Genomic DNA, 57,671 nt, shown 5'->3' with positions numbered 1-57,671 from the left:
AGCGAGTCCACCATCTGGTTGATGTTCTCTTTCAGATCGGCCATCTCACCGCGAACGTTTACTGTGATCTTCTGCTTCAGATCACCTCTACCAACAGCGGTAGATACGTTTGCAATGTCACGTACCTGAGAAGTCAGGTTCGAGGCCATGGTATTTACATTGTCGGTCAGTTCTTTCCAAACACCACCAACATTAGGTACTTTGGCTTGTCCGCCCAGTTTACCCTCTGTACCCACTTCACGTGCCACACGGGTTACCTCGTCAGCGAAGATGTTCAGCGAGTCCACCATCTGGTTTACGTTGTCCTTAAGCTGGGCAATTTCACCGCGTACATCCACCGATACTTTCTGGGTAAGGTCACCTTTCGCAACCGCTGTAGATACGTTGGCAATATCTCGTACCTGAAGGGTCAGGTTGGCTGCCATGGTATTTACATTATCGGTCAGGTCTTTCCATACACCCGCTACGTTCGGTACCGATGCCTGGCCACCCAGTTTACCTTCCGTACCCACTTCAAGTGCCACACGGGTTACCTCACCGGCAAAAAGGTTCAGGTTATCGATGGTACGGTTAATTGTTTCCGCCATCACTTTAAAGTCACCTGACACCGGGATCTGGAATGTTTCGTCCAGGTTACCGCGTGAGATATTTTTAAGTACCTTGCCTACTTCGAGTACCGGTACGGCAATCGAATCCACAAGGCCGTTGATGTTGTTGATCATGTCCTTCCAGAAACCGGAAGCGTTCTCTGCAGAAGCACGGGCTTTCAGGTTACCCTCTACTCCGGCTACTTTCGAGATACGTGACACCTCGCCACCAACACCACCGATCATTTCCACCATCGAGTTGTAGGCTTCTGCTATCTCGGCAAAAATGTCGTTGTTCTGTTTGGTAAGTCGCACCGAGATATCGCCCTTTTTAAAGGCATCGAGTGCGTATAGTACCTTATTTAGTTGTTCATTAATATAATCCGGGTTCTGCAGCAGGCTTTCATCTGTTATCCGGGCATCTTTGCCATTGGCTGTTCTAGCCGGCGCAGCTGCTGTATCAGGGTCTGAAGGTTTCTCTGCCTTTGCAGCATTCAGTGTTGCTGTTGCGTCGGGTGTGTCTGCAACTGCCGTCGAAGAAGCTTTTCTACTACGATCGGCTTTGGGTGCCGGTGTAGTTGCTGTGCTGCCTTCTACGTCACTGATGAGCTTGTCTTTACTCAACTTCAAGTTTTTACCTAAGGCCATATAAGTTTTGTTGAATTGCTTTTTGAATTGTACTGAAAAGGCAGGAAATACCTTTAATACATCCCTCACTTATTAAAGTAGAAAAATGTACGACATGCAAATTAATCAAATAAGTCGGATTGTTCAAATGCTGTTGTAACACTTGTTTACCTGGATATAAATTCGTCGGCAAGCGCCATGTAATCTTTTGCACCATTAGATGTTGCGTCATAGTCTATGATGCTTCTACCAAACGAAGGTGCTTCCGCAAGTTTAACATTCAGACGTATGTTCTGTTTAAAAATATACTCTTTTATATTCTGCTGCAGGTAATCCAGTACTTCCTGGCTCAGCTTTCTGCGCATATCAAACATCACAACTACGATCCCTTTTATTTTAAGTTTCGAATTGAACGCTTTTTTTACCTTTTCAACCGTATTTAAAATTTGATCAAGCCCCTGCAGGGTCAGCACTTCCATCTGTAAGGGTATTAGAACTTCGGTTGAAGCTGTTAGTGCATTTAGTGTTAATACTGATAAAGAAGGGGGGCAATCTATAAGAATATAGTCGAAGCCTTTCAGATCTTTGAGCATTGATTGCAGGAACTTCTCGCGCTCCGGCTGCGACACCAGCGAAATTTCAACATCAACCAATTCGTTGGACCCCGGTGCAATCCACAAGCCATCCTTTTCAATCAATACATCCTGCAAAGTGGCGTTCCCTAAAAAGGCATCGGCCAGGGTGGCTTTGGGCTCTGTAACCGCTAACGAGTAAGAAAGATTACCCTGCGGGTCCAGGTCAAGCAAAAGAACACGCTTACCCAGCTTGCTTAAAGCGCTTCCTAAATTTATAGTTGTAGTGGTTTTACCTGTGCCGCCCTTCTGGTTTATGACGGCTACCGTGGTTGTTGCCATTGGTTATTTTTGTTGTAGTCAGGCAGCTATAGTTAGCTGCAGCACTAATCTAAGTATAAATTAAGTTTAAGCCCAAAAATTGTTTTTTATAGAATCTGCGCAAAACTATCCGCTGCTATCGAACCCGTGGTAATATAGATGTCCTCCCAACGCTCCAGGTCTATAGTTATGGCTAAAATTTGCCCGGGCTCCAGGTACCCTAAATTCCTGTTTACCAGATTCCTTGCCAGTTGGGTAAGTGCCGGGTTATGCGAAACTATAAGAACTTTAACTATAGTATCGGGCAACTGACTTATTGTTTTAAGCAGCTGCGCTTCCTTCGGATTATAAATTTCGGGATCGTAGGTTATTTTTTCGGAATCAAAATATAGCCGGTTTGCTATGATCTGCGCTGTAGCGCTGGCCCGCCGCGCCGGACTGGCTACCAACGCATCTACCTTCTGATACTTTTCACGTACCCATTTGCCGGTTTCGTTTGCCTTCCGTATACCTTCAGGGGTCAGCTCCCGCTCAAAGTCGGGCTGTAACGGATAAGGGTCGTAAGTTTCTGCATGTCGGCAGATAAGTACATATCGCTGCATAAATTTTGCAAATGTGGGCGTATAGCTGCTTAAAGGAAATAACTGCTTGTTTATATAAAGGTAATTTAAGCACTATTAAACCTATGTTATATGCCAGAGGTTGTAAAAGTCAGAAAAAAAACATGAACTTTGGGCAAAATTGAGCTCCGACCGGTTGTAACTATAAAGGATGATAAAAAACTTAGTCATAGTAGAGTCGCCTGCCAAGGCCAAAACGATAGAAGGGTATTTAGGGAAGGATTTCGTTGTAAAGTCGAGTTTCGGCCATGTGCGCGATTTACCTAAGGACAACAATGCTATCGATATTGAAAATGGATTTAAGCCCACTTATGTTATCAGTAGCGATAAAAAAGAGGTAGTTGCTCAACTCCGTAAACTGGCGAAAGAAGCAGAAACTGTATGGCTCGCATCGGATGATGACCGCGAAGGAGAAGCTATTTCGTGGCACCTGACCGAAGCCCTGAACCTGAATGATACTAAAATACGCCGCATCGTTTTCAGGGAGATCACCAAGAACGCGATTGTGAACGCGATCAATTCGCCTCGCAGCATAGACATGGACCTGGTAAATGCACAGCAGGCCCGCCGTATTCTGGATCGCCTGGTTGGTTTCGAATTATCTCCGGTACTCTGGAAAAAGATCAAAACAGGTTTATCTGCCGGCCGTGTACAGTCTGTTGCAGTGCGCCTGGTAGTAGAGCGTGAGCGCGAGATTGAAAAATTTAAATCAGAAGCCACTTTCAGGATTACTGCCTCTTTTGATGTGCAGGGCAAAACACTGGAAGCAGAACTGCCAACCAAATATAAGACAGAAGAAGAAGCGCAGGCATTTTTAGAGAAATGCATAGGCGCCGCTTATACTATCGAGAACCTGGAGAAAAAGCCGCTTAAACGTAGCCCTGCTCCACCGTTCACAACATCTACGCTACAGCAGGAAGCCAGTCGCAAACTATATTTTTCGGTGGCCCAAACCATGACAGTTGCGCAGCGCCTGTACGAAGCCGGTAAGATCTCTTACATGCGTACTGACTCCGTAAATTTATCAGAAGAGGCCATACAGGGTGCATCTAATGCTATTCAGAATTCTTTCGGGGAGAAATATGTAAAGACGCGCCGTTTCAAAACAAAATCGGCATCTGCACAGGAAGCGCACGAAGCCATCCGCCCGACCGATTTTTCGCAGCTGACAGCAAGCAGTGACCGAAACGAACAGCGCCTCTACGAGCTTATTTGGAAACGCGCCATTGCTTCGCAAATGGCCGACGCAGAGATTGAGAAGACGACTGCAACTATAGGCATCTCTACCCAGCCTGAGAAACTGATCGCTACCGGTGAGGTCATTAAATTTGAAGGCTTCCTGAAAGTTTACATCGAGTCAAAAGACGATGATGAGGCTACGGATGATGATGTGAAAGGCATGTTACCTCCTATCTCGGTAGGACAAACTATAAGCCTGCGCCAGATGCTGGCTACCCAACGTTATTCCCGTCCTTCTGCCCGTTATACGGAAGCCAGCCTGGTTAAGAAACTGGAAGAAATGGGTATCGGACGTCCTTCTACTTATGCTCCAACTATCTCAACCATACAGAAGCGTGGTTATGTAGAAAAGGACAGCCGCGAAGGGAAAGAACGTCCTTACCGTGTACTAACCTTAAAGCAGGACCAGCTAAGCTCACAAACCAAAACCGAAATAACCGGCGCTGAGAAAGCTAAACTTTTCCCGACGGATATGGCGATGGTGGTAAACGATTTCCTGGTAGAGCACTTCCCTACAGTTATTGATTATTCGTTTACTGCCAAAGTAGAAGCTGAATTTGACGAAATAGCGCAGGGTAATGAAGAGTGGAAGTCGATGCTTGATAAGTTCTATGGTAAATTCCATGCCCGTATTGAGTCGAGTGAAACCATAAACCGCGCCGATGTTTCAGGGGCCCGTGAACTTGGTGTTGACCCTGTTTCAGGCGAGAAATTAATTGCTAAACTTGGTCGTTTTGGTCCGTATGTGCAGCTTGGCGAGGAAAATCCGGAAACCGGAAAAAAACCAGCTTATGCCAGCCTGCGCAAAGGTCAGTTCTTGGAAAGCATAACTATAGAAGATGCTCTTGAGCTCTTTAAACTGCCACGCATCGTTGGTATGTATGAAGACAAGGAAATGAAAGCTGCTATTGGCCGCTTTGGTCCGTACATCAGCCATAACAGCAAATTCTACTCGCTACCAAAGCACCTTGACCCAATGTTGGTAACGCCGGAAGAAGCCATTGAACTGATCGAGCAAAAGCGTAAAGCCGAAGCTGAAAAACTGATCAAATCATTTGATGAAAACCCGGATGTACAGGTGTTAAACGGTCGTTACGGCCCTTATATAGTTGTTGGCAAAAAGAACGTAAAGATTCCGAAAGGCAAAGAGCCAGCTGAGCTAACCCTTCAGGAATGCTTGGACCTTGCTGAAGCTACGCCAGATAAAAAAGGTAAAGGTGGTTTTAAGAAGAAAGCTGATACAGCAACTACTGAGAAAAAACCAGCTGCTAAAAAAGCTCCGTCTAAAAAGGCCACTGCAAAGCCAAAAGCTGCAGCTAAGCCTAAAGCAAAGAAGTAAACTATAGTTTATAGTTGTAATTTGAAAAGCACAGCGAGTTGATACTTGTTGTGCTTTTCTGTTTTTGTAGTGGTATGGGTATTTTGAGGAAGAATGCTGTTGTTTTATTCTATTGTTCCTCTTTGTCATTTCAACGTCAGGAAAAATCTATTTTAGCTTATAGTTTAAGCCTTATCTTCCATAGCCTTCTTTAATCCTGGGAGCTCAATTAACCTATCGTTTCAATATGGCTTTGGTGCCCTCATGGCCGGGAGGCCCCGTCTTCGGGCATCGCGCGGTGTACATTTCTTTTGCTCGTTCCTCGCCTTGCCTGACGGCACCAGAAATCTACAAGACGCTCAACCCAAAGACTGTGATCAGTTCGATAGTAAAAGTTATAGTTTAAGTAGCTGCTATGGTTGCATCGCTTTATCGTGGCTATAGTTTCATAGGGACAGGTAAACCTGTCCTGCTCATGGACTGTATCTATAGGGAACTCAGATTTCTCCTTCGTCGAAATGACAGATGGGAAGCAGTAGCAGCAATTGTCCCCTTGAGGGGACTACAGGTGTGTTAAAACAGTAGCTATAGAACAATAACTAACAACTACAGCACCAGCCGTAAATCCCCTCTTGGGAGGGGCTGGGGTGGGTTAATACCGCGACTTTAAAACTTCACCTTAAACTATAGCAATAGCTCCAACTCATTCACCCAAAATACAGAAATGAAACACTACTATAATCTGCTCAACCACTCCTCCACCCGCTGCAACTCTATGCTATAGTTTTCAGACGCATTGCCAACGGAGCCAACTATAGCACTATAGTCAAACCCTAAACCTTTGCATAGCAGAAAATAATGTGTCTTTACCAGATTTGCCGGATGAAACTCCAACACCTTACAATGTTCTGCAAACAACAGGTTTGTTAATCCGGCGCCGTGCGGGGCGATTACGGCTTCGGTATTATAAAAGAGTTGCACCTGTTGCTGATAACTCAGTTCTTCGGCCTTGATAACCTCAAAGCCATAGCTGGCAAGCAGAGGCAACAGCTGTTCTTCGTTAAGTAATTGACGGGTTTTAGCCTTCGCTCTGCTAATGTAAATTCTTCTTTTCTGGCCAGACTTTTCTACCTTATATCCTTCCCATATTTTACTGCGGAGCCAGTTACTTACAGGCAGAGGCAAGTAGCCACTTTGCGCATTCGATACAAAAGATGGAAGTAAAAACTCCTCTATTTCCCACTTCTCGTGCTTGCCGATATATACCAACTGCACGTTTGGGTGCGCCTGAAGTAAGAACTGCAATGTTTCGTGCTGGTACTTAGGCAGATCACGACGCATGATGACCTTAATAGGCTCAGCTATAGTTTGCAGCACATTGTATAAACGAGGCAGGCAATCGAAGTACCAGTGGTAGTTGTTATTTTCAGCCCAGGGGAAATGGAGCACCGATGTATAAAGGCCTTTTTTATAACTTGGGAAAAGCAGTGCAGGGGTTTTAAAGGCAGGCGATTTAGCCAGCCGGCTCACATCAAAAACCGACTCCACTACTACTTTACCCTCCTGCACTACTGCTCCCGAATTACCTAAAATTACGGCATGGTCCAGCTTTACCAGGTACTGCTCCTTCTGCCTGTAGCCTAAACTATAATCTAAACTATAGTTAAAACTGGCAGCCGACTGTTCCAGGAAACTCCTCTCCTCCTCGTTAAAAAATAAAACCTGTGTTGGGGCAAACACCTGTTTAGAAGGATGATGTAACACCGAAGTATAACGGAAATAATAACCGGCCGAATGAAGCAGCTTAAACAGAAACTTTTTTATCATGAGGGCAAAACTATCCCCCGAAAGTACGAATTATAGTTTATAGTTAAGAAACTGCTTTATCCGTTAATTTGCCGGCAACTAGTAATTAAACCGTCCAACAATTAATCCAATCAAAGATTAAATATTTAACTTGCACCTTGTGTCGGGTGACCAAAACGCGCCCGGTGTATTAAGCAAAAATAAAGCATGGCATTAGACCTCAATAATAAGTCTATATTGGTAACGGGCGGCACAGGCTCGTTTGGGAAAAAATTCGTGGAGATGGTTTACGCCCATTTTCCGGATGTAAAACGACTGGTGATTTACTCGCGCGACGAGCTGAAGCAATTCGAGATGTCGCAGTCTTTCCCACACAGCAAGTACAAATCTATCCGCTATTTTATTGGCGATGTGCGGGATGGCGAACGCTTTAAGCGTGCCTGCGAAGGCATCGATATCATTATTCATGCTGCTGCCATGAAACAGGTGCCTGCTGCCGAATACAATCCGATGGAGTGTATCAAAACCAACGTACTGGGTGCTGAAAACATCATAAACGCGGCCCTTGATTGCGGTGTGAAAGATGTAGTTGCCCTGTCAACTGACAAAGCAGCTGCTCCAATCAACCTGTATGGCGCAACCAAACTATGCTCTGATAAACTTTTTGTTGCTGCTAATAACATGAAAGGCAAGCGTGACATTAAATTCTCTGTGGTGCGTTATGGCAACGTAATTGGCTCCCGTGGCTCGGTGGTGCCGTTCTTTTTGAAGAAGCGTGAGGAAGGCGTACTACCAATTACGCATCAGGACATGACCCGCTTTAATATTTCGCTGGAAGAAGGCGTGGAAATGGTATTTCATGCCCTGGAAACGCATTGGGGTGGTGAGATCTTCGTTCCTAAAATTCCTTCCTACGTGATCACTGAACTGGCCAAAGCTATTGGACCGAATTGCAAACAGGAAATCGTGGGTATTCGTCCGGGTGAAAAGCTGCATGAGGAAATGATAACGGAAACAGACTCGCTGAACACGGTAGAGCTTGATAATTATTACGTGATCCTGCCATCTACCCCCACCTGGACTACCGAAGATTTCCTGAAAGCCTTTAATGGTAAGATGGTACCGCTGGGCTTTAAATATAATTCTGGCACCAACGACGAATGGCTGGATGCAGAACAGCTCCGTGATCAGATTCGCCAGCACGTAGATGCTAGCTTTACTATTTAAAGAAATGATGAATTATGAATGCTGAAGTAAGAATTATTCTCATTCATAATTTATAATTCTAAATACATAATTCTGAAAGATGAACTCAGAACCGAGCACTCAAAATAAGCCTATCCCGTACGGCAGGCAGCACATCACCCAGGACGACATTGATGCGGTAATAGAAACCCTGCAATCGGATTTCCTGACCCAGGGACCAAAAGTAGCGGAGTTTGAGCAGGCTTTTGCCAGTTACGTGGGCGCCAGATATGCCGTAGCAGTGAGCAACGGTACCGCTGCGCTCCACTTATGTGCTATGGCCCTGGGTGTGAATGAGGAATCCCGGGTAATCACAACCCCGATAACTTTTGTGGCTTCGGCTAACTGCGTGCGCTACTGCGGTGGTACTGTTGAGTTTGCAGATATCAATCCGGCCACTGCATTGCTGGATATAAATAAAGTACGCGCCTTACTGGAAAGCAAACCGAAAGGCTACTACACGGGCATTATTCCTGTAGATTTTGCAGGCAATACCGTGAATCTGGAGGAATTCAGAAAACTGGCAGACAAGTATGGCTTGTGGCTAATTGAGGATGCCTGCCATGCCCCTGGCGGTTATTTTACAGATAGCAAAGGTCAGAAGCAGCTTTGCGGCAATGGCAACTATGCTGACCTTGCCATTTTTTCTTTTCACCCGGTAAAACATATTGCAACTGGCGAAGGCGGCATGATAACGACCAACGACGAAGCACTTTACCAGAAATTACTGCTTTACCGCACCCACGGTATTACCCGCGACCCGCAGTTATTAGAAGAAGACCACGGCGGCTGGTACATGGAAATGCAGGAACTGGGTTACAACTATAGAATTCCGGATATGCTTTGCGCCTTAGGTGTATCGCAGCTAAAGCGCGCAGATGCAGGTTTGGCCAGACGCCGGGGAATTGCCAAAATATATGATGCTGCTTTTGCGAATGCAGAAGGAATTGAAGTATTGCAGACTTCCCCGGAAGCACTGCAAGGAGACAGTGAAACCGGACACGCTTACCACTTGTACGTGATAAAAGTAGCTGACCGCAAAGGACTTTATGATTTCCTGCGCACGCATAACATTTTCGCACAGGTGCACTACATTCCGGCTCATACCATGCCATACTATAGAAACTTAGGGTATAAAAAAGGGGACTTCCCGGTGGCAGAAGCCTACTATAATGAATGCCTGAGCCTGCCCATGTACCCAAGCTTAACAGCTGAGGAACAGGAATTTGTAATTGGGAAAGTGAAGGAGTTTATTGGATGAAGCGGCTGGCAATTATTCCGGCCAGAGGTGGCAGCAAACGTATCCCACGGAAAAATATAAAGAGCTTTCTGGGGCAACCAATCATTGCCTACTCCATTGAAACGGCGCTGCATTCCGGTTTATTTTCGGAGGTTATGGTATCTACGGATGATGAAGAAATTGCAGAAGTCGCCAAAAGTTATGGCGCAACAGTACCTTTCTTCAGAAGTAATATAGCTGCAAATGATTTTGCTACCACCGCAGAAGTAATCACTGAAGTATTAGAAAGCTATCATAAGCTGGGGCAACAATTTAGTTATGGTTGCTGCATCTATCCTACTGCTCCGCTGCTAAAAAAACAGTATTTAAAAGAAGCATATAGCTTATTGGAAGCCAGTAACTTTGACACAGTACTTCCTGTCTTAAAATATAGTTACCCTATCTGGAGAAGTTTAAAAATTGAATCCGGAAAAGCATCCATGAACTGGCCTGAACACCTTAACAGCCGTTCGCAGGATTTGCCCCCTTCTTACCACGATGCCGGTCAGTTTTATTGGTTTAAGGTAGCCAGCTACATGAGCTCAAGAAAACTGTTTACTGAAAACTCAGGAGCTATTGAATTAAATGAGCTGGAAGTTCAGGATATAGACAATGAGACTGATTGGACACTGGCAGAATTAAAGTATAAATTAATACACAACCTTGTTTAATAACCGCCGCATCATTTTCAGAGCTGATGGTAACAGCCGCATTGGTTTGGGCCATGTGGTACGTTCGCTGGCGCTAGCGGCAATGTTACGAGACGACTTTGAATGTGTGTTTGCGATCCAGGAACCAGACGGGGCTTTAAAAGAACAGATACTTCAGACCTGCCACGGTCTTATAACCTTGCCTGTTTGTGCACCATCTGAAGAACGCTTTACCTATGAACTGGCAGCTTACATTTCGGAAGAGGAAATTGTGGTGTTGGATGGGTATAACTTTAGCTTAGTATATCAGCAAACTATAAAGTCACGCGAAGCGGTACTGGTATGCATTGATGATATTCACTCCTACCCTTTTGTTGCAGATGTAGTCCTGAACCAGGCTGGCGGCATAGAGGCCTCAAACTATAGTACTGCGCCCTACACCAGGTTGCTGTTAGGTCCTAAATATGCTTTGCTGCGAGAACCGTTTTTAATGGCATCAAAGACTGTAAGAGAATTACCAGAAGGGCAGTTAAACATCTTACTAAACCTGGGTGGGGCCGATCCAGACAATCATACATTGCACCTTGCCAAAGAACTGGCTGATAAACTAACGACCGCAACTATAAACATTGTAGTTGGCAGCGCCTATAAGCATTTACCGGAACTACAGGACTGGCTTTCGAAGCATAAAAACTATAAGCTGCACCAAAACCTGAGCGCAGCAGACATGCAAAAGCTAATGGAAGGCTGTGCAATAGCCATTACCTCAGCTAGCGGTGTAGCTTACGAATATGCAGCCGTGGGTGGAATACTCTTCATAAAACAAACAGCTGCTAATCAGGCTGGCTTATATAAATTCCTGACCGAAACCGGAATTGCTCAGGTCTATACTGCTAAAGCACTGAAGCAGAACTATTTGACACAATTTGATGCGCAAGTAGCTCTACAGCGGCAGTATTTTGATGGCAAAAGCGACGAACGTTTACGACAGGTTTTCCGGCAGCTCGCCCAGATTACAAACCTTACGCTACGCAACGCAACTATAGCTGACCTGCAATTGGTTTTCGACTGGAACAACGATCCTGAAGTACGCCAGCGTTCCTTTAACCCGGAGCCAATCCTTATCGAAAACCATACCCGCTGGTACAATACAAAACTGGAAGATGCCAATTGTAAGTTTTATATTGCAGCAGTAAACGGCACGCCTGCCGCTCAGATCCGTTTTGATTTGACCAGTGACACAGCAACTATAAGCTACCTGATTAACAAGGAGTTTAGGGGTAAAGGCCTTGGGCATACCATTTTACAGAAAGGCATCAGTAAACTAAAACGCGAAGCGCAGACTATCAAAACTATAGTTGGGCTGGTGCAGCAGGATAATGTGGCCTCCGTGAGGGCATTTGAGAAAGCTGGTTTTGCATATGGCACGCCAGACAAGAAGCACCCTGATGCACATCGGTTTGTGTTGCAATTGCCTTAAGACATACAGTTTAAAAAGATCATGATCAACGATATAACTATAGCCAGCCGCTTGGTAGGGCCAAACCATAAGCCATTTATCATTGCCGAAATGTCGGGCAACCACAACCAATCGCTGGAACGGGCGCTGGCTATTGTAGATGCTGCCGCCCAGGCAGGAGCCGATGCCATAAAGCTTCAAACTTACACTGCCGACACCATGACCTTGCCCGGCGCGTTTACAATAGAAGATGAAAACTCGTTATGGAAAGGCCGCGAACTATACGATCTGTACAAGGAAGCCTATACGCCATGGGAATGGCACCAGCCCATTTTTGACCGTGCAAGAGAACATGGCATGCTCGCTTTTTCTTCGCCCTTTGATGAAACTGCCGTTGATTTTCTGGAAGAGCTAGAGGCTCCTGTCTACAAGATCGCATCGTTTGAGAATACAGATCATCCGTTGCTTCGCAAAGTGGCCGCGACGGGGAAACCAGTTATTATGAGCACCGGCGCAGCCACCGTGCAGGAAGTAGCTGAAGCCGTACAGGTTTTACGCGAAGCCGGTTGCCAGGAGCTTATCTTGCTGAAATGTACCAGCACCTACCCGTCTACTCCCGAAAACACGAACCTACTAACTATACCACACATGCGAGAACTATACGGGGTGCAAGTGGGCCTCTCGGACCATACCATGGGTGTAGGCGCAGCCGTGGCTGCTGTTGCTTTAGGGGCAACTGTAATCGAGAAACACTTTACATTGCGTCGTGCCGATGGTGGCGTGGATTCGGCTTTTTCGCTGGAGCCCGAAGAACTCAATATGCTGGTCGTGGAATCTGAAAGAGCCTGGCTAGCCATGGGACATGTGCAATATGGCGTGCAGAAAGCCGAAGAAAAAAGCCGACTATTCAAGCGCTCAGTTTATGCTGCGCAAGATATTAAAGCCGGGGACGTACTGACTAAAGAAAACATCCGTGTCATCCGTCCGGGTTTAGGCCTGGCGCCCAAATACTACGATGATTTGCTGGGGAAAACTGCTACCACCGATATCAAAGCCGGAACACCCTTTACCTGGGGCATGGTATAGCCCATGAACAAATGGTACGCCCTCTATAACAACATTTTACATCTGCACTTATCTGAAGGCTTTTATAGTTTGCCAGAAAGTGCCAAGAATGCCGTATCTCCTACCCAACCCTTAAAGCGATTTTTGAAGGTAGTTGGGTATAGTTTGGTAAGGCTCATCGGCAATTTGTTTAAGCAGGTAGAGCAACCAGAAAAGCTGCATGGTAAAGTTTGGTTATATGTGGTCAGCCAGAATAATTACGACAGCCTGAAGTTCATAGAATCTGGTTTGCCGGATGCCATTTTTGTTGCGGGCCAAAGTAAAAATATTGGCAAGTACAACGCTGTAGTTAACCGGCTGTCGCTTCGTAAAAAGGTGCTTTACTACTACAAATTCCTGCCGCTCTACTTTGAATTTCTAAAGCATAAAAAAGAAAGAACGCTACGGTTTTATGATGTACTGTTTGATGCTGTCGGGTTCTATGAAGTGTACATACAGAAGCTCCGCGAGTTTAAACCGGCAGCTATAGTTTTTGCAAACGACCATAACCCCGATGCGCGTGCCATGTTGCTTGCCGCAAAAGCTGCAGGCATCAAAACAGCTTATATTCAGCATGCCAGCATCAGTCCTCTATTCCCACCGCTACAATTTGATCTGAATCTGCTGGAAGGCCGGGATGCATTGGATAAGTACAGATTATGTGGCCCTATTGATGGCAAAGTTGAACTAATTGGAATGCCCAAAGCTGATGCCTATGTACCGTTCAGAAACACAAGTAAACAGGTCCGAACGATAGGGATTGGCTGTAACCTGATGGACGTACTTTCTGAAATAGAAAAACTGCTGCGCCGGCTAACAACTGATTTCCCGACTATAAACTTTATCCTTCGTCCCCATCCGCGCGACAAACGCAACTATACAGTCCTTTCAACTATAAGCCCAAACATAAGTTTTTCAGATGGCCGCACCGAGCCAACTTTCGATTACCTCCGCCGGATTGATGTACAGATTAGTGGAAACTCCGGTATTCACCTGGAAGCTGTTTTGCTTAACGTTTGGTCGATATTTTACAATCTGAACCCGCAGGAGAACCTGCACGATTACTATGGTTTTATAACACAAGGTTTGGTTGATGCTTGTGCTGACTATGAGGGACTAAGAGTGTTTTTACAGGAGCATCTTCAGCTTAAACCAGATGTGTATCAACGTGCTAAATATTACAATGCCACGGTTGGTACTGAATATGATGGCCGAAGCGGGGAACTGGCCTTACGGTACTTAAAAGAATTTATTTCTTAAAATATTTAATTAACTATATTTAGAGTACAATCTGTTTTCCTCACTCGAACTGATAGCCTTGAAAACACTACTACAGAAATTAGTACTCTTTATTGTTTTCTCTTTTGCTTTTGGCAGCTTGTATGCTCAAGGATCCAAAAATGCATTGTCTTTTGATGGCATCAATGACTATGTATTTTTCGATTATAATAATCGGGGTATAACTAATGAAGTAACAGTTGAAGCTTGGGTAAAGACTAGCGCATCAAAACTTCAACTGGTAACAGCTAAATATGACAGGGATGGTGAGCACGGTTATCAATTGGTAATGCGTGATGGTAAAGCAGCTTTTTCGGGAAGGGATGGTACCGGTGAGTATAGAATATCCGGTTATTCACCCAGAATAATTAATGATAATAACTGGCATCATTTAGCCGGAGTTTGTAAAAACGGCACCTGGTCAATCTACATAGATGGTGTTCTGGAAAGTCAGTCAGTCACAGGTTATAACGGCGTAGATCTAAGAAGCAATGCTCCATTTACTGTTGGTAATTATTACTTGGTTAATAATGATTTCTTTCAGGGTCAGATTGATGAACTAAAGATTTGGAAAAGAGGGTTGTCGGAAGCTGAAATAAGAAGTGGAATGTGCCAGACTGCCAATAAATCAAACACCGACCTTGTTGTATATCTCAAGTTTGACGAAGGATCAGGTTCAAGTCTGACCGATCATAGTTCATATGGAATAAATGGAACCTTCAGAAACATGAATGCATCTGCAGCCTGGGTTGTTTCAGGGGCGCCTATCGGAGACAAGAGTGTTTACTTATACCCTAATTCGTGGCTAAACCAGCAGCTTAATTTAAACAGCTCTAGTGTTAATAATCTTGCCGTCACTTCTACATCATCAAGCTTAAAAGGGATGCATATTTACACTGTATCCTCACAACCAAATACACTTTCAGGCATAAAAACACCATCTCAGATTTCAGATTATTTCGGCACCTTTAGAGTTGGCACCAGCACATCAACATATACTGCTACAGGCACACAAGCGAATGCAGCTTGTTTCAGAACTTTATACCAGCGGGCAGGGAATACCGCAACTAACTGGGTATCCGCATCTGAAACTACAAACCCTAACTTTCCTTCATTTACCTCCAGTAACCTAATTACCGAGTTCGCCCTGAATACTTCTACTACTGGAACTGCGAATTTATAGGAAACAATACTTTCTGCACCGGCTCTAACTCAACGTTAAGTGTTATTACAGATGGTACAGTACTGTGGAGCACTGGAGAAACCAGCAAAAGTATTAAAGTATCTACTCCAGGAAATTACGCTGTAGTTATAGAAGAAAATGGGTGCACTTCTACAGGTATGATTACAGTAAGTGAGATAAATCTGCCTGTTGTTGATTTAGGGCCCGACCAAATTATTTGCCAGGGTAGTGGTATACAACTAAGAGCACCTGTTGGAGCTTACACTTACAAATGGAGTACCGGGGCAACAACCCCTTCAATCAACGTTGCTTCAGAAGGGAATTACTGGGTGCAGGTGACAAACACATCCAGCTGTACTTCTACCGATAATATCAGTATCCAGGTTGTTCCCAAACCTATAGTCAACTTAGCCAGTTTGTATCAGATTTGTCCGGGCGAAGCAATAACGCTGAATGCAACTACACCTGGTGCAACATATTATTGGTCAACCGGGGCCAAAACACCAACTATAGACATAAATTCGCAAGGTACTTATTGGGTCGATATAACGGTAAATAACTGTACTTTCCGGTATAATACCACCGTCAATTACAAAGCATTACCAAGTTTTTCAATCAGCGGCCCTACCCAATTCTGTGAAACCGGTACTATTACACTAAGTGTCCCTGATGTTGGTTCTATACAATGGAGTAATGGGGCAACTGCATCAAGCATTACAGTGAACGAAGGCGGAAAGTATACTGTGCAAACTATAGTGGATGGCTGTACATTAAGAGATGAAATAGTTATAACCCGCGTAGCATTGCCAACTTTTAGCTTGGGAGCCGATTTATCAATCTGCAAAGGTGAAAAAGTTATCCTTACAGCTCCTGCCAACATGAAAACCTATAAATGGAGCACTGGAGCAACTACACCAACTATAGAAGTAACTTCAGCCGGAACTTACTGGGCAGAAATAACGAACAGTACCGGATGCAGCTATCGTGATGAAATTATAATTACTCAAAAACAGGAGCCAACTATATCTTTACCTGAAATTATAAATGCCTGTTACGGGGAGATTGTTACTCTCAATGCCACAACACAAGGTGCAACATATACATGGAGTAACGGACAGACTTCAGCCCTCATAAACGTGACCGCCCCTATTGACCTGAGTGTGAAAATCACTGTAGATGGCTGCGAGTATGAACGTCAGATAAAGGTTCTGAGCGATGAATGTCCTATCATACCAAACATCATCACCCCAAATAACGATGGGAAGAATGACACTTTTGTTATAAGCGGCTTAAACATAGATAACATCGACATTGAAATTTTCAACCGTTGGGGTAAAAGCATTTATAAGCGAATGGGTTACGATAATAACTGGGCCACGGAATCTACCGGAATCTACTACTACCATATAAAGAGCCGGCTTACCCAAAAAGACTATAAAGGCTGGGTAGAAGTAGTACAGTAACTATAATTGCTGTACAAATCTTACCTTATACAATTTATCAAAACCATTACCTTTGCTCCCTGACTTTAGCCAATGAGTAGACAATTACAGCGAGAGGGTATTTGGAACACCATTATCTCGTATGCCGGTATCGCGATCGGGTTCGTAAACACACTTTACCTTTTCCCGAACATCCTCGACGAAGAACAGGTTGGATTAACGCGCCTGATGTTAACTATAGCGGAGATGTTTGCGCAGTTCTCCGCGCTTGGTTTCGTTAACATGAGCGTGCGGTACTTCCCGTATTTCAGGAACAAAGAAAAACAGCACCACGGTTTTTTGTTTGTGCTGCTTTCAGTGCCCATGTTTGGCTTTGGCCTAATAACGGCACTTTTCATCATCTTTAAGCCCGCCATCTACGACTATTACCAGGAAAACTCCTCACTCCTGTTCGATTATTATTATTACATCATTCCGCTGGCATTCTTCACGTTGCTGTTTAACCTGTTTACGGCTTACCTGCGGTCACTTTTCAAAACCATAGTTTCCTCTTTTGTCAAAGATTTCCTGTCGAGATTTCTGATTTTGGTGTTGCTGCTGGGGTATAGTTTCGGTTCGATGAACTTTGAGATGTTTGTGCTGCTGTATGTGGCTGCAAACTCGGCTATTGCGCTGGTCCTTATTTTGTATACGATGTGGCTGAAGCAGTTTTATTTGAAGCCGTCTTTCGCAACAGCTGCCAGTATAATTCCTTTCCGGGAGATGCTGTACTTCGGACTGTTTACGTTTATGGGCAACATTTCGGTTACTATTATCAAGTCCATAGATCAGGTAATGATCAGTGCTGTAAGCTTAAGCGATAACGCTATCTATACAACTTCCTTCTTTATGACCAGTGCGATTGTTACGCCTGCGCTGGCCATTTTTAAGATCGCATTTCCGCAGGTGGCTGAGTTCTGGAAAGAAAAGAATATGCCGGGTCTTGCTAAGTTTTATAAACAGATAACCCTCATCAACCTGATCATTGGTTTGTTGCTCTTCATTGGCATTTGGGCTAACCTGGATAACCTGTACTCTTTTATGCCGGCTACTTATAGTGCAGGCAAGTACGTGGTGCTCGCCCTGGCTATAGCCCGGCTGGTAGATTTAGCAACCGGAATAAACGGAATAATACTGGCTACTTCAGACAAATACCGCTGGGACCTGTTATTCAATATTGTACTGGCTGGTCTTACCGTCTGGACCAACTCCATTTTTATTCCACTTTACGGCATGAACGGCGCGGCCTTTGCAACTATGTTATCGCTGGTGTTCATTAATTTACTGCGGATGTTCTTTGTGCTATGGGCGTATAAAATGCAGCCGTTTGCCTGGAGCTCTGTGGGCATAACTGTAATAGCACTGATAGCGCTGGGCGTGTCCTACCTGATCCCGTACATGGGCAATGTGTATTTGGATATTATAGTTCGCTCTGCGGTTATAACTATAGTTTATGCCGCACTGGCATTAGGCTTTAAAGTTTACCCGGAAATGAACGTGTGGATGAGGAAAATTGTGAAGACGTATACAGGTTTATAATTTGTGTGATTCTGGCTAGCGAAATTCATGAACAGAAACTGACTATAAATAGGAACCTGAATAAGCCTATAATAAATCTATAGTTGGCTCACCAAACTAAAGAACTCTAAACTATAGCTTAGTAGCTGGCAGTAGTAAATGCGAAGGTCTCTTTATTTGAATCAAGCACTTTTCCGCTTTCACACTTTAAAACACGTTTTGGATAACGGTTGATGATCTCGTAGTTGTGTGTAGCCATTAGCACCGCAGTACCGCTGTTATTGATCTCCATAAAAAGCTGCATGATGCCATCAGCCACAATCGGGTCAAGGTTACCTGTTGGCTCATCGGCAATTAATATTACAGGCTCGTTCAGCAAAGCACGCGCTACAACTATACGCTGCTGCTCACCACCCGATAACTGGTGCGGCATTTTGTTTGCAGCAGCATCCAAGCCAACACGCATCAATACTTCCGAAATACGCTGCTTGATTTTACTCTTGTCTTTCCAACCAGTAGCACGCAACACAAAGCTCAGGTTCTCAGCTACGGTGCGGTCAAACAACAACTGGAAATCCTGGAAAATGATACCAATACGGCGACGCAGAAAAGGGACTTTCTTACGCGGAAGCTTGGTTAAATTAAAATCAGAAATAGAAGCAGATCCTGTAAGTAAAGGCAGGTCAGCATAAAGAGTTTTTAGTAAAGAGCTTTTCCCGCTGCCTGTGCGCCCAACAAGGTACACAAATTCGCCTTTTTCAATATCAAAACTTACGCCACTAAGGATGGTATTACTATCCTGATAAACAGCTACATCGCGCAAGGATACTACGGGGGAAGAAGAAAAACTCATGGGTACTTAAATCTCTAATTTCTGCAGTTTACCAAATTCTAATGACTCTATCAAAGCAGCCAGTGCATCTTCCTTCCCTTCCAGTCCGTAACGGTCCAGGTTTTTAAGTGGGCGGTCGGCCCGGAAGTAAGCAATCAGCACGAAATTAGCATCGCGCAACTGTATGTAATCCGGAATCTTAGCTTTGCCTTTAACTTTGATGATGTACATTTTATTGGAATTACGAATTATGAATTATGAATTACGAATTAAAAATATGGAGTAAAACGCACCACTTATTCTTAACTCGTAATTCGTAACTCGTAATTAAAATTACTTATTTCCTTTTGCGTGATCAGACAGGAACTTCGCAAGACCGATATCTGTCAGCGGGTGGTTCAGCAGGCTTGTGATCACGTTTAGCGGGCAGGTAACAACATCGGCACCAATTTCAGCGCACTGCACCAGGTGCATTACGTGACGAACCGAAGCAGCTAATACCTGCGTCTGGTAGCCATAGTTGCCATAGATCTGCACGATCTGTTCGATCAGCTGCATACCATCTGTAGAAACGTCATCTAAACGACCGACAAACGGAGAAACATATGTTGCGCCAGCTTTAGCAGCAAGTATCGCCTGACCAGCAGAGAATACAAGCGTACAGTTTGTTTTAATGCCTTTTTCGCTGAAATAACGGATAGCTTTCACACCATCACGGATCATAGGAACTTTAACCACTATGTTCGGGTGCAGTTCAGCCAGGAATTCACCTTCTTTTATGATGGTCTCGTAATCCGTTGCAATTACTTCGGCACTGATATCGCCATCAACAATTTCACAAATTTTCTTGTAGTGGGCCATTACGTTATCATGACCGAAGATACCTTCTTTTGCCATTAACGATGGGTTGGTTGTTACACCGTCCAGCACACCAAGATCGTGTGCTTCCTGAATTTCCTGCAGGTTTGCAGTATCGATAAAGAATTTCATAATAGATGGGATGATTATAGTTACAAAGCTAAACTATAAATCCTGAAACCGGAAAGAAAGCAGTTTTTTTTGAGTGGCAGCGGGTGTGCCTTGGGGTATGGGCAAAAAAAAGTGGCAAACCAACATCGCGCCGCTTCGACCGCCTACCCTTGCTACCTTCCGGTCCTGGGGGATTTGGCAGGAGCTGGCCGTGCCGATTTGCCGTTACAAAAGTACGTATTTTCTTATTCAATGCAAATTATAGAAGTATAAAATGTAGTTTATTTTGCTTGATGAAGGATAACTTACAAGTTGTCAGCTGCTTTATTCCACATTCAAAGTATCTTAACTGTCCTACAGCTTCTCTTTTGTCATTTCGAGCCACGGCGAGAAATCTATCTCGGCTTATAGTTGAAGTTACCCGCAACCTGAACCCAGCCTTCCTTTCAAATCAGATCCTATCCTGGGAGCTTTACCTGCCTACTATTTTATAGTTAGCTTTGGCGCCCTCACGGCCGGGAGGCCCCGTCTTCGGGCATCGCGCGGTGTACATTTCTTTTGCTCGTACCTCTCAATGCCTTGCGGCACCAGAAATCTACAAGGCGCTCACCCCAAAGACTGAGATCAGTTCGATAGCTTTTTTTATAGTTTATATTATAGTTATAGTTTCATCGCTTGATCGTGGCTATAGTTCCGAGGGGACAGGTAAACATGTCCTGTTCGTGGTTTGTAGCTATAGACAAGCTCCTTCCCCTGTTTTTAGGGGAAGGTTGGGAAGGGGTAATACTGTAACTATAGAATTATAGCTTGGAAATTGGTAAATGCGGTAATTGTCCCCTTGAGGGGACTACAGGGGTGTTAACGCCGCAACTATAGAATAATGCCATCAACTATAGCTTTAGTAGCAATTCCCCTCTCGGGAGGGGCAGGGGTGGGTTAAAACACCAGCTATAAAACTATCCGTTGAACTATAGAAAAGGCCTTACCGACCTTCTAACAAGATCCTTTCAGGATGACAGGAGGAGAAGTAGCCGTAAAAGCTCCCCGCCTTAGAAAAGGAAGGGCCGGGTGATTGAAACATGGCATTAATAGAATATCAACCAAGCTAAGTACTGAATTCCTATTCCAACCAGCACTTATCTTCAAAAGAATTGGCAATTACTATAAAAGCACCTTACCTTTGCGCATGCCAGAAAAAATTCTCATCCTCGACTTTGGCTCCCAATATACCCAACTCATAGCCAGAAGGGTTCGCGAGCTTAATGTATACTGTGAGATTTACCCGTACAATAACGTACCTCCCCTCTCAGATGATGTTAAAGGTGTAATCCTGTCAGGCAGTCCCTGCTCTGTACGCGATGCCGAACACCCGACTATAGACCTTGCACAGTACATGGGCAAGTTGCCTTTACTGGGCGTTTGCTATGGTGCGCAACTTATAGCGCAGGAAAGCAAGGGTGAAGTAACACCATCCACCATACGCGAATACGGCCGTGCAAGACTCTCAGAGCTGCACACAGCCAACCGTCTCATGAAAGAGCTCACACCGGGCTCTGTGGTTTGGATGTCGCATGGTGATACGATAAAGGAGGTTCCGGATCATTTTGAGATCATTGCCAGTACGGAAACAGTGCGCGTAGCCGCTTATAAGTTGCGCGACCAGGAAACCTACGGCATTCAGTTCCACCCCGAAGTGACCCACTCCGATGAAGGCAAAACGCTGTTACGCAACTTTGTGGTTCACATCTGCGAGTGCCAGCAAGACTGGACATCAGAGCAGTTTGTGGATGCAACTGTAGCAGAATTAAAGCAACAGCTGGGCGATGATAAAGTAGTGCTTGGTTTATCCGGTGGTGTAGATTCGAGTGTGGCTGCCATGCTGATCCATCATGCTATCGGCAAAAACCTGTACTGCATTTTTGTAGACAACGGCCTGCTGCGCAAAGATGAGTTTGAGAACGTGCTGGACTCTTATAAGCACATGGGCCTGAACGTGAAAGGCGTTGATGCAAAAGATAAGTTCTATTCAGCACTCGCTGGTCTAACGGATCCGGAAGCAAAACGCAAAGCCATTGGCCGCGTGTTTATCGAGGTTTTTGACGAAGAATCGCATAGAATAGAAGATGTTAAGTGGCTTGCTCAAGGTACTATCTACCCGGATGTGATTGAGTCGCTGAGCGTGAAAGGCCCTTCGGCAACTATAAAATCGCACCACAACGTGGGTGGCCTCCCCGACTTTATGAAACTGAAGGTAGTAGAGCCGCTTAAAACATTGTTTAAAGACGAGGTTCGCCTGGTAGGTAAAACTCTGAAAATTGATGATGCCATTCTTGGCCGTCATCCGTTCCCAGGACCTGGCTTGGCAATTCGTATTATGGGCGATATTACCCCGGAAAAAGTAAACGTACTGCAGCAAGTAGATCATATTTTCATCAGCAACCTGAAAAAGTCTGGGTTATATGACGAAGTATGGCAGGCCGGCGCTATCCTTACTCCGCTGCAATCGGTGGGTGTAATGGGCGATGAGCGTACCTACGAAAATGTGGTTGCGTTGCGTGCTGTAACAAGTATAGATGGCATGACCGCCGACTGGAGTCGCTTACCGTATGAATTCCTGGCTGATGTATCAAACGAGATCATTAACAAAGTAAAAGGCGTAAACCGCGTTGTTTACGACATCAGCTCTAAACCACCAGCAACTATAGAGTGGGAGTAATTTAATTGTTGATTGTTAAATGGTTGATTGTTTTTGATCAACTATTTAACAATCAACAAAAAGCAATCGACAATTAGATTATATGAAGAACAGGTTCTGTAAGAGTATACTTATTGTGTTATCGCTGACACTGGCTACTCCGGCTTTTGCGCAGCAGAACGAAAACGTAACGTATAGCAACGGGAAAATACTGTTACAGCAGCAGCGCTACGAACAGGCAATGGCCGAATTTATGCCATTAACTATAGCCAGTTCGGCTTACGCTCCGGAAGCTTCATATTTTTATGCATTAGCAGCCTTCAGGGCAAAAAAGTATAAAGAGTCGCAGGAAATGCTGCAACAACTAAAGGCGCAGCACCCGGATTGGGCACAAATGGCTGATGCGACTTACCTGCTATCTAACGTACTCTTTGAACGCGGTAACTACGACGAAGCGCTGACACAACTACAGCAACTGGCTTCTACCCCACTTGCAAACGAAGCTGCCGGACTGGAACGCTTTTATCTGCAAAAACTGACCGATAAAAAAGAGTTTGAACGACTGGTACAACGCTACCCGAACGATAAAGTGCTGGCGCAGGCTTATGCCGATAAACTGATCAGTGTGTGGTATAACCCGGCTAATAAGGCAACTATAGAGCGACTGGTAAGCAAGCACAACTTAGACCGAAACAAGTACCTGAATGCTTCACGTCGTCAGCAAAGCTTTGATGTTGCCTTGCTCCTGCCCTTCCAGCTAAACCAGGATCTGGGCCAGAATGTGCGTAAAAACCAGTTCGTAAACGACCTGTATGCCGGTATGCAGCTTGCTCAGGATGTGATGGAGGAGCAAAATATCAAGCTAAACCTTTTTACGTATGATGCCGGAACCGATACATCCTCTGTAAACCGTATTTTAAGTTTACCTGAAGTAAAACAAATGGATCTGCTGATAGGGCCGGTTTATAAAAGTTCTGCCCGCATCGCAAATCGATTTGCACAGGAAACCGGTATTCCGGTTATAAATCCATTGTCGCAGGATGTGGAAATTGCAGGGCAGAACAGCAACGTTTTTCTTTTTGAGTCATCGGTAGCCACACAAGCACGTCAGGCTGCAGCATATGCTTATAACACCTTCTCCCCTAAAACAGCGATCATCCTCTTCGAGAAATCTAAAGATGATACCACTTTTGCTTATTTCTATAAGGAGCATTTTAAGAAACTGGGCGGAAAAGTAAAGACCTACAAAAAGATCAACTCTGACCAGCCAACGGCAACAGCAACTATATTTAAGAACCTGGTTTTAACAGATGTAGGCCACATGGCTGTATTCTCTGATAAGATGACCGCTGCTGTAAATACAACAAGCAAACTACAGTCATCGGCGGCACAATTGCCATTGATAACCTACCAAAGCTGGCTGAATATAAACCAGATCACGTTACGCCAACTCGATAACCTGGAGGTGTACTTTATCAGTCCTAAGTTTATAGATGCAACTTCACCGGCTGTTAAAAATTTCAGAGAGCGCTACATCAGTCGTTATAACATTCCCCCTTCGGTTTATGCGTATGCAGGATTTGAGATGCTCTATTTTTATGGCACCATGCTGCAACAATACGGCCCTAACTTAACGCAGGCCTTATTGGAAACCGGCATAAAACCAGGAGTGCTTTACCCGGCCGTTGGCTACACAAACAGGTCAGAAAAAAACCAATTGCACCCCGACAATCAGTTTGTACCGATCATTAAATTAGAAAACCTTCAACCTATAGTTGTAAACACTGTTTACTAACTATACCTTATAAAACTATACCCGATGAAGACAGCACCAATCAGTGAAGAACTGTTTCAGAGAGCTCAAAACTTTATACCTGGCGGCGTAAACTCACCTGTAAGAGCATTCAGAGCCGTAGGTGGTAACCCGCGCTTTATAAAATCAGCCAAAGGCGCTTACTTATTTGATGAAGACGGCAACCGTTACATGGAATTCATCAACTCCTGGGGACCTATGATTCTGGGCCATGCCGCGGAATTAGTACAGGAAGCTGTAATGCAGGCCATCCCTAATTCCTTGTCATTTGGTGCTCCTACGCGCAAAGAGATCGAGATAGCAGAGCTGATCATCAGCATGGTGCCAAGTATCGAAAAGGTACGAATGGTTAACTCCGGTACAGAGGCTACCATGTCAGCTATTCGTGTGGCACGTGGCTATACCGGTCGTGATAAGATGATCAAATTTGAAGGCTGTTACCACGGTCATGGCGATTCTTTCCTGATCGCTGCCGGTAGCGGTGCCATTACACTTGGCGTTCCGGATAGCCCGGGCGTAACCAAAGGCGTTGCCAACGATACACTGACTGCCCCATTTAATAACCTGCAGGCCGTACAAACTCTGGTAGATGCCAACAAGGGCCAGGTAGCTGCTATCATTTTAGAGCCGGTAGCCGGAAACATGGGCCTTGTTCTTCCTACGCAGGAATTCCTGCAGGGCCTGCGCGACCTTTGTACCAAAGAAGGCATTGTGCTGATATTTGACGAAGTGATGACAGGTTTCCGTCTGGCTCCGGGCGGTGCTCAGCAACTTTTCGGTGTTACGCCGGATATGACTACGCTTGGTAAAATTATTGGGGGCGGTATGCCTGTAGGCGCTTACGGTGGTAAAAAAGAGATCATGGATTGCGTAGCACCAGCCGGACCAGTTTACCAGGCAGGAACACTATCTGGTAACCCAATTGCGATGTCGGCGGGTATGGCGATGCTGAATTACCTGAAAGATAACCCACAGGTATATACCCAGCTTGATGAGACGACCGAACGAATGATCAATGGCATGCGAAACAACATGCAGCAGCTTGGCCTGAACTATACTATAAATAGGGTTGGCTCAATGTTCACGATCTTCTTCACTAATCAGCCGGTTACAGACTTCGACAGCGCAAAAACTTCTGATACGGCGTTATTTGGCCGTTACTTCAACGAGATGCTGCAGCGAGGTATTTACCTGGCTCCTTCTCAGTACGAATCGCTGTTCGTTTCTACAGCTATCACACTAGAATTAGTTGATGAATATGTACAGGCTAACTATGATGCACTGAAAGCAATTCAGGGCTAAGCTATAGTTGTAACTATAAAATAAAGCGGCAGTACCTGAAAATGGGGCTGCCGCTTTATAGTTTATGTTGGTGTATATAGCCTTAATTCATTACTTTTACAATCAACTTTTTAGCGTGCCATTCCCATGATCTTAACAGATAACCAGATTTTAAAAGAGATAGAAAAAGGTACTATCCTGATAGAGCCATTTAATCGCGCCAGCCTGGGCACTAACTCTTATGATGTGCATTTAGGCCGTTACCTGGCTACCTACCGCGATGAGATCCTGGATGCACGCAAACATAACGAAATAGATGTTTTTGAGATACCGGAAGAAGGCATCGTACTTCGCCCTGAAACCCTTTATTTAGGTGTAACGTTGGAGTATACCGAAACACACGCACATGTACCTTTCCTGGAAGGTAAATCCAGCGTTGGTCGTTTGGGAATCGATATACATGCTACGGCAGGTAAAGGTGATGTGGGCTTTTGCAACACCTGGACACTGGAAATTTCGGTAACGCAACCAGTGCGTGTTTATCACGGTATGCCAATTGGGCAGCTGATCTATTTTGAAGTGAGCGGCGGTATCGAAAACTACTATAACAAGAAGGAAAACGCTAAGTATAATAATCGCACCATCGCTCCCGTTGAATCTATGATGTGGAAGAACAACTGGTAATAATTAGTAAAATAATTTAAATAAAAAAGGCCAATCTTCACAGGATTGGCCTTTTTGGCATAATTGCTGCATTATACTAATCAGAAATAAATCAACTGAAAAATGAATTTTTTTTGACGCAGCTTGGTTTATAAAAAGACAACAGGGAAAAGTAAAACAGGAAAAGAAACGCACTATGAAAAGATTATTGATTACAACTTTGGCCAGCTTAAGCATCGTTTTATCAGCAGCTGCAAACGGAAACGAGAGATCAATCACTGTAGAAAGCAGAGCTACTAACCTGTCTGACCAAATGATTCGCGAATTACGCCTTAATAACTATCAGGCTAATAAGGTAAGAGAAATAAACATGGATGTTGTTGCTAAAATGATGGCTGTAGAAGCTGAATTTAAAGGCAACCAGGAACTGATAGAGCAGAAATGCAAATCTATCTGCTCAGAGCGTGATGTGAAATTAGAAAACGTGTTAAGCACTGTACAGTACAACGATTACTTCGGTGATCGCCCGAACTACACCAAATTTGATAAAGAGTTTGTAGCAGGTGCCGGACAAACAACTGACAACGCAAAGTCACTGGCTAATAACACTACTACCAACACCGACTCAAATACGATTAACTAGACTGTATCCAATTCATAAAAGAAAAGGGCCGCTAACTATAGCGGCCCTTTTCTTTTATGTACATACTATTGATTGCTCTTCTGGCGTTCAGCTTCTACATGGTTCATCAGATCTTCGCAGAGTGCTTTCATCTTCTGGGCCATTACGGAATCGCTGGTGGCAGTAGCTATGCTCTGCGCCATCGCCCCGATTGTATCGATATAAAAATATTTCATTTCATCTACAGGCATGTCCTTTGTCCATAGGTCTATTTTCATAGTGCCGGCTTCGTCTCTGTCCCAAAGCGAAATGTTGATGGCTTTTGCAAAATGGATCTTTTCTCCTGCATCTGTGGCACGCCAGCTAATAGCTTCCGGTACCTTCTGATCATCAAGAGCAATGCTAAAGTATATTTCCGACTTCTTCATTTTCTTAATTTTTAAACTTTATAGTATCTAAATCTCGTAATATGCCTGATTACATATATTACCTACAAAGTTACGCGATGCGCCACGGAATAAAAACTCTCTTTACGCTTTTTACCCTTATCACCCTTTCCGGCTGTGCCGGCATCTTATCTAAGTCAGACAAAACATATGCTGTTGGCTTCTATAACCTGGAGAAACTATACGATAGCAAGGCAAATGCCCGGAATATGGACTATACGCCTACCGGCAGCATGAAATGGGATGACGAACGTTACCAGCATAAACTTAAAAATTTAGCACAGGCTATAGTTACCATTGGCGGCAAAGACGGCCCGGCCGTGTTGGGCATAACAGAAGCTGAAAGCCGGAAAGTGCTGGACGAGTTGGTGCAAACTCCTCCGCTTAAGAAAAAGAAATACCAGATCATTCACTTTGAGTCGGAAGACCCGCTGGGCCTGGACGTAGCATTGCTTTACAATCCGAAACGTTTTAAGCCTACGCTGCAGAAAGTGGTAAAAGTAGATTACCCGCAACGCAATTTTAAAGGCAAAGATATACTGCTGGTAAAAGGCATGATGGCTGGCGAGCCTGTATCTATCTTTGTGAACCACTGGCCACCTAACTATGGCAATACACGCCAGGGAAACCGCAACCGGCAGGCTGCTGCCACCAAACTTCGCCAACAAATAGATGCTGAGCTCAAAACTAATCCGGATGCCAACATTATAGTGATGGGTGATTTTGATGAAGAACCGAAGTCAAAGATCTTACAGCAAACCTTGAAGGCAAATGGACGACCAAACCCGCTTTATAAAGAAGAGCTGTTTAACACCTTTTATATTAACTATGTGCAGGGACTTGGCAGCTACTATAAACGCGGCGACTTTAAAATGCTGGACCAGGTGCTCGTATCGAAAGGGATGCTGGATAGCAAAGGCCTGGAATATGTAATGGGCTCCGCTGAGATACACGACCCGGAATTTCTGAAGTATACCTTTGGCAAATACAAGAACACACCGCGAACTACTTATTCGGGAACCACCTACATGGGTGGTTTCTCGGATCACTTTCCGGTGTATATAAAGGTCAAGGTAGAGAAGTAGGATAAACTAAGGCATAGAAAGAACTATAAGGCGCAACACCAGCGTCTTTTTTTATGGCTTATAGTTGGCTATAAATACAGAAGGCGGGCTTTATAGGCCCGCCTTCTGCGCGTTAGGAGAAATATATATCCTTATACGTAATTGTTCAGCATTACAGGCATTACCAGCATCAAAACATTTTCGTTGTCTTCGTTGGCAAGTGGCATAAGCAAACCAGCTCTGTTTGGAGTGGATAGCTCGAATGTGATCTCATCAGAATCCATGTTGTTCAGCATCTCTACCAGGAACTTGGCATTGAAACCGATTTCCATGTCTTCACCATCGTACTGACAAGCTAAACGCTCATTTGCCTCGTTCGAGAAATCCAGGTCTTCAGCAGATACCTGCAGTTCAGAGCCAGACAGTTTCAGACGGATCTGGTGCGTGGTTTTGTTTGAGTAAATAGAGATACGCTTTACTGAGCTTAACAAAGCCTGGCGCTCAATTACCAGTTTGTTCGGGTTCTGTACTGGTATAACGTTTTCATAATCCGGGTAACGCTCATCAATCAGACGGCAGATCATGCGGATGTTATCGAAGCTGAAGAACGCATTTGAGTTGTTAAACTCTACACGAACTGAAGTCGCTTCTGATGGCAACGTAGACTTAAGCAATGTGAAAGCCTTACGCGGGATAATCAGCGAAGCTTCCTGGCTTGTAGCGATATCTGTACGACGGTAGCGAAGCAAACGGTGACCGTCTGTGGCAACGAACGTTACATTATCAGAACGCAGCTGCACAAAAATACCTGTCATGGCCGGGCGAAGCTCATCGTTGCTTACTGCAAAAATGGTCTTATTGATGGCACGCGCCAGTACGTTTGATGGAATTTCGATAGCGTTACCGCCTTTTACAACCGGCACACGCGGGAAATCAGTAGCATTCTCGCCAGACAGCTTGTAACGGCCGTTCGAAGAGCTGATCTCTATCGTATAGGTTTCTTCATCTATTGTGAAGGTTACCGGCTGGTCCGGCAGGTTCTTCAGGGTATCAAGCAATATTCTGGCAGGAGCAGCTATACGGCCGTTCTCTTTCGCTTCAACAGGCAACTCCGTTATCATAGAAGTTTCAAGGTCGCTGGCTGTGATAGTAAGTGTGCTATCGCTTATTTCAAACAAAAAGTTCTCAAGGATTGGCACTACCGGGTTGTTGGTTACTACCCCATTTATGCTGGCTAACTGCTTAAGCAGCGCAGATGAAGAAACTATAAATTTCATTCTTTATCGCTATAATGTTATTTAGGCAAAGTTAAAAATAATTCGGATTTATACTACCTAAAAACGCAAAGGTTTTCTAGTTTTATGGCTGTTTAAGCCTATATTTTCAGAATTTCTCGTACCTGCGTTTGCGCATGTAGTAACGCGCTACACCAAACAGTGCCAGCAAAGCAATCGGGGCGACTAAGTTCAGTGCCTGCCAGTAGGTTTTCTCTTCCTGCACCCGTACTCTGTCCAGCGGACGAAGTTTGATCTCTTTGCTTCGTATATTGATCAGGCCATCCGCATCCAGCAGGTAATGAATGGTATTCATGGCCAGCTCTTTGTTGGCAAACTTAATGTTGTTAAACCTGTCGAAACCCAGTTCATACGCCTGCCCCGTTCGTGGGTTTATGTCGTTCCGGATGAGATCGCCATCTGAGAAAACAGCAATTTTAGTAGGCACGCCCTGCTCTTTTATAGTTGTATTGGGCATTCCTTCCGGTGCACGCCGGTTACGGAACAACGATGTAAATGACCCTTCTAGTAAATAGCCTACCGGTTGCTCACCTGCCTGGTATTGTTCCGGGTTCACTTCCATGCGGGCTTCCTCCAGGGTTAATGGAACAGGTACCTGCATAATGCGCGAATATTGCGAGGTATAGATGAGGGGCGTTTTACGGATTCCGGCAGCTTTAACAGTATCTATCGTTCCAATGAACTTACTATAAACTGCATCGAGGTTGCGGGTTACCGGGTGTTTGCTGAACGTATTCAGCAACGGATAAAAGCGCCAGTTGATCATTTCTGTCTGCGGCTTGCCCCCGGTAAATCCTGTTACCAACGGTATAAAACCGGAGTTCAAGTCCATGATCAGCGTAGGATTAAAGCGCACACCGTACTTAAAGAACATGTCCTCTAAATTCAGGTTGTAGGGCAGGGCAAACGTACCGCCTTTAGCTAAACTATCCAGATCTGCGTTCAGGGCATCTACAAAAAACACTGCCTTGCCCCCGTTCATAATAAACTGGTCGATCTTAAACTTATCGGCTTCTGAAAATGCAGTTGTAGGTTTGGCAACTATAATCAGGTCCAGGCCCTTTAAAGTTGGTATCTGGTCGAGCTCGCCTAAGGCAACTCTATAGTATTCCTGCAGCGAGCCTAGCAAGTCGGTTGCCTGCTGTTGTGGCAATTCGCCCTGGCCGGTGATGTAGCCAATGACTTTGTTCCCCTGGAAAGCTACCTTACGCACTGCGGTGGCCAACTCATACTCCACTCCTTCTACCGACTGGTTCAGTCGTTCGTCTGGCGATGCGGCCAGGTTGCCTTTCAGAAAATTAACAGCGGTTTCTTTGCCTTTATACCGGACTATAGCTCCCGGGAAAACAAGGCGTTCCACCTGTTTTCCTTCTTCGGTTGCTTTCAGGTTGGTAGGCTGAATTCCTTTCTGGGCAAGTTGCTGCATAAACTCCGTTCGCTTCTGCTCATCCGTAATCGAATTCGGGTCGAAGAAAACGAAGCGCACTTTACCATCCGCATAAATCCTGAACTCCTCCAGATTCTCTCTAACAGACTGCTGTAACCGTTTAAATCCAGCCGGAAAGTCACCCTCCAGGTAAACTTCCACGAATACTTCTTCTTCCAGGTTTCCCAGCATCTGCTCCGTTACCGGCGCTATGGAATAGCGTTTATCTTCGGTCAGATCTATCCTGAAAAAGTAATTATAAACCAGCATGTTAAGCACCACCAACACAACTATAGCTATAACGTACCGGGTAAGGTCGTGGCGGCGATTGCTGGTTGATTTTGATGTCTCCTGCGTTACCATTTTCTGCTGCTTATTACCAGTTTAGTAGATAGGATCATGATGGCAATTACTGTTAAAAAGTACAGCACATCGCGGGAGTCGACAAGGCCTTTGCTGATGGCATCATAATGATAAGAGATACCCAGTTGACTGATGGCGTAACTATAGTTTACCAGCGCCGGAATAGAAGCCAGCAGGTCGAAGCCGGTATAGATGATATAGCACATGAACAGCGCCACTATAAACGAGATGATCTGGTTGCTGGAAATGGACGAAGCAAAAACCCCTATCGCGCAAAACACGCCGGCAAGGAAAATCAACCCTAAATAAGAGCCTACTACGGCTGCAGAGTCTACGTTCCCTTGTGGATTACCAAGTTCGTAAACAGTATAGTAATACAGCAATGTAGGCACCAGTGCGAACAAGGCAAGCAGCAAAGCGGCAAAGTATTTCCCGAGTATAAGTTGCAGATCAGTAATAGGTTTGGTCAGTAGCAACTCTATCGTTCCTTCACGTTTTTCTTCGGCGAAGGTCCGCATGGTAATGGCCGGTATCAGGAAAAGGAACAACCACGGTGCCATTGAGAAAAGCGTCTGCATATCGGCAAATCCGTAGGTCAAAACACTGCTCTCCGGGAACACCCACATAAACATACCGGTAGCTACCAGAAACACCGCGATCACCATATAAGCGATCAGGGAATTCAGGAAGCCGTTAAATTCTTTCTTAAGTATGGATAACATCTATGATGCAATTAAAAATTATGGATTAGAAATTATGCGAATTATAAAATTTCGAATCTATAGTTATGTCATCACTTAACTTCCCCTTTTCTAATTTATAATTTTGAATTTCTAATTATTTAGTCAGCTGTTGGAATATCTGTTCGAGCGAATTTTCTTCCTGGCGAAGACCGACCAATGGCCAGTTCTGTTCTGCTGCGATCCGGAAAACGGATGCGCGGATATCGGCGTCCTGGCTGGAAGTAATGCGGTAGGTATTGTTTTGTACCAGTTCTACCTGCTCGACGCCAACTATAGTTTGAAGCTGTTCAATGTTTATGGGTTGCTCAAACTCAACCAGTGTTAACTTAGCACCTCTGTTGCCAGCCTGCAGACTTGCCACATCACTGTTCGCCACTAATTTGCCACGATTAATGATCACCACACGGTCGCAGATGGCGGTAACTTCCTGCATAATGTGTGTGGAGAAAATAACGGTTTTGTCCTGGCCAATGCGGCGAATGAGCGAGCGGATCTCGACAATCTGGTTTGGGTCAAGGCCAGTGGTTGGCTCATCCAGTATAAGTACCTGTGGGTCGTGCACCAGGGCCTGTGCAAGGCCTACACGCTGGCGGTAGCCTTTCGACAAAGCTCCTATTTTCTTGCCTTGCTCTAAGGTTAGCCCGCAAAGCTCCACCATCTCCTGGATACGCGCTTTTGCCTGCTTTCCTTTTAAGCCGTATACCGACGCTACAAACTCCAGGTACTCGTGCACATACATATCTAGGTACAAAGGGTTGTGTTCCGGCAAGTAGCCAACCATACGTCGAACGGTAATCGGGTCCTGCACCACATCGTGGCCATTCACAACTATAGTTCCGGAAGAAGGTGGCAGGTAACAGGTCGCGATCTTCATAGTAGTCGATTTACCGGCACCATTTGGCCCCAGAAATCCCAGTATCTGCCCCTGTTCTACTGTAAACGAAATATCGTCAACAGCACGCTGCTCCCCGAAGATCTTGGTAAGGTTCTTTACTTCTACAGACAAAGTATTTAGTTAAGTGTTTTGAGTTAAGAGTTAAGAGTCAGTAATTCTACAATCCTGAAAATCTTATTTCAAAATTACTAAAATCCTGAATATCCTTTCATCTTAAACATCTTAGTTCTGTTTCTGAATCTTCCCTTTTGGCATCAGTGGTCGTACTTCAATATCTACGTGGTGATAGTTAGGATGTGATTCCAGTGCGTGAACTATAGTGGAGGCTATATCTTCAGGGCGCATCATGTTCTCGCGGGCTGTTACGTTCTCAAAATTATCGAAGAAGTTAGTATTTACAGATCCCGGGTAAATGCAGGTAACTTTTATGCCGTAGTTGCGCACTTCTTTATACAAAGCCTGCGAGATGCCACGCACCGCAAATTTGCTGCCGCAATAGCCCGACATTTCCTCGATTCCGGTTGTACCAGCTATAGAGGAGATATTAATGATGTGTCCTTCGCCCTGTTCTTTCATTTCGGGTAAAATCAGGCGCGTGCAGTAAAACACTCCATTCACATTGGTATCAAACATGGTGTGCCAGTCATCCATACTTATCTCCTCCAGCTTGCCTCCAATTCCGAGACCTGCATTATTTACCAGCACGGCAACATGTACACCCAGCCGGCTTATAGTTTGGTCGAACGCATTCTGTACCGATTCTGCATAGCGCACATCGCACTCGAAGAAGTGAAAATTTTGATGCTGCAATTCGGGAGCAGTTCTGCCCCACCCGGCAACTATAGCACCCTTCTCTAAAAGCGCTTCCACAGCCGACAAACCAATACCTTTACTGACGCCGGTTACCACGGCAATTTTACCTTGTAATTCCATAGTTCTATAGTTTAATCCTGAACGAGTATTCTAATGGTTGCGTGTTATAGGGTTGATTGTTGACTCAGCTATAGTATAAGACTCAAAGTATTGTGCCCCTACAACCTATCAACTTTCTAACTTCTAAAGGTCTCCCAGTTGTGGCCTGATGAGTATTTCTTCCACCACGCTGTTCGCTGACATGGTATATGCTCCCCAGATTGCCTGAGCTACGTCTTCTGATTTCATGAAACGTTCAGGTGGCAGGTCCACTCCTTCCCAGCTTGCCGTTAGGGTTGCGCCCGGCAGTATGGCTGTTACTTTTACGTTATGTTCTTTGGTTTCTTCGCGCAGTACTTTAGTCATGCCATACAGGGCAAATTTAGAAATGCAGTATGATCCTCCGTTTGTGTAAGGAACAATACTGGCCGTTGAACAAAGTGTAAAGATATGGCCGTTGCGGCGCTTTATCATATCTTTTACCAATGTTTTAGAGATATAGTAGGCACTGTAAAGGTTAGTGTTGATCATGAAAGGCAGGGCTGCATCGTCTTCCTCTGTAATCTTGCCAGGTATAAATAAACCACTGTTATTTACAACAACATCAACCTGCACGTTTAGCCCCTGTACATACTTCAGAAAAGATTCTATCGATTTCCGGTCACTCAGATCGGCCTGCTGAAATAGCACTTTAGAAAAAGTATACGCCTGTTCTATCTCTAATTTCAACTTTTGCAGGTCTTTTTCGTTTCGGGAGCAGGTGATAATGTGGAACCCCTCTTTTGCGAATTGTTCTACAACCGCTCTTCCAATACCTTTCGTGCCGCCTGTAACAACTATGTATCGTTGCATGTGGTATATGTTAAAATTAATATGTTACTTAATTTAAAACGTAAGATAGGTATTTATAGCGTATTTTTGACCTAAACTAGTTAAACTAAGCCTTACTGAAATCGAACACCCTATGCTGGAGCATTTCGGAAAATACCTTTTATTCATGAGCACCCTGGTCGTGCGGGGCGAATCACCACGTATACTATTTAACAGAACTATAGATGAAGCCATACTCATCGGTATAAACTCTATCATGATCGTGGCTATTGTGTCAACATTTATTGGCGCTGTAACTTGTGTGCAGGTTTCGTATAACCTTACAAGTGCACTTATACCCCGCTCAACTATAGGTTTTATGGTACGCGAAATGACCATACTGGAACTGGCCCCAACTATAACCTCCATTGTGTTGGCAGGCAAAGTAGGATCCAGTATTGCCGGCGGACTGGGTACCATGCAGATAACAGAACAGGTAGATGCCCTGGAGGTTATGGGAATTAACTCTGCCAGTTACCTGGTGCTCCCTAAAATTCTGGCATCGTTAATAGTTTTCCCGATGCTGGTAACCTTGGCAATGTTTCTTTCCATTGCAGGTGGTTATGTAGCCGGTACCTTAACGGGAGCCCTCACTGCACAGGAATACATTACGGGTATTCGTGACGCTTTTATTCCTTACAACATTGTATTTGCCCTTATAAAATCAGTAGTTTTTGCCTTCCTGATCTCTTCTCTGTCATCTTTCAGAGGATATAATACTGCAGGCGGAGCTCTTGAAGTAGGAGCTGCCAGTACTAATGCTGTAACTAACAGTGTAATAGCTGTACTGATCGCAGATTACGTTTGTGCTGAGCTGCTCTTATAGTTTGACCCCATCATGATAGAAATACACAACATACATAAAACCTTCGGCGACAAAAAAGTGCTGGACGGCGTAAGCGGCGTGTTCGAGACAGGCAAAACAAACCTGTTGCTCGGCGCCAGCGGAACCGGTAAAAGCGTACTGCTGAAGTGCATTGTAGGCCTCGTTAAGCCAGACATTGGCAGCGTTACTTTTGATGGCACCTACTTTACAAACAACAAACTGGACATTCGTCAGGAAATACGCCGGAAAATAGGAATGCTGTTCCAGAGCTCTGCCCTATTTGACTCTATGACTGTGCAGCAAAATGTGGAATTCCCGCTTAAAATGCTGACACCAGACATGAGCAAAAGCGAACGCATGGATCGGGTGAACTTCTGCTTAAACCGGGTTGGCCTAGAGGGTGCAAACAAGAAGATGCCTTCGGAGCTAAGTGGTGGTATGAAGAAACGCGTGGGTATAGCCCGTGCTATTGCCCCAAACTGTACGTACCTGTTCTGCGACGAACCAAACTCCGGTCTGGACCCCCTGACTTCGTTAAAGATTGACGAACTGATAAAAGAGATCACCGAAGAGTATAACATCACTACTATTATCGTAACGCACGATATGAACTCGGTAATAGAGATCGGTGACAAAATCATGTTCCTTTATGAAGGCAAGAAACTATGGGAAGGTACCCGCGACCAGATCATGGATACTGATATAAGAGAGCTGAACGAGTTTATTTTTGCAAACCGCCTGATGCGCGACGCCAAGAAAGTGGAAGATGAAGTGCACGAAGAAGCCCGCGAAGAACAGGAACAAAGCAAGGACAGTAACGGAAAATAAAGACTCCCTGTAACTATAAATAAGAAGGGCCTCCCACGATAAGTGGGAGGCCCTTCTTATTTATAGTCTGTAACCTTAGAATGAGTACAACATACCAGCTACGGTTGCCGACATCATACATGCAATAGAAGCGCCCAATAAGGCAAGGAAGCCGAGTCTTGAGATGTTGCTCTGCTGATTTGGAGCCATACCGCCAATACCACCAACCTGGATAGCGATGGAGCTGAAGTTGGAGAAACCGCAAAGCGCATACGTAGCCATGATAATTGACTTGGTAGACAATGTACCGGCAGCTTTCATATCGGCGCAAGGTCCAGGTAGGCCACAAATTCGTTAATGGCTGTTTTCTGGCCTAACAAGCTACCAACCTGTAAGGTATCAACCCACGGAACACCCATTATAAAGGCAAATACCCGGAATATCTGACCAAGAATATACTGGAATGAGAAACCGTCGAAATGGCCGCTGGTGCTGGCAACTATAAGTTCGTTCAGGCCAGTAGCAGCACCGAATTTCATTAACACATAGTTAAGCAACGCGATGACAGCGATAAAGGCAAGTAGCATACCGCCTACGTTTGCTGCCAGTCGTAAACCATCTGCAGCACCTTTCGATACCGCGTCTATCAGGTTTGCCCCGATCTGCTCTTCGTTTACTTCAAGTTGTGTATTAATTTTTTCGTGTTCTGTTTCTGGAACCAGCATTTTGGAAAGAACTATAGCTGCTGGCGCATTCATGATAGAAGCCGTAAGTAAGTGTGCTGCGAATACCGCCTGCTGCGCCGGATCATCACCACCCAGGAAAGACACATAAGCCGCCAGAACACCACCAGCCAGCGTTGCCATACCACCTGTCATCAAACACATCAGTTCTGATCTGGTCATGCGGGCAATAAACGGACGTACCAGTAAAGGGGCCTCTGTCTGTCCCATAAAAATGTTACCTGCTGCAGATAAACTCTCCGCACCAGACAAACGCATACCTTTCGACATTACCCAGGCAATACCGAAAACGATCTTCTGCAGCACGCCTAAGTAGTATAAACCGGAAGAAACCGCTGAGAAGAAGATGATAGTAGGAAGTACATTGAAGGCAAATATAAAGCCTATACCTGCGTTCTGAGAAGGATCAGATAGGTTACCGAAAAGGAATGCGGCACCTTCGTTAGAGAAGCTCAGGAGTTTAACAAAGGCTCTGCTGACAAATGCAAACGCATCGGCTATAAATGGAACTTTGGTAACCAAAATCCCAAACATTAGCTGCAGGAATATGCCGTAGGCTACAATTCTCCAATTAATAGATTTTCTGCTCGTGGAGAACAGATATCCTATTGATAACAGGACAATAAGACCTATTATACCTCTAAAAACATCAAACATAAAAAGGCTAAAAATTTGTCAAAAGTAAGTCTTAAATGTTATAAAACAAAAAGTCCTGCATGTATTAAATGCAGGACTCTCCGTGTAATTTTATAGTTCTCTTAATTGCGCTTATTCAGCTCATCCCGGATCTTGGCCGCCTTTTCGTAATCCTCTTTTTCAAGGGCATCGTTCAGCATTTTGTTCAGATCATCAACCGAAGTTTCGTGGAGTGGCTCTTTGGATGAACTACTGACTGTACTGGTGCTCTTCACCGTTGCAGCTTCTTCGCTCTCCTCCTCTTCCTCTTCCAGGTCGCTTAGGATGATGCCGGCTTCTGAAAGCACACTTTCCACGGTATAGATCGGAACTCCAAAACGTAACCCTATGGCAATAGCATCTGACGGACGTGCATCCAGTTCAAATTCCTTTTCTCCATCGGTACACATGATCTTAGAGTAGAAAACTCCTTCCTTCAGGTCCGAGATCAGCACTTCAGTGATGCTGACGTTCACCTGTTCCGCAAACGACTTGAACAGGTCGTGCGTAAGCGGGCGGTTAGGGTTTATCTTTTCGATCTGAATCGCGATTGACTGTGCTTCGAACATACCGATAATGATCGGCAGCCTTCTGTTACCATCTCTCTCACCTAGCACAAGCGCAAACGAGCCCGTCTGCGACTGACTGGAAGAGAGTCCGAGTATCTCTAATTGAATTTTTTTCACAATTAAGCCTTCTTAGTCTATTTGTCAAGGGCCCTGGCGGCCTCTATTAATTTAGGAACTACGTCAAAAGCGTCTCCAACGATGCCGTAATCGGCAGCTTTAAAGAACGGAGCTTCCGGATCCTTGTTAATAACGACAATAACTTTAGAAGAGTTAACACCAGCCAAATGCTGAATAGCACCCGAAATACCGATAGCAATGTACAAGTTAGGGCTTACGGCGATACCTGTCTGGCCAACGTGCTCGTGGTGAGGTCTCCAGTCAAGATCAGCTACTGGCTTAGAGCAGGCTGTAGCAGCACCAAGTGCTTTTGCCAGATCTTCCACCAAATGCCAGTTCTCAGGGCCTTTCAGACCACGACCACCTGATACTACGATCTCAGCTTCGGTAAGCAATACGCCACCACTGGTATCCTGCATAATGGTTTCTTTCGGAGCAGCAACAAAGTCAGCATCGGTTAGTTCAGCCGAGAATTTCTCTATGGTTGCCGCGCCACTACCAGCATTTGCAATCTCAAGCGCATTCTTCTTAACAGCGATTATCTTCACATCAGAAGTAAGGTTTACCTCGGCAAATGCTTTACCGGAGAATACGCTGCGAGTAACTATAAAGCCACCATCTGTTTTAGGTAGGGTAGTTACGTTGGTTGCCAGCGAGCCATTTAGGCGCACCGCCAGTTTAGCACCAACTGCTGCACCAATGTTTGAGTTTGAGAATACTAAAACCTTAGCGTTTTCCTGCTGGGCAGCTTTTGCAATTACTTTTACATAAGCATCGGCCACAAAATCGTTCAGGCGGCTATCAGCATCATATAATACTTTGCTGATGCCCTGTTCGCCTAATTTTGCCAGTGCATCTTCGTGCACCTCACCTATCGCTACTGCGGTAGCTGAAGTGCCAAGTTGCTGTGCTACCTGGTAGCCGTATGTGGCTGCTTCTAACGAAGATTTCTTAATCTCTCCGTTAAATCCTTCTACAAATACTAATACAGACATGGTTATAGTACTTTAGCTTCGTTTCTTAATAATGTAATCAATTCACCGGCATTCTCAGCGTCGATCATTTTCACGCCACCTTTTTTCTCCGGTTTGCTGAAACTCACGTAATCAGCTTTTGTTTCACCGGCCACCGGCTCAACTACCTGTAATGGCTTGGTACGGGCCGTCATGATGCCCCGCATGTTCGGGATGCGTGGCTCCGACATGGGCTGCTGCGCGCTGGCTACGAACGGTAGTTTAACTTCTACCACTTCTTTACCACCTTCTATTTCGCGCTCCAGGCGGGCAGTGCTGTCATCTACCAAGTCAAGTTTTGACGCAGGAACTATAGACGGAATGCCCAGCATCTCGCCTACCATGTTGTGCACCTGTGAGCCATTATAGTCAATAGACTCTTTACCCATCAGGATCATGTCATAGTTATTCTGCCTGGCGATAGCCGCGATCTGCTGTGCCACAAAGAAAGCATCCTTCGGATCAGCGTTTACACGGATCGCATCGTCGGCGCCAATAGCCAGGGCTTTACGGATGTTTGGTTCAGCATCTGCTTCACCTACGTTTAGTACTGTAACGGTTCCGCCTTTTGCTTCTTTCAACTCAATAGCGCGGGTAAGTGCATATTCATCCCAAGGGTTGATCACGAACTGTACACCATTCTTATCAAACGACTTGTTATCGCCGGAGAAGTTGATCTTGGATGTGGTATCCGGAACGTTACTGATGCAAACTAATATTTTCATATGATAAAATAGTTAGCTTATTAAAAGTTAAATTTGTTGCGAAGTTAGTAAAATATAGCCAAATCGAAATGTCACAAGATAGAATAGCACAGCTTCATAAATTCCTGGAAGAAGACCCGAATGATCCCTTCACGATCTATGCCCTTGCCATGGAATATCGACCCACGGATACGGGAAAAGCATTAACCTACTACACACAACTCCTGGCTGAGCATGAGCGCTACGTGGGTACGTATTACCACGCCGCTAAGCTGTACGAAGAGTTGGGACAAAACGACGAAGCAGAGCGCATCTATAAAAAAGGAATGCTCATCAGCAGGCAGGAAGGTAACCTGCACGCCTTCTCAGAATTGCAGCAGGCGTACAACAAGCTAATGGGCCTTGATTACGAAGATGACTAAGCTGCCGGCTGCATGAACCAAAAATAGTATGCATGCAGCATATTTCCAAACTATACCTATATAACTTATTTAAGCAGGTTTTGTTACGGTAAGGTTTTGGTTTGAACAGGGAATTTAAGGATTAGAAAGTAAGACCTGGCAGTGTGCGAAGCTCTTGCTAGCGTCTGGGCTATAGTTAATTTACACGCTTTTGCCATCCCGAGCAAAGTCAAGAAATTTAATAGGTTCTATAGTTTCCCTCTCTGTCATTTCGACCAAAGGGAGAAATCTATCTCAGCTTATAGTTCTATAGTTGGCTGCTCTACAACCTGAGCCAAGCCTTTTCTTCTATAGCTACTCCAATCCTGGGAGCTCTAGTTGCCTATCGTTTCAATTTAGCTTTGGTGCCCTCACGGCCGGGAGGCCCCGTCTTCGGGCATCGCGCTGCTTTCGCTTCCTTGGCTCGTTCCTCGCCATGCCTGACGGCACCGGAACCTCTCGAGGCGCTCAACCCAAAGACTGAGATCTTTCGCATAGTTACCTATATACATAGTTTGAACTGGGAGGCTTCGACTTTTATCGTGGCTACAGTTTCAAAGGGACTGGTAAACCTGTCCTGATCTTGGACTGTAACTATAGAACTATAGTTTATAAATTAGTATTGGCTGCAATTGTCCCCTTGAGGGGACGACAGGGGTGTTAAAGCATCAACTATAGAACTGCAACCTAAACTACAACTATAGCAGAAAATCCCCTCTCGGGAGGTGCTGGGGTGGGTTAAAACGCAAACTATAAAATGATTATCTGAACTATAGCAAAGGCCTTACCGACCTTCTACCAAGATTCTTTCAGAATGACAGAAGGAGAAGTAGCCGCCAAAAAGCTCCCTACCTTAGACAAGGACGTACCGGGGTGATTGGACCACCGAAATGATAAACCAAAAGAGCAGCCTTAAACCAGCTGCTCTTCTTTATTCTTCAAAATATAGCTTACCCGCACACATGCTCCAGGAACCTGACCTTTGTACTCCCAAGCACTAATTTCAACCCTTTCGGGATGCCGTGGTGTGAGTCTTTGTAATGATTGGCGAACCAAACTTTGTAACTTTCTTCGTCGGTCCAGTAGGTCATCAGCCATATCTCGTTTTCGTTCTCCTGCGGATACATGACCTCCAGCTTCATGAAACCACTCTCCTTATCTACCATGTGCGGTCGGTTCTTAAAGGCTTCTCTTACTTCTGCGGCCATATCGTTGGCAATGGTAAACGTACTCAAGGCTATAAACATGTTCAGTATTTAAAAACAGGACCAGCTGAATTGTATAAAAAGCCAGAACTATAAACTATAAGATTCTTTAAAATTAAGTAAAACCGGCCAGATCACGAACCATAGTTGATCAATCTATGACATTCGTGTAATGTAAAAACCCACCCCTGCCCCTCCCGAGAGGGGAATTTCGGCTGTTGCTATAGTTTGCTTTGGGTTCTATAGTTTCCTTTTGTTCTCCCTAACCCCTTCAAATGTGACTCCCTACTATTAATATAGGTGTTGCAACAGTTCTATAGTTGCTTTACCCGAATATGGCGGAGGCACAGGCTATAGTTCAACATGAGCGAAAACGCTCGCGCCATGTAGAAGACCTTACACCCTAAAACCCCTCCCGTTTTCAGGAGGGGCAGGGAGACTATTATGATAAGGTTAGCACCAGGTCATCCGTATTTACCAGCGATCCTTCAGACAAGTGAATAGCGGAGATCATGGTATCCGCGGTTGCGGTTATAGTTGTCTCCATTTTCATGGCTTCAATAATAAACAGCGGTGTATTCTTTTTTATCGGCTGCTCTTTTTCTACCAGAATTTTGGATAGCAAACCCTGCAACGGAGCACCTATGTGTTTCGGATTGGCTTTGTCCACTTTTACATGCTGCACCTTTTCTATTTTCACCGACTTATCGCGCACGTCAATATTACGGGTTTGTCCGTTCAGTTTAAAGAACACGGTACGCTCGCCATCCTCGTTCACGTGCCCCAGCGACTGGTATTTGATCACGATGGATTTACCACGCGCTATGTCGATGATAGCTTCCTCGCCGGGCTGCATACCATAGAAAAACAAACGGGTTGGTATCTGAGCCACTTCGCCGTATTGCTCCAGGTGTTTATGGTAACCTTCGTAAACTTTAGGGTAAAGCTGGTAACTCAGGAAATCGGTATACTTGGTCTGCTCTCCAAACTTCTTCTGGAATTCCGCAAATTCGCCTTCCAGGTCTATTGGTTCCAGGTGCTCGTTTGGCCGTTCGGTAAATGGTTGTTCGTCCTTCAGGATGATCTTCTGCAGCTTTTTCGGGAAACCGCCTACGGGCTGGCCCAGTTCTCCTTTAAAGAACGACTGCACCGATTCAGGGAACGAAATCTCCTCGCCTCTCTCCAGCACGTCTACAGTCGTCAGGTTATTGGCTACCAGATAAAGGGCCATATCCCCTACTACTTTAGAGCTTGGCGTTACTTTAACTACATCTCCGAACAGGGCATTTACATCAGCATAGGTTTCTTTTATAGTTTCCCATTTGTCGCTTAAGCCCAATGCATTGGCCTGCGGACGCAGGTTAGAATACTGCCCGCCCGGAATCTCGTGATGGTACACTTCGGCTGTACCGGCTTTCAGGCCAGACTCAAACGGATAGTAATATTCGCGGACCGTCTCCCAGTAATTGGAGTGACGGTTCAGACTTTTCTGGTCGAACTCGCGGTGGCGCTCCTGGAAACGCATGGCCTCTACCATTGAGTTAAAGTTTGGTTGCGACGTTAAGCCCGACATAGAACCCAGCGCCACATCCACTATATCCACGCCAGCTTCAATAGCCTTCAGATAAGTAGCCGCCTGTATAGACGAAGTATCGTGGGTATGCAGGTGTATCGGTAGTTTTACTGTATCGCGCAGGGCTTCTACCAGCAGTTTGGCAGCATACGGTTTCAGCAGGCCAGCCATGTCTTTTATAGCCAGGATGTGAGCACCGCTGTCTTCAATCTGCTTGGCCATTTGCAGGTAATACTCCAGCGTATACTTCGATTTGGAAGTATCCAGAATATCGCCGGTATAGCACATCGAAACTTCGGCCAGGCCTTGTGTACGCTTGCGCACAAACTCGATGCACGGCTCCATGCTCTTCATCCAGTTCAGCGAGTCGAAGATACGGAACACATCCACGCCCGTCTCCCACGATTTCTCCACAAAAGATTCGATCAGGTTATCCGGGTATGCCTTGTAGCCCACACCATTCGAGCCTCGAATCAGCATCTGCAGCAGGATGTTCGGGACAGCTTTGCGGAGTTGCGCAAGTCGCTCCCACGGGTCTTCGTGCAGGAAGCGCAAGCAAACGTCGAACGTAGCGCCACCCCAGACTTCCATGCTAAATGTCTGTGGGTGATCTTTAGCAAACGCTTCTGCCACTTTCATCATATCGAAAGTACGCATGCGCGTAGCCAGCAACGACTGGTGGGCATCCCGGAAAGTGGTATCGGTATAGTGTATCTGCGGATCGTTGCGGAGCCATTTCGAAAACTCTTCCGGACCAAGTTGCGTGAGTAAATCTTTGGTGCCTGGCTGGTATTCCTTGTTCAGGTTAAAGCCCTGGTAGTCTGGTTTGGTGAGTATACGATCTTTGTCTACTTTCTTTACATCAGGGTTACCGTTAACTATAACTTCAGCCAGGTAACCCAGCATTTTGGTAGCTCTGTCCTGCGGTTTTTTGAAAATGAACAGTTCCGGGTGGTTCTTCACAAAATCCACGGTCGCATCCCCGGAAATAAATACCGGGTGGTTGATAATATTCTGCAGGAACTGGATGTTGTGTTTTACCCCACGGATACGGAATTCATCCAGCGTGCGCGACATTTTCATGGCGGCATGCTTAAGCGTTGGCGCCTGCGCCGATACTTTTACCAGAAGCGAGTCGAAGAACGGACTTACCTTAGCTCCCTGATACACACTGCCCTGATCCAGGCGTATACCGAAACCACCGGCACTACGATAGGCGATGATGGTGCCATAGTCTGGTTTAAAGTCCTGTTCCGGATCTTCGGTAGTAATACGGCACTGGATAGCCACACCATTCGCACGAACGATATGATTAGGACCAAGCAGCACTTCCTCGTGGTCTAATCTATAACCATCTGCAATAAAGATCTGGGTTTTGATCAGGTCAATTCCGGTGATCATCTCCGTAACCGTATGCTCAACCTGGATGCGCGGGTTTACTTCAATAAAGAAGATGTTGTTGGTATGCGGCTCTACCAGAAACTCCACCGTACCTACGTTATTATAGTTTACCGCCGAACAGATCCTGATAGCGTAGTCGTATAGTTTCTGACGGGTCTCTTCGTCGAGGCTTATGGCCGGCGCCACTTCTACCACCTTCTGGAAACGGCGCTGCACGGAGCAGTCGCGCTCGAACAGGTGCGTGATGTTGCCATAGTTGTCGGCCACGATCTGCACTTCGATGTGCTTCGGGTTTTCTACATACTTTTCCAGGAAAAGCGTATCATCGCCGAAAGCTTTCAGGGCTTCATTCTTGGCTTCAAAAAATCCTTTCTCCAGTTGCTCATCATCCCGGATTACACGCATACCACGGCCACCACCACCGGCTGCTGCTTTCAGCATCAGCGGGTAACCTATGCGATGTGCTTCTTCCAGGGCAATCTCATATGTTTTCAGATCCTGCACGTTGCTCTGGATGATGGGCACTTCACTGCTGAGAGCTACTTTTTTGGCGGCGATCTTATCGCCCAGCGAGGCCATTACGCTTGGTTTAGGACCAATAAAAATGATCCCGTTATCAGCGCAGCGCTGTGAAAAATGCTGGTTCTCAGACAGGAAACCATAACCCGGGTGAATCGCATCAACACCATTTTCTTTAGCGATTTTGATAATAGCATCAATATCAAGATAAGGCTGTAACGGCTGATTGTCTTTACCCACCTGGTAGGCTTCGTCAGCTTTGTAGCGGTGCAGCGAGTAGCGGTCTTCGTAAGTATAAATGGCTACCGTCTTTATCCCTAGCTCGGTGCAGGCACGTAATACACGTATGGCAATCTCGCCACGGTTGGCAACAAGTACTTTTTTTATGTTCATATAAGGTAAGATGAAAATAGTAAGTATGAATAGTCGCTTTGGCGCATCCGTGTGGCTACGCACCCAACGTTAAAATTCTGAAAAGAGATTACTGTTTTTTTGCCCGGAAATAAACGTGTTCACCACATTTTGTTTGGCACCCGTTAATACAGATTTTTTCCTGATAAGGTTATACTTCAATTGCACTATATTTCAACTATTTCTGTAGGTTTCATTTATAGTTTGAGATGAAATTTGCAGCTGGCTTTTAGCTCCAACTATAAACTATAAGTGGCTTTGCCTATCTTTGACCAATGCTGAAACAACTGGCTTTACTTCTATTGTCGCTTTGCCTGCTTTTACAGCTCACAACTGCAGACGCTACAACTATAGCTATAGCAGACTCCGGTAAGGTCGATAAACAAAAGCTGCTGGTATTGGGTGCTGGTTTTACCGCCGGTTATTCGGCTATGCTTGTTGGGCTGAATAATGCCTGGTACCAGGAGCAGGAACGAACAGATTTCCATTTCTTTAATGATAACCAACAATGGCGACAGGTAGATAAGGCCGGGCATTTCTGGGGAGCTTTTCACCAGAGCCGCGCCGGAATTGATATGTTACGCTGGGCGGGTGTGCCGGACAAAAAAGCTATCATTTATGGCGGACTATTAGGAGTTGTGTTACAAACGCCTGTCGAGGTTTTTGACGGTTACCAGAAAGACTACGGCGCATCGGTGGGTGATCTGGTAGCAAACACAGCAGGGTCAATGGCTATAGTTGCGCAGGAACTTGCCTGGAGCCAAGTGCGCATCATGCCCAAATATAGTTTCCATAAAACCCGCTACGCTGCTGAGAGGCCCAATGTGCTGGGCAAAAGTTTAGCAGAACAGGCGTTGAAAGACTATAACGGCCAGACCTACTGGCTATCGGTAAATGTAGGAGATTTTCTGTCGGAGCAAAGCAGGTACCCAAAATGGTTAAACATAGCTGTTGGTTATGGCGCTGAAGAGGTCGTGTATAATCATGAGCCAACCAACTATAGATCTGGATTTGATGCGCACCGCCTGTTTTACCTGAGCCCTGACCTGAACCTACTCCACTTTAAAGGCCGGAGCAAATTTCTGAATACAGCTTTGTATGTACTAAGTATAGTTAAAATTCCGGCTCCTGCTTTGGAATATAACCGAAAAGATGGTTTCAATTTCCACGCGTTATATTTCTAAAAACACCTCCCCTCTTCAAACATTCGTATCTTTGCTATAGTTGGTGGCTATAGTTTACAGGTGCCATCAACCAAGATCCCATTATAAATAAACTAACTATGAACGTAGGAGACCGTGTGCGACTAATGTCTGGTCGTGAGGAAGGCATAATTACCAGGATACTGGATAACAATATAGTTGAAGTTGCGATCGATAACGATTTTACCATACCGGTAGCCCGTCGCGAGATTGTGGTAATTGCTGCTGAAGAAAGCAAGTACATGCGCTCTGATGATGTTATTGAAGCACCTACACGCAAACAACCTCCCGCCCCTGTTCTGGCAGAAAAAGGAATTTACCTGGCAATGGTGCATCAGTCGGAGGAGTTACTGGCAGCAACTATAGTTAACAATACCGATTACGATATACTTTTCACTACCGGAGAAGAGCGCAATAACCAGTACCGCGGCCAGCAAAACGACAAACTGGCCCCAAAAGCAACGCGTGTTATATCGCATTATCACCTGAAAGATTTTGAAAAATGGCCAAGTCTGGTTGTTCAGTTTTTACAGCACAGAAACGGTGCACCCGCTTTATTTGAGCCGGTAACCAAACGTGTACAGTTCAGAGCAAACTCTTTTTACAAGAGTAAGAAGACTGCACCGGTACTTAACAAAGAAGCTTACCTGTTTCAGTTAGATACCAAACCGACAACTATAGATCCGGATAAAATAAAAGAGCAGTTAGCGGAAACAGCTGACCAAAAAGAAACCAACTATAAATTACAGGCTCCGGAACATGAAGTAGACCTACACATCGAAAAGTTAACGGAAGACCATAGCAGCATGAGCAATAATGCCATGTTAAAATTGCAGCTCGAGACTTTCCAGAGTGCTTTAGACAGGGCAATGGCTGCTAACATGCACGAGATCGTGTTCATCCACGGGGCCGGCAATGGCATCCTTCGCAAAGAAATCCAGAAAATACTAAGCCGCACGCCAGGCATCAAATTCTTCGAAGATGCTAAAAAAGAAAAATTCGGCTACGGAGCCACTCTTGTAAGGATGAAGTAAGAGTTAGAGAGTTTAGGAGTTAGAATGTTAAAAAGTTTGGAAGTTAGAAAGTTGTTTAGGGTGGATACGCATTACGTTGCGTCTTATACTATAGCAGATATTAAATCAACCATCTAACAATCAGCAACCGACAATCAACAATTAATCTTACCTTTGTAAACTATAAAAGAGAAAGCGGCAAGCCGTCTTATCGCTGCTCCCCTTGTGGAGGAGAGGAAAGTCCGGGCAACGCAGAGCATCCTGCTTCCTAACGGGAAGGGTCTGTTTTGGAGACGAAACAGATACAGCCAGTGCCACAGAAAATTACCGCCAGCAGCAATGTTGGTAAGGGTGAAAAGGTGCGGTAAGAGCGCACCAGCGGCTGGGTGACCAGTCCGGCTGGGTAAACCTCAGGAGTTGAAAGACCAAATAGGCCGGCAGCGTCTCCGCTTAGGCGGGACTAAGGGCTGCTCGTCCGATGTCGGTGGGTAGGTCGATGGAGCCTGTGCGCGAGTGCAGGCCTGGATAAATGATAAGACGCGCGCTTTCGGGCGTAGCGACAGAACCCGGCTTACAGGCTTGCTGCCACTCTTTTTTATAGTTTCATTCCTTCCCTTTTCCTCTTTTCATTCCTTGAACTATAGTTCTGTTCGCCTAAAGGTTTACAGCTGCGTTTGCTATCTTTGCATCGCAAAAATAATAAGCCATGGCTGACCTGAAACTATACGATCCGTTTTCAAAAATGCAGTTCACAGACGAACATTGCTTTTTGTGCGGCATAACTATAACTACTGCTGACAGAACACCGGTTTTCGGAGAATGGATGCAGAAAAAATATAACCTGGAGAACAAAGAGCTGCTACTCTTGGATAAAAGCATTACAACTTTCTCGCAACTCACTATCCCCTGCTGCAACCAGTGCCATACCAACTATATTTTACCGCTCGAGGAAGAAATTGAGAAAGCCAGTGAAGCAGATTACGAAGGTATAAAGTTGCTTGACCCGAAAAGACTCTTCCAGTGGATAGGCAAAATGTATTATGGCACATTGGTAACTGAGCTTATCCGGGAAAAAGATCCGCTCATCATGCCTGAAAATCCTGTCAGCGAAAATCCACAAATGCTCGGCAAATTCAGGACATTTTACCAGGTACTGCAGTCACTGCGTGTGCCGATGGTTTTTTCTGATTTCCAGCCTTGCTCCCTTTTCATCCTTCAGGTTGAACCGACAGAGGATAATCTTCCTTTTGAGTACCAGGACGAGCTGTCAACTATGGCTTTCAGTATAAAGCTTGGCCCTGTAGTTATAGTTTGTAAGCTGCTGGATAACGGCATCATTTCCAAAGCGATGGGAAGGATGTATAAACTTATAGAAAGCCGCCAGTTACACCCGATACAGGTAGCTGAATTTAAAGCACAGGTATTTTATGCTGCTTATATCTTTAATGTTGTTCCGGATTATTTTATCAGAACTATAAAACCTGATGATAAGCAACTAGTACTGGATACGCTGATTGATGATGTAACCAACGAAGTTTTTAACCCGTGGGAGCCAGTAGCTTACGCTCACATGCTCGAAGAAATGCTGAAACCCTGGAGTATCAGAGAGCAGCAAATCTTAGCGGATCCAACCCGGCTTTTAACCTTCCTGACAGATGAGAAGGGTGAGTTTAAAACGATCGAACATTTCGCTCAATAACTATAAAATACAAAGCGGCTCCCGGAAATCAGGGAGCCGCTTTGTTAAAAGTATTAATGCGTTTGCAGTAGCTAACTATAGTTTAGTTCTCTATTATAAAGCTGACACTTACTGTAGAGGTAACTATAACTTCACCACCAGCTATAGTTGGACCGTCAGCACCTGCACTGTCCTGTGTTTTCATCATGGCTGCCTCAGCGTACATTGGAACAGGGCGCCCGCCTGTTGTATTTTCGTTGATCGCGTAAACCCTTCCAACTTTAGCTCCAAGTTCGTTAGTTAAAGCAGTTGCCTTTTGTTTTGCATTGTTCACCGCCTTTTTGCGTGCTTCAGCTTTATATTTTTCCAAATCAGCGACCTGGAACGATACTCCTTCCACACGGTTTACCCCGGCACCGTATAAACCAGCCATCAGCTCATCGAACTTATTAAGTTTTCGGACCAAAACAGTCATCGTTTTCTGAGCAGTATAAGCATCTGGTGTTGTTCTGCCATATTCTCCGTTACTATAAATCGGGTAAATGCTCATGTAAGAAGTTTGGATGTCCTTCTCGTTAACACCCTGCTTTTTAAGATAGGCAATAATAGCTGCAGCTTTCGCATCTGCTTGCTTACGCGCCTGTTCCAATGTCTTTTCACGCACTTCCACGCCCATTGAAACCATCACCTGGTCGGGCTGTACCCGAACCTCACCGACGCCGTTTACATTTACCAAAGGCGGCATAGCCTGTTGTTGAGCCTGCACGGCAACCTGGCTGATCAGGAATACAGCTAACAGAAGTAAGAATGTCTTTTTCATGGTTTTTAGTTTTAGTTAGATAAAGGGTAAATAATAGGTATAGACTTTTTCTATATAGCTGCGAATTACAAATGTTGTACCACAAACCTAAAGTACAGAAAATAAAAAAGCCTTTACCATAATGGCAAAGGCTTTTTATCAGTTTTGTATGTCTTATTCCGATGCATACTCATATTCATCATCCATACTGTATCGTGCAAGTAGCACAGCCCCAATGGTTAATGCACCTGCAGCTAGTATAAGCTGCGTTGTAGTTAATTTTTTGGAGGTTCTTACTATAATATTACCGACATCTTGTAATAGGTCAGGTAACTTCTCGTGGTTGCCCTGAAACACATGCATTGCCGACTCTATGGTTTTAGACATATCATGCGGTTGCAAAAGCTTCAATACACTTTCTTCCGAGTCGTTTTTCTTCTGCCCTGCTTTAGACTTATTATTCTGATTCTGTTTATTTTCGTTTTCCATAGTTATATAGATGCTTACGCGAGTTATACATTTACTTGATGTGTCTTTATACGGCAATTAAGGCCGTTTAAGTTAATTCAGGAAACAGATCTTCCTCCATACTCTTCTACCATCTGTGTCATACGCTGTACAAGGCTGTTTTCATTAACCATCATGCTGGCCGGAAACCCGACGCTCAAGTCATTAATTACAAGGCTCTGCTCTGCTTCATTATAGTTGTACTTTGCTTTAACACCTTTTTCGTCAATGTTTCCGTCGTTACCCTGTAACGTAAGTCCCAATTGCTTTAATTTATCCTTTAACTGATTAAAAGCATCTGGACTAACACTTGTAAAATGGACTTGTCTAGCCATATATATGTTTGTTTAATTTTAGTTTGTAAATCTACACTAACGCGATAAATATATTATTTGTTAATGTATAACTGCGTGAATTTTATCTTTAAAAACCCATTATGGTTAAATTGGGCACAATTTTTTTCAAAAGTATTTGTTTTTACTATTAAGACTCTTATATTTGCACCCGCAATACAGCAATTACGGTCCGTTCGTCTAGGGGTTAGGACACCAGATTTTCATTCTGGTAACAGGGGTTCGATTCCCCTACGGACTACACAATAACCCATCAAAAACTGCTTATTTCATCAAATAAGCGGTTTTTTTGTTTCCAGAGTAACAGGAAAGTAACAAAAAAGATTATTTGCGCTGTTACTCGCTTTTTCTTCTCCTGTTTTATGTCCTGCCCGATTAGCATTTTCTTTATAATTTCGGTGCTAGCATCATCAGCTCTGACTGCTTTACTCAAGCCTATCCCCGCTCCATATAGGGTTGCCAGCTGACGATCAATACCTTTTCTTCTTCAAGCAACAAGTAGCTTTCAGAGATGCAGTGTTTTGTTATTAGCACAGAAAGTCAATCGATGTACTTGCTGCTTAGGAAACTGGAATCTGTAGCCCAATTATGGCTGGCGCAAAAGATGCAGGTGAAAGAACGACGGGTAAGAAAGTGAACTGCGTCAGCCGGATTTAATCCAGCTCGACGTTCCATCTCCTCCAGCCACCGGTTAGCCGTCCGACATGAAACTGTGTTTCAATCTCCCCAACGACCGCTTAAACGAGGCCGTTGGGGTAAACTTTAAATATGGAAATAGCTTCAATAATAGTGTTATTAATAATGGTAGTAGGTCTCCAACTAACTGTTTTGTTCCGTTCTTTATCTAGATAAACCTAATTGTAGGGGTGGTTTGACGCTAATGAATTGGATGGATTTGCTATTCATGTAGACCTGGGACCTGAGCACTTCTTCGTCAACCTTAAAGTCTATGGGTTTGATGGGGACTTGAATTTGGTCTACGGTGTACTCACCGCTTGCATTCCCCATAAGAAGTAACTCTTGCTCCGGAGCTAAGGTCACCATGCCTAAAAAATTGCCAGCCATAGCTGACACTGTACCAGCGCTTATTATGGTTCCAAATATTGGACATTTAGGTATAAATGTACGATTTTGTATTAAGCTGTGTAGTGGGCTTGGGGAAATTGAAGCTTTATAGGCAATCTTGTCTGGCTTAACAATCAAATTTAATTCATCGCCCTTGCGTATAGAGGTAATTCCAATTTTATAGTTGGAGGTTGGAATTCTTACTTTAAAGTCACTATTTTCCCGATTTCTGAAATCACTATGGCAAAAGAAGATATGCCCTAGGTCGAGGGGCTGTAGTACTAACTCCGACTTTACTTTGGCGTTTAAGTCTCCCGAGTAATTGAGAGTCATTTCTGACAAATCTTCATTAAAGCTGAAAGCATTTAGGTTAACCTGGGCTTTCCCATTGCCTGAAACGCCTCCCTTGAACTTCCCTAGAGCTAAGAAGTTATTGGCATTTCGCAGCAGGTCACAGGAAGAGATTCTGGCCAACATTTCTGTTTCATGTGCTAGTTGAGCAGCTTTACGAGCTGCTTGCCATATGACTCTTTCAGCTTCTCTGTTAGCTATGCAGAGTGCCTTTGAAGCTTGACAAGGTTGGTTCCACCATTCACAACTCCAATTACAGCTGGCACCATTGAAGTCGGGATACCTGAAAGGTTCTCTCACCTGTTGACAATCTATATCATTCTTTTTGGCCTCCAATCTTTCGTTGAACGAAAAGGATGGTATAGTGAAGTCCTGTCTCAGTACGATAGGTTTTGAGAGCGATTCATTCAAAATGCTAGCTATTTCGGCTTTGCTTATGCTAGCTGAGATGGACGTACTGTCTCCAATTGCTTCAAAGGTGTCCAACCAAACCGTGTCAAATTTTGCATTATAAGTGTTGAAAATTGCAGCCAACTCATCTAGCTTTCTTGGCTTGGTGGATGTAGGTGGAATCGGATGGGCAACAGGCTTTTCCTTTGATACTTCCAACAACACAGAAATGCCATCTTGCCTGAGCCGAATCGCACTTCTTTTAGTATGGCGAGTTACAGTGAAAGTATCAGCAATCACTTCAGTCTCGGGGTTTTTAATTAGCTCTCTTGGACTGAACTTATAGGACTGATTATATCCCGCATAGATGACGGTGGGCTTTTTAAGTAGCTGTCCATTGATGTTTTCAATGTAGTTCCTCAATATTGCAGCAATAGCTGCTGCAAGCGCCTTCTTTGCCAAGCCAGGCTTCTTTGTGAAGTCGATGCTTTTAATATCCACTGCACTCAGGGCACTTCTCAAGTAAAGAGAGTCTAGTTCGGTGGAGACCGCCGTTGCGCCAGATATAACCCCTTTTATGTCGGCCTTGTATTTAGGAAGTCTTACAAAGAAATCGACGTTTACAAAAACCCCTTGCTTGTCGAAATTAATTTTGCTTTCGAATGATTGTAAGGTGACATCTTCGTTGCCTGCTCCTACAGCAGCCTTCTTTATCTCCTGCTCAACGCGTTTAATAATAAATTCATTATCAACGTGTAGGCTAATGTGTGGCTTTAGGGAGTCGAGTTCGAGTATACTTCTTTCAATCGCTGCATACTGTTGGTCTGTTGTGGTGAGTGGCGGGAATTTTCTGTTAATCAATGTTCTCAAAGGGCTGCACCCAAAGGCTGCTATTGAGAGACATACGAGCAAAAAAAATTGTAGAGTTTTAGCCATGGTGTTTTTGATTACATAGTGTTTCAAGATTACTAAAGGAGAACTAGTCTGGTTAATGGGTACCAAGTGACAACTGCTTAACTTTTAATTTTTCTAATATTAGCAATCTTATCAGCTAGAGTACTTTATAGATTTTGAACTATTACCTTTATCTTATAAAAATTATGATAAATCAGTTACCAAATACTAAATTTGAAAGTTTAATTCCACAATTTCAATACTTAGAACTAGGTATTTTTAGATTTATAAATTAGACTTAGCATGGCCAAGCATTCAATGACTAAGCATTTTTGTCAGTGAAAGTCTTAGTATTTATAATGGGCGTTATTATAAATAGGTGTGATTACCCCCATTTCTCGGATAGTCTAAAGTAGACTTTTCTACCTCAATATGTTCCTAAAGTATCTTCTTAATCCCCTTCCTTTCATTAATTATAAATGTGCTACAAAGTGCTGGATAAACGACAATATTACACTCATCTGCACTATGGATGTAATTGCTGCAGGCTCCTATCAAAACTTTCTTTTTGCCTTGAATTTAAGCTAGTTGATTGCAAAATATATTAAATTATTAATATTAAACATATGTTATATATATATTTAAAGATATAAATTCATTATTTAACCCATAGATAATAACCTTATGCAAAAAAAATTAATATTACCCCTAGTGTTAGGTGTAACAATTCTTATGCTTACAGTAAATATGGATGCTTATTGTCAAGAGCGAGAAAAAAGCCCTGAGGAAGTAAAGCTAGAACAAGAGGCTGCAATAGCAAGGCATAAAAAAGAAATAGCTGAAGCTGAATTAGAAGCTGCTAAAGCTCGACAAGCGGCTGCAATTTTAAATGCACCACTCAGCAACGAAGAAAAAGCTAAAGCTGAAACAGCTATTGCAAAAGCAGAATTAGAAGAGCTTCAAGCTAGGCGTGATATGTATAAAGGACCTGAAATCACCGCTCTATCAGGCAAAATTACCTCAAATGATGGTGTATTTATAGAGAGCCGGGTTTTAGCGCATAACTCTTTAGAAAGCACGTTTGATAAATTTGTTGATGTGTTCTCAAAAACAGAGGCAGGCAAAAAGGAAACTTCTACTTTTATAATTTATGACCCAACAAATATACCTGCGATAGAACTTTATACTTCTCTAACTGAACAGCTTAACTCATTAAATTCAACTTATGAAAAAGTTAACCAAGCTGCTGAGAATTTATTAAATCCTGAAAAGCCTCAATTTGTAGATCCCATAACAATGGGGTATGCTGCTGCTGGAACCCTTAAAACTATTGCTGAGTTAGCTTCTTTATTCCGCACTACGACAGAGTTTAAAAACTTTGATATGGTAAATGATGAATCTCTTGTAGTAGCAGTGTTAAGTAAATCAATTAGAAATAAACAGCAGAAATGGAAAGTATTTTATCCAGGTCTATTTCCAATATATACCATCAAGACGTCTACTAAACCTTCCCCTTTTATAGAGAAGTTAAATACCATTAATGCACAAAGTATGCGGGCAACTACTCACATCAACACCCTCAATGATAAAATAAAAGAATTGCAAAGTAAGCTATCAAGTGAAAAAAATGAAGCAAAGAAGAAGGCTCTTAAGGATCAAATTTCAAAACATTCAAAAATGGTCGCTGAGTTAACTGCAATTAACACTGCCAATACTCAGATAATGACTCTACTTTCATCAGAAGCTTCTGGTGTGAAAACATCAAACCATGCTTTGATAATGAGAGCAGAAAGGATAATGCAAAAGTTAAACGAACCTGATGTCTACACGCTTAAAATAATAGCAACTTCTAAGGGTAGTAACAAGATTACTGAGAATTTATGGAGGAGTTCTCAAATAAAGTATAGTGCAGGTACTGAATTAAGTTGCTTGGTGATAAACTCTGAAGGAGAAGTGGTTTTCAGTGAAAGCCTTTATGAATATAACCCTTTTACTAAACCAAAGAACATAAAAACAAGACCTAATTAGACATATCGATATTGTATATAAATTGTGTTAAACTTGCTTTAAGGCTATCTATATATAATATTGAAGTATTTTGATTAAAAAATTTGAGCGTAGTTGCCAGTTCTTAAATTATGATCAAAATAACTTTGGCGCGATATTGTCTTGTTTTTGTGAGAGTAAATTAGCACCTAAGAAATTACCACAGATCACACTCTAAGGCTGGGTCTGACCTGCTTTATCAAATCACTATTAGTTTTTAAATTAAAAGCTACGGCAAGCCGACAAATACACTTTAATTTGAATCATTTTGCATATAGATTCAAAAGTTGCATGTAATCTATTATACTAACAAAAAATAAGCCTGATAAGATATAAATTCTTGACAGGCTTATTTTTTGTTAGTATAATTTTGTCTGACTATAGTAAATTATCTATTTAAATTAGAGCTTGAAAATTTGATTAATAACTTTAAGAGTATTAAAACACCACTTTAACAAAACCTAACAACCTGCAGATGAATTATTTACCTCATTTTTAACGGCGACCATTTCCAGAAGTTTTAACCGTTACTTTATTCCTTTTATTTATACCTTTCGTAACCTTATGACTTATTTGTTTTGTTGTGGTTCTCAACATAAATGTATCACTTACTCTGATACCAACTTCTAATGCTAACCCATTAGCTAATGTCACAGCTTTGACGTCTTCAATTTCATATTTCATATCTAGCAATTTTAGTGGTAGTGCAAGATTAGAGACGTCATAAATTTCAATTCTTTTATTATCAAGTATTTTATTTACCAATCCACTTAAACTTATTGTAAAAGGTATTTCAAAAATTTTGAAACTAAATTTGAATGTATTAAAACGTGGAGCTACAAAAATTTTGTTGTTTTCAGGAAATAAATCGTATTGTGAGTCAGTCGATACTAATACTTCACCTAAACGGATATTTAGTTTTAAAACATTATGATGCCAATCCTGACCTGGTATTGGTACACGCCAAGAATATGGAATATGAACTGATAGATTATATACACTTACATTAAGATTATTAATCAATACAGGATTTCCTAAAATGATCCTAGGCCTATTCCATATATTAATTTCTAATCTTTTTAATTCAGGCTTACCAATTTGAATTACTTTAGCAATCTGAGTTTTGAACCATTTACCAATAGTCTTAGCGGCATTCCTCAAAACTCCACCTACTTTCTTAAAGAAAGATGAACC

The 57,671-nt window shown here is 44.0% G+C and carries 47 protein-coding genes, 1 tRNA gene, 2 other RNA genes and 1 pseudogene (2 of these 51 cut by a window edge); 25 read left to right on the top strand and 26 right to left on the bottom strand.

What is annotated here, in order from left to right; all coding sequences use genetic code 11:
- The 3 genes from KYK27_RS15875 to KYK27_RS15865 all read right to left on the bottom strand — a co-directional run.
- Nucleotides 1–1,217, bottom strand: partial view of a HAMP domain-containing protein gene (locus KYK27_RS15875; protein WP_246594269.1) — the 5' portion only. 2,446 nt of this gene lie to the left of the window's left edge; only the first 1,217 of its 3,663 coding nucleotides appear in the window; the start codon lies at nucleotides 1,215–1,217; its stop codon lies beyond the left edge, outside the window.
- A 164-nt stretch (nucleotides 1,218–1,381) separates the two neighbouring features.
- On the bottom strand, nucleotides 1,382–2,128 hold the full coding sequence (locus KYK27_RS15870) for a ParA family protein (protein WP_199111294.1): 747 nt from the start codon (nucleotides 2,126–2,128) through the stop codon (nucleotides 1,382–1,384).
- Nucleotides 2,129–2,214: 86 nt separating this feature from the next.
- Nucleotides 2,215–2,709 (bottom strand): SixA phosphatase family protein, encoded by a 495-nt coding sequence (locus KYK27_RS15865; RefSeq protein ID WP_199111293.1) that lies wholly within the window; start codon nucleotides 2,707–2,709, stop codon nucleotides 2,215–2,217.
- A gap of 169 nt (nucleotides 2,710–2,878) precedes the next feature.
- Here KYK27_RS15865 and topA point away from each other — a divergent pair, with 169 nt between their 5' ends.
- Complete coding sequence (topA, locus tag KYK27_RS15860; RefSeq protein ID WP_199111292.1) at nucleotides 2,879–5,305, top strand: type I DNA topoisomerase; 2,427 nt, start codon at nucleotides 2,879–2,881, stop codon at nucleotides 5,303–5,305.
- Nucleotides 5,306–6,019: 714 nt separating this feature from the next.
- Here the strand turns inward: topA and KYK27_RS15855 are convergent.
- A complete protein-coding gene (locus tag KYK27_RS15855; RefSeq protein WP_199111291.1) occupies nucleotides 6,020–7,111 on the bottom strand; it encodes a glycosyltransferase family 61 protein in 1,092 nt (363 codons plus the stop codon).
- 186 nt (nucleotides 7,112–7,297) lie between these two features.
- Here KYK27_RS15855 and pseB point away from each other — a divergent pair, with 186 nt between their 5' ends.
- From pseB to KYK27_RS15810, 9 genes are all read left to right on the top strand, one after another.
- A complete protein-coding gene (gene pseB, locus KYK27_RS15850) occupies nucleotides 7,298–8,317 on the top strand; it encodes a UDP-N-acetylglucosamine 4,6-dehydratase (inverting) (protein WP_199111290.1) in 1,020 nt (339 codons plus the stop codon).
- A 79-nt stretch (nucleotides 8,318–8,396) separates the two neighbouring features.
- A complete protein-coding gene (gene pseC / locus KYK27_RS15845; protein ID WP_199111289.1) occupies nucleotides 8,397–9,596 on the top strand; it encodes a UDP-4-amino-4,6-dideoxy-N-acetyl-beta-L-altrosamine transaminase in 1,200 nt (399 codons plus the stop codon).
- Nucleotides 9,593–10,285: a pseudaminic acid cytidylyltransferase gene (gene pseF, locus KYK27_RS15840; protein ID WP_199111288.1), complete on the top strand. Its 693-nt coding sequence runs from the start codon at nucleotides 9,593–9,595 to the stop codon at nucleotides 10,283–10,285. Before pseC ends, pseF begins: the two co-directional genes overlap by 4 nt.
- A complete protein-coding gene (pseG, locus tag KYK27_RS15835; protein WP_199111287.1) occupies nucleotides 10,278–11,744 on the top strand; it encodes a UDP-2,4-diacetamido-2,4,6-trideoxy-beta-L-altropyranose hydrolase in 1,467 nt (488 codons plus the stop codon). Before pseF ends, pseG begins: the two co-directional genes overlap by 8 nt.
- 21 nt (nucleotides 11,745–11,765) lie before the next feature.
- Nucleotides 11,766–12,809 carry a pseudaminic acid synthase gene (gene pseI / locus KYK27_RS15830; protein WP_199111286.1) on the top strand — a complete coding sequence of 348 codons (1,044 nt, stop codon included), beginning with the start codon at nucleotides 11,766–11,768 and terminating at the stop codon, nucleotides 12,807–12,809.
- A 3-nt stretch (nucleotides 12,810–12,812) separates the two neighbouring features.
- Nucleotides 12,813–14,087 (top strand): hypothetical protein, encoded by a 1,275-nt coding sequence (locus KYK27_RS15825; protein ID WP_199111285.1) that lies wholly within the window; start codon nucleotides 12,813–12,815, stop codon nucleotides 14,085–14,087.
- A gap of 58 nt (nucleotides 14,088–14,145) precedes the next feature.
- The gene (locus KYK27_RS15820) at nucleotides 14,146–15,288 is read left to right on the top strand and encodes a LamG domain-containing protein (protein ID WP_199111284.1); all 1,143 of its coding nucleotides are present in this window, start codon (nucleotides 14,146–14,148) and stop codon (nucleotides 15,286–15,288) included.
- Nucleotides 15,289–15,446: 158 nt separating this feature from the next.
- Complete coding sequence (locus KYK27_RS15815) at nucleotides 15,447–16,751, top strand: gliding motility-associated C-terminal domain-containing protein (RefSeq protein WP_199111283.1); 1,305 nt, start codon at nucleotides 15,447–15,449, stop codon at nucleotides 16,749–16,751.
- Between the two features lie 72 nt (nucleotides 16,752–16,823).
- On the top strand, nucleotides 16,824–18,308 hold the full coding sequence (locus KYK27_RS15810; protein ID WP_199111281.1) for a lipopolysaccharide biosynthesis protein: 1,485 nt from the start codon (nucleotides 16,824–16,826) through the stop codon (nucleotides 18,306–18,308).
- 118 nt (nucleotides 18,309–18,426) lie between these two features.
- Here the strand turns inward: KYK27_RS15810 and KYK27_RS15805 are convergent, their stop codons facing one another.
- The 4 genes from KYK27_RS15805 to ffs all read right to left on the bottom strand — a co-directional run bounded on the left by KYK27_RS15805 (nucleotide 18,427) and on the right by ffs (nucleotide 20,314).
- Nucleotides 18,427–19,140 carry a cell division ATP-binding protein FtsE gene (locus tag KYK27_RS15805; protein WP_199111279.1) on the bottom strand — a complete coding sequence of 238 codons (714 nt, stop codon included), beginning with the start codon at nucleotides 19,138–19,140 and terminating at the stop codon, nucleotides 18,427–18,429.
- Nucleotides 19,141–19,146: 6 nt separating this feature from the next.
- Nucleotides 19,147–19,350, bottom strand: coding sequence for a fructose-6-phosphate aldolase (locus tag KYK27_RS15800; protein ID WP_199111277.1), 204 nt, complete (start codon nucleotides 19,348–19,350; stop codon nucleotides 19,147–19,149).
- 102 nt (nucleotides 19,351–19,452) lie between these two features.
- On the bottom strand, nucleotides 19,453–20,109 hold the full coding sequence (gene fsa, locus KYK27_RS15795) for a fructose-6-phosphate aldolase (protein ID WP_199111275.1): 657 nt from the start codon (nucleotides 20,107–20,109) through the stop codon (nucleotides 19,453–19,455).
- Between the two features lie 108 nt (nucleotides 20,110–20,217).
- Nucleotides 20,218–20,314: signal recognition particle sRNA small type (gene ffs / locus KYK27_RS15790), an RNA gene on the bottom strand.
- 960 nt (nucleotides 20,315–21,274) lie between these two features.
- Here ffs and guaA point away from each other — a divergent pair.
- The 5 genes from guaA to KYK27_RS15765 all read left to right on the top strand — a co-directional run bounded on the left by guaA (nucleotide 21,275) and on the right by KYK27_RS15765 (nucleotide 27,183).
- On the top strand, nucleotides 21,275–22,804 hold the full coding sequence (guaA, locus tag KYK27_RS15785; RefSeq protein ID WP_199111273.1) for a glutamine-hydrolyzing GMP synthase: 1,530 nt from the start codon (nucleotides 21,275–21,277) through the stop codon (nucleotides 22,802–22,804).
- 82 nt (nucleotides 22,805–22,886) lie between these two features.
- Nucleotides 22,887–24,578, top strand: a complete 1,692-nt coding sequence (locus tag KYK27_RS15780; protein WP_199111271.1) for an ABC transporter substrate-binding protein — start codon at nucleotides 22,887–22,889, stop codon at nucleotides 24,576–24,578.
- 24 nt (nucleotides 24,579–24,602) lie between these two features.
- Nucleotides 24,603–25,898: a glutamate-1-semialdehyde 2,1-aminomutase gene (hemL, locus tag KYK27_RS15775; RefSeq protein WP_199111269.1), complete on the top strand. Its 1,296-nt coding sequence runs from the start codon at nucleotides 24,603–24,605 to the stop codon at nucleotides 25,896–25,898.
- Between the two features lie 126 nt (nucleotides 25,899–26,024).
- On the top strand, nucleotides 26,025–26,561 hold the full coding sequence (gene dcd, locus KYK27_RS15770) for a dCTP deaminase (RefSeq protein WP_162426552.1): 537 nt from the start codon (nucleotides 26,025–26,027) through the stop codon (nucleotides 26,559–26,561).
- A 175-nt stretch (nucleotides 26,562–26,736) separates the two neighbouring features.
- Nucleotides 26,737–27,183: a hypothetical protein gene (locus KYK27_RS15765; RefSeq protein WP_199111268.1), complete on the top strand. Its 447-nt coding sequence runs from the start codon at nucleotides 26,737–26,739 to the stop codon at nucleotides 27,181–27,183.
- A 65-nt stretch (nucleotides 27,184–27,248) separates the two neighbouring features.
- Here KYK27_RS15765 and gldC read toward each other — a convergent pair whose 3' ends face one another.
- Nucleotides 27,249–27,590 (bottom strand): gliding motility protein GldC, encoded by a 342-nt coding sequence (gene gldC / locus KYK27_RS15760; RefSeq protein WP_199111266.1) that lies wholly within the window; start codon nucleotides 27,588–27,590, stop codon nucleotides 27,249–27,251.
- 41 nt (nucleotides 27,591–27,631) lie between these two features.
- Here gldC and KYK27_RS15755 point away from each other — a divergent pair, with 41 nt between their 5' ends.
- Nucleotides 27,632–28,693 (top strand): hypothetical protein, encoded by a 1,062-nt coding sequence (locus KYK27_RS15755; protein WP_199111264.1) that lies wholly within the window; start codon nucleotides 27,632–27,634, stop codon nucleotides 28,691–28,693.
- Nucleotides 28,694–28,824: 131 nt separating this feature from the next.
- Here the strand turns inward: KYK27_RS15755 and dnaN are convergent, their stop codons facing one another.
- From dnaN to KYK27_RS15725, 6 genes are all read right to left on the bottom strand, one after another.
- The gene (gene dnaN, locus KYK27_RS15750; RefSeq protein ID WP_162426556.1) at nucleotides 28,825–29,949 is read right to left on the bottom strand and encodes a DNA polymerase III subunit beta; all 1,125 of its coding nucleotides are present in this window, start codon (nucleotides 29,947–29,949) and stop codon (nucleotides 28,825–28,827) included.
- A 106-nt stretch (nucleotides 29,950–30,055) separates the two neighbouring features.
- A complete protein-coding gene (gene gldG, locus KYK27_RS15745) occupies nucleotides 30,056–31,756 on the bottom strand; it encodes a gliding motility-associated ABC transporter substrate-binding protein GldG (protein ID WP_199111262.1) in 1,701 nt (566 codons plus the stop codon).
- Nucleotides 31,750–32,478 carry a gliding motility-associated ABC transporter permease subunit GldF gene (gldF, locus tag KYK27_RS15740; protein ID WP_199111260.1) on the bottom strand — a complete coding sequence of 243 codons (729 nt, stop codon included), beginning with the start codon at nucleotides 32,476–32,478 and terminating at the stop codon, nucleotides 31,750–31,752. The genes gldG and gldF overlap by 7 nt, the downstream gene beginning before the upstream one ends.
- Before the next feature lie 115 nt (nucleotides 32,479–32,593).
- The gene (gene gldA / locus KYK27_RS15735) at nucleotides 32,594–33,505 is read right to left on the bottom strand and encodes a gliding motility-associated ABC transporter ATP-binding subunit GldA (RefSeq protein WP_199111258.1); all 912 of its coding nucleotides are present in this window, start codon (nucleotides 33,503–33,505) and stop codon (nucleotides 32,594–32,596) included.
- A 111-nt stretch (nucleotides 33,506–33,616) separates the two neighbouring features.
- Nucleotides 33,617–34,327, bottom strand: a complete 711-nt coding sequence (locus KYK27_RS15730; protein WP_199111256.1) for an SDR family oxidoreductase — start codon at nucleotides 34,325–34,327, stop codon at nucleotides 33,617–33,619.
- 123 nt (nucleotides 34,328–34,450) lie between these two features.
- Nucleotides 34,451–35,158 (bottom strand): SDR family oxidoreductase, encoded by a 708-nt coding sequence (locus KYK27_RS15725; protein ID WP_199111254.1) that lies wholly within the window; start codon nucleotides 35,156–35,158, stop codon nucleotides 34,451–34,453.
- Between the two features lie 112 nt (nucleotides 35,159–35,270).
- On the opposite strand from KYK27_RS15725, the gene KYK27_RS15720 reads away from it, so the two are divergent.
- Nucleotides 35,271–36,002, top strand: a complete 732-nt coding sequence (locus KYK27_RS15720) for an MlaE family ABC transporter permease (RefSeq protein ID WP_199111252.1) — start codon at nucleotides 35,271–35,273, stop codon at nucleotides 36,000–36,002.
- Nucleotides 36,003–36,014: 12 nt separating this feature from the next.
- Nucleotides 36,015–36,830: an ABC transporter ATP-binding protein gene (locus KYK27_RS15715; RefSeq protein WP_199111250.1), complete on the top strand. Its 816-nt coding sequence runs from the start codon at nucleotides 36,015–36,017 to the stop codon at nucleotides 36,828–36,830.
- Between the two features lie 75 nt (nucleotides 36,831–36,905).
- Here KYK27_RS15715 and KYK27_RS15710 read toward each other — a convergent pair.
- The 4 genes and pseudogenes from KYK27_RS15710 to KYK27_RS15695 all read right to left on the bottom strand — a co-directional run bounded on the left by KYK27_RS15710 (nucleotide 36,906) and on the right by KYK27_RS15695 (nucleotide 40,651).
- A pseudogene (locus tag KYK27_RS15710) lies at nucleotides 36,906–38,209 on the bottom strand (NupC/NupG family nucleoside CNT transporter).
- Between the two features lie 101 nt (nucleotides 38,210–38,310).
- On the bottom strand, nucleotides 38,311–38,913 hold the full coding sequence (locus KYK27_RS15705; RefSeq protein ID WP_199111248.1) for a bifunctional nuclease family protein: 603 nt from the start codon (nucleotides 38,911–38,913) through the stop codon (nucleotides 38,311–38,313).
- 17 nt (nucleotides 38,914–38,930) lie between these two features.
- Nucleotides 38,931–39,908, bottom strand: coding sequence for an electron transfer flavoprotein subunit alpha/FixB family protein (locus KYK27_RS15700; RefSeq protein WP_199111247.1), 978 nt, complete (start codon nucleotides 39,906–39,908; stop codon nucleotides 38,931–38,933).
- A 2-nt stretch (nucleotides 39,909–39,910) separates the two neighbouring features.
- Entirely contained in the window at nucleotides 39,911–40,651 is a 741-nt protein-coding gene (locus tag KYK27_RS15695; protein WP_199111246.1) for an electron transfer flavoprotein subunit beta/FixA family protein, read from the bottom strand.
- 68 nt (nucleotides 40,652–40,719) lie between these two features.
- Here KYK27_RS15695 and KYK27_RS15690 point away from each other — a divergent pair, with 68 nt between their 5' ends.
- The gene (locus KYK27_RS15690) at nucleotides 40,720–41,052 is read left to right on the top strand and encodes a tetratricopeptide repeat protein (RefSeq protein WP_199111245.1); all 333 of its coding nucleotides are present in this window, start codon (nucleotides 40,720–40,722) and stop codon (nucleotides 41,050–41,052) included.
- A 968-nt stretch (nucleotides 41,053–42,020) separates the two neighbouring features.
- Here KYK27_RS15690 and KYK27_RS15685 read toward each other — a convergent pair.
- On the bottom strand, nucleotides 42,021–42,317 hold the full coding sequence (locus tag KYK27_RS15685) for an antibiotic biosynthesis monooxygenase family protein (protein WP_199111244.1): 297 nt from the start codon (nucleotides 42,315–42,317) through the stop codon (nucleotides 42,021–42,023).
- Nucleotides 42,318–42,717: 400 nt separating this feature from the next.
- Complete coding sequence (locus KYK27_RS15680; RefSeq protein WP_199111243.1) at nucleotides 42,718–46,161, bottom strand: pyruvate carboxylase; 3,444 nt, start codon at nucleotides 46,159–46,161, stop codon at nucleotides 42,718–42,720.
- 293 nt (nucleotides 46,162–46,454) lie between these two features.
- On the opposite strand from KYK27_RS15680, the gene KYK27_RS15675 reads away from it, so the two are divergent.
- The 4 genes from KYK27_RS15675 to KYK27_RS15660 all read left to right on the top strand — a co-directional run bounded on the left by KYK27_RS15675 (nucleotide 46,455) and on the right by KYK27_RS15660 (nucleotide 50,093).
- Entirely contained in the window at nucleotides 46,455–47,363 is a 909-nt protein-coding gene (locus KYK27_RS15675) for a DUF2279 domain-containing protein (protein ID WP_199111242.1), read from the top strand.
- A 98-nt stretch (nucleotides 47,364–47,461) separates the two neighbouring features.
- Complete coding sequence (locus KYK27_RS15670; protein ID WP_199111241.1) at nucleotides 47,462–48,415, top strand: DUF2027 domain-containing protein; 954 nt, start codon at nucleotides 47,462–47,464, stop codon at nucleotides 48,413–48,415.
- A 174-nt stretch (nucleotides 48,416–48,589) separates the two neighbouring features.
- Nucleotides 48,590–48,984: RNase P RNA component class A (gene rnpB, locus KYK27_RS15665), an RNA gene on the top strand.
- 116 nt (nucleotides 48,985–49,100) lie between these two features.
- Complete coding sequence (locus KYK27_RS15660; RefSeq protein ID WP_199111240.1) at nucleotides 49,101–50,093, top strand: hypothetical protein; 993 nt, start codon at nucleotides 49,101–49,103, stop codon at nucleotides 50,091–50,093.
- Between the two features lie 82 nt (nucleotides 50,094–50,175).
- Here the strand turns inward: KYK27_RS15660 and KYK27_RS15655 are convergent, their stop codons facing one another.
- The 3 genes from KYK27_RS15655 to KYK27_RS15645 form a co-directional block, all read right to left on the bottom strand.
- Nucleotides 50,176–50,892: an SIMPL domain-containing protein gene (locus KYK27_RS15655; protein WP_199111239.1), complete on the bottom strand. Its 717-nt coding sequence runs from the start codon at nucleotides 50,890–50,892 to the stop codon at nucleotides 50,176–50,178.
- Nucleotides 50,893–51,045: 153 nt separating this feature from the next.
- Nucleotides 51,046–51,360, bottom strand: coding sequence for a hypothetical protein (locus KYK27_RS15650; RefSeq protein ID WP_199111238.1), 315 nt, complete (start codon nucleotides 51,358–51,360; stop codon nucleotides 51,046–51,048).
- A 77-nt stretch (nucleotides 51,361–51,437) separates the two neighbouring features.
- Nucleotides 51,438–51,713 (bottom strand): hypothetical protein, encoded by a 276-nt coding sequence (locus KYK27_RS15645; protein WP_199111237.1) that lies wholly within the window; start codon nucleotides 51,711–51,713, stop codon nucleotides 51,438–51,440.
- A gap of 187 nt (nucleotides 51,714–51,900) precedes the next feature.
- Here KYK27_RS15645 and KYK27_RS15640 point away from each other — a divergent pair.
- Nucleotides 51,901–51,972, top strand: a tRNA-Glu gene (locus KYK27_RS15640).
- Between the two features lie 599 nt (nucleotides 51,973–52,571).
- On the opposite strand, the gene KYK27_RS15635 is transcribed toward KYK27_RS15640, so the two are convergent.
- Nucleotides 52,572–54,473 (bottom strand): hypothetical protein, encoded by a 1,902-nt coding sequence (locus KYK27_RS15635; RefSeq protein WP_199111236.1) that lies wholly within the window; start codon nucleotides 54,471–54,473, stop codon nucleotides 52,572–52,574.
- Between the two features lie 642 nt (nucleotides 54,474–55,115).
- Here KYK27_RS15635 and KYK27_RS15630 point away from each other — a divergent pair.
- On the top strand, nucleotides 55,116–56,459 hold the full coding sequence (locus KYK27_RS15630; protein WP_199111235.1) for a hypothetical protein: 1,344 nt from the start codon (nucleotides 55,116–55,118) through the stop codon (nucleotides 56,457–56,459).
- A gap of 513 nt (nucleotides 56,460–56,972) precedes the next feature.
- Here the strand turns inward: KYK27_RS15630 and KYK27_RS15625 are convergent.
- On the bottom strand, nucleotides 56,973–57,671 hold the 3' portion of the coding sequence (locus KYK27_RS15625) for a hypothetical protein (RefSeq protein WP_199111234.1). Its footprint extends 507 nt past the window's final position; 699 of the gene's 1,206 nt are visible here — the last part of the coding sequence; its start codon lies beyond the right edge, outside the window — the gene reads right to left on this strand; the stop codon is at nucleotides 56,973–56,975.

It is taken from the genome of Pontibacter populi, from assembly GCF_019336435.1.
Taxonomy (GTDB): Bacteria; Bacteroidota; Bacteroidia; order Cytophagales; family Hymenobacteraceae; genus Pontibacter; species Pontibacter humidus.
This window is presented reverse-complemented; position numbering and strand designations above follow the sequence as displayed.

Bases quoted from the DNA above. Each gene is read 5' to 3' on its own strand.
- KYK27_RS15870 (WP_199111294.1), bottom strand. From the start codon at position 2,128: ATGGCAACAACCACGGTAGCCGTCATAAACCAGAAGGGCGGCACAGGT.
- KYK27_RS15865 (WP_199111293.1), bottom strand. From the start codon at position 2,709: ATGCAGCGATATGTACTTATCTGCCGACATGCAGAAACTTACGACCCT.
- topA (WP_199111292.1), top strand. From the start codon at position 2,879: ATGATAAAAAACTTAGTCATAGTAGAGTCGCCTGCCAAGGCCAAAACG.
- KYK27_RS15855 (WP_199111291.1), bottom strand. From the start codon at position 7,111: ATGATAAAAAAGTTTCTGTTTAAGCTGCTTCATTCGGCCGGTTATTAT.
- pseB (WP_199111290.1), top strand. From the start codon at position 7,298: ATGGCATTAGACCTCAATAATAAGTCTATATTGGTAACGGGCGGCACA.
- pseC (WP_199111289.1), top strand. From the start codon at position 8,397: ATGAACTCAGAACCGAGCACTCAAAATAAGCCTATCCCGTACGGCAGG.
- pseF (WP_199111288.1), top strand. From the start codon at position 9,593: ATGAAGCGGCTGGCAATTATTCCGGCCAGAGGTGGCAGCAAACGTATC.
- pseI (WP_199111286.1), top strand. From the start codon at position 11,766: ATGATCAACGATATAACTATAGCCAGCCGCTTGGTAGGGCCAAACCAT.
- KYK27_RS15825 (WP_199111285.1), top strand. From the start codon at position 12,813: ATGAACAAATGGTACGCCCTCTATAACAACATTTTACATCTGCACTTA.
- KYK27_RS15815 (WP_199111283.1), top strand. From the start codon at position 15,447: ATGATTACAGTAAGTGAGATAAATCTGCCTGTTGTTGATTTAGGGCCC.
- KYK27_RS15810 (WP_199111281.1), top strand. From the start codon at position 16,824: ATGAGTAGACAATTACAGCGAGAGGGTATTTGGAACACCATTATCTCG.
- KYK27_RS15805 (WP_199111279.1), bottom strand. From the start codon at position 19,140: ATGAGTTTTTCTTCTTCCCCCGTAGTATCCTTGCGCGATGTAGCTGTT.
- KYK27_RS15800 (WP_199111277.1), bottom strand. From the start codon at position 19,350: ATGTACATCATCAAAGTTAAAGGCAAAGCTAAGATTCCGGATTACATA.
- fsa (WP_199111275.1), bottom strand. From the start codon at position 20,109: ATGAAATTCTTTATCGATACTGCAAACCTGCAGGAAATTCAGGAAGCA.
- guaA (WP_199111273.1), top strand. From the start codon at position 21,275: ATGCCAGAAAAAATTCTCATCCTCGACTTTGGCTCCCAATATACCCAA.
- KYK27_RS15780 (WP_199111271.1), top strand. From the start codon at position 22,887: ATGAAGAACAGGTTCTGTAAGAGTATACTTATTGTGTTATCGCTGACA.
- hemL (WP_199111269.1), top strand. From the start codon at position 24,603: ATGAAGACAGCACCAATCAGTGAAGAACTGTTTCAGAGAGCTCAAAAC.
- dcd (WP_162426552.1), top strand. From the start codon at position 26,025: ATGATCTTAACAGATAACCAGATTTTAAAAGAGATAGAAAAAGGTACT.
- KYK27_RS15765 (WP_199111268.1), top strand. From the start codon at position 26,737: ATGAAAAGATTATTGATTACAACTTTGGCCAGCTTAAGCATCGTTTTA.
- gldC (WP_199111266.1), bottom strand. From the start codon at position 27,590: ATGAAGAAGTCGGAAATATACTTTAGCATTGCTCTTGATGATCAGAAG.
- KYK27_RS15755 (WP_199111264.1), top strand. From the start codon at position 27,632: ATGCCTGATTACATATATTACCTACAAAGTTACGCGATGCGCCACGGA.
- dnaN (WP_162426556.1), bottom strand. From the start codon at position 29,949: ATGAAATTTATAGTTTCTTCATCTGCGCTGCTTAAGCAGTTAGCCAGC.
- gldG (WP_199111262.1), bottom strand. From the start codon at position 31,756: ATGGTAACGCAGGAGACATCAAAATCAACCAGCAATCGCCGCCACGAC.
- gldF (WP_199111260.1), bottom strand. From the start codon at position 32,478: ATGTTATCCATACTTAAGAAAGAATTTAACGGCTTCCTGAATTCCCTG.
- KYK27_RS15730 (WP_199111256.1), bottom strand. From the start codon at position 34,327: ATGGAATTACAAGGTAAAATTGCCGTGGTAACCGGCGTCAGTAAAGGT.
- KYK27_RS15725 (WP_199111254.1), bottom strand. From the start codon at position 35,158: ATGCAACGATACATAGTTGTTACAGGCGGCACGAAAGGTATTGGAAGA.
- KYK27_RS15720 (WP_199111252.1), top strand. From the start codon at position 35,271: ATGCTGGAGCATTTCGGAAAATACCTTTTATTCATGAGCACCCTGGTC.
- KYK27_RS15715 (WP_199111250.1), top strand. From the start codon at position 36,015: ATGATAGAAATACACAACATACATAAAACCTTCGGCGACAAAAAAGTG.
- KYK27_RS15700 (WP_199111247.1), bottom strand. From the start codon at position 39,908: ATGTCTGTATTAGTATTTGTAGAAGGATTTAACGGAGAGATTAAGAAA.
- KYK27_RS15695 (WP_199111246.1), bottom strand. From the start codon at position 40,651: ATGAAAATATTAGTTTGCATCAGTAACGTTCCGGATACCACATCCAAG.
- KYK27_RS15690 (WP_199111245.1), top strand. From the start codon at position 40,720: ATGTCACAAGATAGAATAGCACAGCTTCATAAATTCCTGGAAGAAGAC.
- KYK27_RS15685 (WP_199111244.1), bottom strand. From the start codon at position 42,317: ATGTTTATAGCCTTGAGTACGTTTACCATTGCCAACGATATGGCCGCA.
- KYK27_RS15680 (WP_199111243.1), bottom strand. From the start codon at position 46,161: ATGAACATAAAAAAAGTACTTGTTGCCAACCGTGGCGAGATTGCCATA.
- KYK27_RS15675 (WP_199111242.1), top strand. From the start codon at position 46,455: ATGCTGAAACAACTGGCTTTACTTCTATTGTCGCTTTGCCTGCTTTTA.
- KYK27_RS15670 (WP_199111241.1), top strand. From the start codon at position 47,462: ATGAACGTAGGAGACCGTGTGCGACTAATGTCTGGTCGTGAGGAAGGC.
- KYK27_RS15660 (WP_199111240.1), top strand. From the start codon at position 49,101: ATGGCTGACCTGAAACTATACGATCCGTTTTCAAAAATGCAGTTCACA.
- KYK27_RS15655 (WP_199111239.1), bottom strand. From the start codon at position 50,892: ATGAAAAAGACATTCTTACTTCTGTTAGCTGTATTCCTGATCAGCCAG.
- KYK27_RS15650 (WP_199111238.1), bottom strand. From the start codon at position 51,360: ATGGAAAACGAAAATAAACAGAATCAGAATAATAAGTCTAAAGCAGGG.
- KYK27_RS15645 (WP_199111237.1), bottom strand. From the start codon at position 51,713: ATGGCTAGACAAGTCCATTTTACAAGTGTTAGTCCAGATGCTTTTAAT.
- KYK27_RS15635 (WP_199111236.1), bottom strand. From the start codon at position 54,473: ATGGCTAAAACTCTACAATTTTTTTTGCTCGTATGTCTCTCAATAGCA.
- KYK27_RS15630 (WP_199111235.1), top strand. From the start codon at position 55,116: ATGCAAAAAAAATTAATATTACCCCTAGTGTTAGGTGTAACAATTCTT.